Raw genomic sequence first — 56044 nt, forward strand, 5'->3', positions numbered from 1 at the left:
GAAATCCGTTGATTTTGCTTGTTCGATTGGTTATGCTTCATCTAGAGCGTCCTCCTCTTATTAGGGCAGTGAATGTGCGCAACATTCGAGACCCAGCATACAGGAGGCGCTTTTTCTTTTCAAACCGCAAATTAATTCATTACAGGAATAGCTCCTTATCTTCCTTATCTTCCGTTTGCATGTCTGCCGCAAGCTCAACTTCCTCCGGGACCTGCTCATATCTTGCGCTCACCTGTTCAGCCATATGCCGCACCTCTTCTCGTAGCTGCAAGGGTTCGAGCACTTCCGCATCTAAAGCCAAGCTGTAGAAAAACTTAACCGCCCACTGCCATTCCTCTAAAGGACACATGAAATCAAGCAGCCACTGATCATCACTGATTTGCTTGACCTGCTGCCCGATATAGCGGTTTTGTTCGGCGAGCAGCGCTCCTCTGTAAGTGAGTGCTGCTCGGATGCGGATATGGCCGCTTAGCTTTGCGGCCTGTGCTTCCTCTTCGATCGGCTCCTCGCGCGGCGGCTTCTCCAGCTCTTGGATCTCTAACATGCGGTCAATGCGGAAGGTTCTTGTTTCACGATGCTCTAGAGAATACGCCTCCGTATACCAAAACCCGTGAGCCATATAGACACGTTTCGGCTTAAGATGCAGCCAGCGCTGACGGTTCTCAGAACGGTAATATACGCGGATCCATCTGGATGCCGCTGCATGACGCACGATGGTCTCCAGATGCGGAGTGGAGTACTCGCGGCTTGGGATATCCAGTTCCAGCCGGGTTAGAAGCGGTTCGATCTCATGCAGGGTCTGCTCCGGCAAGATCGCTCGGATCTTGTCCAATGCGGTCCAGCGAGCTTGATTGAACGGTGTATCCGCGATCTTCGTCATCGCATTCAGCGCGAACATCACCACCAGTGCTTCATCCGACGTAAGATGGAGCGGCGGCAGCTTGTATCCCTCCATCAAGCGATAGCCGCCCTGCGGTCCCGGCAGCGAATAGATGGGCACCCCCATCTCCGACAGAGCTTGCATATCACGGATGATGGTCCGCTTGGATACTTCTAATTTGTCCGCCAATGACTGCGCAGTTTCCGGCCGATGCTGCAGCGCCATGACGATGGCCATGAGCCGATCCAGCTTTCGCATCGCTTCTCCCTCCTGGAACAAGTCCACTATAACAAACAAATGGTGACAGCTTATGTGTCACCATTGATGTTAAATATTTGCTGTAATGCAGGGATTCATTCAGAAGATTATCCAGATGAAGAAGATCAGGATCATGATCAGCTGCAAGACGATCTTCATCACGACACTGGAGAATAAACCGATCAAGGACCCCAAGCCGACTTTAAGCGCGTGATTGAGGCTTTGGTTCTGCGTCAGTTCACCCAGTACGGCCCCCAGGAAGGGCCCCAGGATCAGTCCAACTGCAGGGATCACAAAGGGACCGATGAGAAGACCGATGGTCATTCCGATTACCGAGGCGCGGCTGCCGCCCACCTTCTTCACACTTATGGCGCCGACGGTATAATCGGCAATGATCAGGATCAGAAGGATCAGCGTCTGGATCGACCAGAACCAGATGCCGAATTCCTCAAAGCCGACCATGAATCCATAGACGAAAAATGCCCCATAGATCGCAAGAACACCCGGCAAGACCGGATAGATGGTTCCCAGCATTCCGATGATGAACAGCAGGATCACGAGGATCCACGCGAGAACGATCATAATCTCACCTAATCTCTAAAGTTAGATCTGATTTAAGCGGCGCCACAGTTCTTTGTTGCTGTAGCGTTTGTCCGAGCTGATATCCGGTCCAAACCAAGACGGAGGTTCGAAGCGCCGGGCTGCGACCTCATTCGGAAATTCCACTTCCACGACAACCAATGGATGATGACTGTACCGGTCGATCTCGATGATCGTATCGGAAGCAGGCAGCCGGCCCGTCGTTCTTTCTTTGGTCAGCGGGATCAAACGCGAGATTCTCATCAACTCATCATACAGCTGGCCCGTGATCGGTTGTTCCAGCTCTTCCCGCACCATTCCATATCCCTTCTTATAGGTGAGCACATATTCAGAAGCCGATGTTTGTACATCGGTTAACCGCCGTATGCGAAGCTCCTCGCCATCTGCCAAGGCCAGGTAAGTCTGCTCAATCTGCTGAATTTTCTGCACCTCGATCGTCCCATCTTGGATGAGCGAATCCGGATATGCAGTCAGCAGAAATTTTCGTTCCACTTCAAGGGCCAAGGTTTTACCTCCTATATGAAAACGACTATATGCTAAGAATACTTGTCCAGATACTCTATTCCACATGCATGTATAACGAATTCCCGGTAATGTCGTTACGTCGCCTTATACGACCAGCCTTCATCCCCGGTATAGATCATGAGCTTGCTCATACCGCCGTCGACGGTGATATTCTGTCCGTTGATAAAGCTGTTCTCCTCAGAGCATAGGAAGAAGATCGTCCGCACGATATCCAGGGGATGGCCGATTCGCTTCACTGGGTGTTGAAGAAGATCTTCTTCGGTGTGCTCAGGCACATAGTTCTGATCATAGGTGTGACCGGTATCGATCCATCCTGGAGCCACGGAGTTCACGCGAACCTTCCCAGCGAGGCTGACGGCTAACGCGTGGGTTAATGCGGTGATCCCGCCCTTAGCCGCTGTATAGCTTTCGGAGTCCGCTTGCGATTGAAAAGCCCGCGTCGAGGACAGATTGACGATCGCAGCATGCTCGCGAAAATGCGGCAGCAACAGCTTGGTTAGATAATACGGTGCAGTAACGCCGATCTTCAATGCCTTCGTAAAGTCATCGAAGGAACAATCGGACAGGATGCCGTTGTAACTGGTCATCGCATTGTTGATCAGATAATCAACAGCACCGTAATGTTCAACGACGCGAGCTGCAAACTCTTCTAAAGCAGCCTGCTCACTGATGTCCCCATGATAGAACAGCAACTCGCCGCCTTGGGCGCGGATCTCTTGCCCAAGCCGCTCCCCTGCTTCCTGATTAATATCGATGACTGCAACCTTCGCACCAGCTCGCACGAACTCTTTGACCAACACTTGCCCGATCCCCAGCGCCCCTCCGGTGACGACGGCAATCTTTCCTTGAAACTGTGCGTTCATATGTATCTCTCCTCACGTTCATAATCACGCAAGCGTGCTGCGGGAATGCCCGCACAAGACATTCCCGAGGCAATAAGATTAATCTTCAGGATCTGAGTTCATACGCGATATTCCGCCGCCATCCCTATGGTCGATGCGTTGATCCATCTTGTATGATTCAAGATCGTGTCGAGAGCAGCGGAACCGGTTCGCTTCCATCCGGCAGCATTCGTCATATTGTTCCGCCTTACAAATCACTCATCCTCGTCGATGACAGACTCATCGATGAGATATCTGCATCTGAAGCGTTCGATCCCGGGATATAACTCGTCGATGCTCTCTATGGTAAACCCGATATTCCGAAAGAAATCTACCGCCATCTCATCCGTCGTGACGGCATAAAGCTCCTTGGCATCCTCTTCAACTCCGATGAGTTCGAGGATTAAGCCGCGTCCGAAGCCGCTGCCTCGCATGCCGGGATGAACGGCGATGTGGCGGATTTCGATAACGCCGTTCTCTTGTTTCTCATAACCGATGATGCCGATCCATTCGTCTTCGTAAGCAAGCGCATAGATCCGGCAGCTTGGATTCGTCCGGTATTCTTCTACGATCTGTTCCAGTTCTTCCGGTTCCGGGGCAGGAACGATGCTGTAACTGAGCAGTTCCACCAGTTCTGGAATGTCCTTGAGCAATGATTTCACATCTTCAAACATAGAAGCACATCCTTGTTCATGATCAGTGATTAATTGTGGTTGTTGTTGCCGTCGTTGGGCTTGTTAGGATGGTAGTGACGATTTTTCTGAATATAGATGTCCAGAGCTTGAATCCCTCTTAGTCCCAACTCATGTCATCGCATGATTATTTACTGTTTATCGTTGTCTTGAGGCTCGTGGAACTTCCCTTGTTTGTACCATTCATAGACCTTGTACGTACCGAAGATCCAGGCCACCGTGAGCAGCAGCCATCTGAACATCCAGCCGTCCAGTTGATCCGTTTGAACCAGTTCCGAGAAATTGCTCACGATATACACGATCGCTGCGATGTCCACCAACAGCAGTAGTCCTTGCAGCAGGATCCATCCGAACAACTTGCCCTTTAGCAGTTTCATGAAAATAACCTCCCATAATTCTGCCGCTAGAAATTCTGATCTGCTTCGACAAATCTTAATCCCTATATCTTAATAATTAACGGAGGGATCGTCAATGCCAAGACGCTTACAGGTCGAAGATGCTGCGTACATGTTGTTGAGTTCGCGCATAAGAGGTTTTGTCCTGCTAACAAATTTAAGATTTTCGTTCAGAAATCTTAAAAAAATCAGGATCGCAGCTGGGCGGTCCTGACCTGATTCAGCACTTACACTTGGCTTAATCGTTTCAATGCTTCTTCCTCCGTAAGGACGAAGAAAACGTCCCTGCCTTTGTTGCATTCATAGATGAAATCCTGCAGACTCTGGCTTGAATAGACGGAGAAATCTCCCACGATGGCGATCTTCATGTGGTAATTGATGAATCTCTGCAAGATTTCGCCGGCAAGCCGTGTCTTTAAGTCGAAGAATTCCTCAACTACCGATGATTTATGAATCACCATATGTACGCAGCCCGTCTCGTAGCGCACCGTCGCCATTAGATCGAGCGCGGATTGTACGTCCTTTAAGATGATCCCCTCGCTCTGAACCAAAGCAATCTCGACGCCGTTTTTCTTAGCTGTTAAGATTCTCAATCAACGATTCCCCTTTTCTTGCTGTAATGATTACCTGATTCTTACCTCAGAAACGATATTCGAATCCCGTTTTGGTTCCCTTGCGGAAGCCGCAGCTTTCATAAAAATCATGTACCCCCTCCATCTTAGAACTCGTAAGCAGCATCACCTTATAACAATTGAAATTGCGTGCATATTCCAGAGCGTGCTCCAGCACCATGCGTCCATAACCCTTACGCCGATAATCAGCATGGGTCACGACGTTTTCGATCAAGGCATAGGGCCTTGCCCCCCTTGTCAAATTCAGCACCAATACGAGGACGCAAGTAGCCGCGAGCTTCCCGTCCACCTCTGTGACGATGATCTTCATCCTCTCATCGGCCAGCATCGCCCGCCAGTGATCCGTCAGTTCGGCAGGATCCAAGACCGGGTCATCCTCGTTTAGATAGCGGTACAGCTCGAGCAGCTGCGGCAGCTCTTCCTCTCGTATGGTGCGAACGATCGGTTTGCTCATGATTCCCCGTCCTTTCTCGTCTCGTTGTTTATATTCCAGCGGATGCAACCCCATCTTCCGATTCAGACTTTATCCAATCATACCATGCTTTAACATCGAGGACTAGAAGGGGGCGTTGCATCTTATTCCGGCATCTTAGTCTGAATCAGAACCTGTGTACAGTACAACTGATCTGTGATATAATCCGTGACAAATGTTGAGGTGATCAGCGTGAAAATTCGGAAAATCGATTATGTTGTATTCTTTATCTTCTGTTATCTCGTTACGATCGGCATCATCTATCTCATGGACAAACTGACGCCGGATATCTTCTTTCGGCTCATCGTTCCCACGCTCGCAACCAGCGCTATTCTGGGGACGATTACCAACTTCACGGTGAAGAGACAAAATAAAAACTAATGCCGGCTGCGGCATTAGTTTTTATTTTGGATCTTTGGTGATATTCCTCATTCTACCTCATGTTCCTGCGCATAGATCAGCTGACGGACTTTCTCCTGTTCTCTGTGAATCAGGTTCATCTTATTGTCCCAACAGGCTTGACTAAGATCAACGGGATATTCCACGGGGTTCATCGGCCGTTTGTACTCATCCCACAGGAGTTCCAAGTTTTGCTTCACGAACTCGCGGATCGTATGGATATCAGGCAGATCATAGACGAGTGTGCCCTTCTCGAAGATCGTCGTATGCAGTTCTCGAGCTTCGAAGTTGGTGACGAACTTCGCGATATGCGTGTAAACCGGATGGAACATCTTCAGTCTCGTCTCTTGCTGCGGATTCTCGTCCTGCAGGGTGATGTAGTCGCCCTCCGCCTTGCCGTTCCCCTTGTTGATGATCCGATAGACCTTCTTGATCCCGGGGGTTGTGATCTTCTCCGGATTGGAGCTGATCTTGATCGTATCCTGCATCTCTCCGTTCTCGTCTTCGATCGCTACCAGTTTATACACCGCACCAAGCGCCGGCTGATCGAAGGCGGTGATTAACTTCGTCCCGATCCCCCAGCTGTCGATCCGCGCTCCTTCCGCTTTCAAATTAATGATCGTATATTCGTCCAGATCATTCGAAGCAGTGATCTTCGCATCCGGGAAGCCGGCTTCGTCGAGCATTCTGCGCGCCTCCTTCGAGAGATAGGCCAGGTCTCCGCTGTCTAAGCGAATCCCTCTGAAGTTGATGCGATCGCCGAATTCCTTCGCGACGCGGATCGCATTCGGCACGCCCGAACGCAGGGTATCATACGTATCGACGACGAAGACGCAATCGCGATGATGAGTGGCATAGCTCTTGAAGGCTTCATACTCATCTCTAAAAGCCTGCACCATCGCATGGGCATGGGTGCCGACGATCGGGATGCCGAATTTCTTGCCGGCGAGAACGTTGGACGTTCCATCGAAACCGGCGATATAAGCGGCTCTGGTTCCCCAGACCGCCGCATCGATCTCCTGCGCCCGGCGGCTGCCGAATTCCAAGGCAGATCCTTCGCCGATCGCTTGCATCATGCGCGAAGCCTTGGTAGCTACTAGGGTTTGGAAGTTAACGATGTTAAGGATTGCCGTTTCGATCAGCTGCGCCTCTGCCAATGGAGCATCGATCTGCATGATCGCTTCGTTGGCGAAGCAGAGTTCCCCTTCCCGCATCGAACGAACGGTGCCGGTGAAGCGAAGTTGGCTTAGAAACTCCAGATAATCCCCCGCATACCCCTCTTGCCGCAAATATTCGATATCCTCTTCCGTGAAGCGGAAATTTTGCAGATATTCCACCACGCGTTCCAAACCAGCGAACACGGCGTAACCATTGCCGAAGGGCATCTTGCGGAAGAAGATCTCGAACACGGCTCTGCGATGATGCAGCCCTTGCCGCCAATAGACTTCCACCATGTTCAGTTGATACTTGTCTGTGTGCAAAGCCAAGCTGTTATCCGAATATTGGTTCATCAAGTAGTCCCTCCACGCTCTTAGATGACTGCGGCTCCCAATGTTCCTTTGAAATGACGAAGCGCCCATTCATGTCCTTGCGGATCAAAGCTGGCCACGCCTTTCTCATGGATCACGATATCGAAGCCTTTGTTATAGGCATCCACTGCCGTATGCAGGACACAGATGTCCGTGCAGACGCCGACGAGATGGATCTCCGTAATTCCTCTTGCCCGCAGCTGAATCTCCAGATCCGTGCCGGCAAAGGCGCTGTAACGCGTCTTATCCATCCAGTATACATGATCTTGATCCTTATATTGTTCATAAATTTCTTGCAGTTCTCCATACAGCTTCCGGCCGTCCGTTCCCTCGATATTGTGCGGCGGGAACAACTTCGTCTCCGGATGATAGGGATCGTCCTTCTTGTGCACATCGATGGCGAAGACGACGAAATCCCCTGCTTCGATGAATTCTTTGGTCAGTCTGATAATCTCCTGTTCAATCGCCTGTCCTGGCTGCCCGCAGGTTAACGCCCCCTGATCAGCAACAAAATCCCAAGTATAATCCACATTGATCAAAGCTCTCTTCTTCGTCATCCTGACTTCCTCCTTCTTGCATGTTTATAAAATAAACCGCAATCGAGCATGAGATCGACGAGTGATGACCTTAATAGGTTGCGGTATAGATGGATTGGTTAATCTCAATATCGTTGAAACGATACAATTGCGTCGGCTTCTTCGAGGTGCGCGTCGTTTTCTTGCCCTTTACCTCTTCAATGAACGGCAGAGATTTGATCTTACGGGCGAAAGCCGCATCGCTGACGATCGCAGGATCATCGGTTACGGTTAGCAGCACGGCGCGCAGCTCGGAGTACGTAAACTCCTCGGGCAGGAATCTTCGTGCGATCGTCGTGCCCAGCAGCTCTCTGGAGATGACCGCTGCCGCATCGCGAATGATCTCAGCATGGTCAAAGGCCAGATCTAACTGCAAGGCTTCCTGTATGGTGAACAGTTCAACCGCTGCCGCATCATCCTTGGCTTGCCGATTCTGCAGCGCATATTCCGGTACGATCGCATAGAAGGCATTGGTGATAATCCATCCCCGCGGATCCCTCCCCGGCCGATCATAGACGCCGAAATGCTGGAGATGAATCTGCTCCACTCCGGTTTCTTCTTTCAGCTCGCGCAGCGCTGTCTCATAAGAGGTCTCATTCTCATTGACGAAGCCCCCGGGAAGTGCCCATTTTCCTCCTTCGATATTCGGCAGCCCCTCGCTGTTCGTCAAGCTGCGTCTTATGAGCATGAGTTTCAGTTCCATCTGCGGCGGTTTATAGGGGACTCTGCCCTTCGAGATGATGGTGAATACGGCGATATCCGAAGTATAGCCATCGGGAGTGCGGTATTTCTTTACATTGTAGTGAGCCAGCGCTTCTTGGTTGGACATGGACGGCAATACTCCCTCCCTGTCAATTAACAATTAACTTTTTGTTAATTGATATAGTAACTCCGATGGCTTGTGAAGTCAAGCACAAATTAATCGAAAATGAACCGCGTCGGATCGTCCAACGCGGCATTGCTTGCTCCTGTATTGATCTGTCTCCAATATTTGCGGCGATATGCGGTTTACGCTCCGTTGCCGCCGGTTTAGTCCTGTCCCGCGATCTGCTCCTTGTACCACTTTGCGGCAGCAGCAACTTCCGTGCGCGTAAGTTGGTGACCGTGATCCTCCCAGTGTACGAAGACCTTCGCTCCTGCGCCTTCTAACAGCTTGGTCAGCTCTTCGCTTTCCTCAGGAGAACAGATCGGGTCATTGCGCCCTGCGCCGATAAACACGGGAGTACCGGCTAGATCTGGCAGCGCGATGCCGCGGCGGGGCACCATCGGATGATGCAGGATGGCCCCTTTAAGCGCCCCAGGGATATGGAACATCATGCTCGCGGCGATATTCGCACCATTGGAGTAGCCGACGGCAACGACTCGCTTCGCATCGAACCCGTACTGCTCCGCGCTCTTCTGAACAAAATCATGCAGTTCATGGGTGCGGAAGATCAGATCCTCCTCATCGAACACGCCCTCAGCCAGTCTGCGGAAGAACCGGGGCATCCCGTTCTCCAGGATGTTCCCGCGCACGCTCAGCACCGATGCAGTCGGGTCGATCATCTCTGCCAAGGGCAACAGATCACGCTCGGTTCCTCCAGTGCCATGCAGCAAGAGCAGTGTTGGTGCATGAGGATCCGATCCCTGCTGGTAGATATGCTTCATACCCGATCCTCCTCTAGTACGCGTACTTCGAAAGGTTTCAGCCCCCGTTCGATATAGGCGCGATGCGGTTCATACCACTCTGGCAGCTTAAGATGTGTGCCCAACTCGTCATAGGTTTCATCAGTGACGAAGCCTGGGGGATCCGTAGCGATCTCGAAGAGGATGCCACCGTATTCCCGGAAATAGATCGCGGTAAAATAATTCCGATCGACGATATTCGTCGGCTGTAAACCGGATGCTGCCACATGCTGTCTCCACTGCTCCTGTTCCTCCAGATCCTTCGCCCGCCATGCGATATGATGAACAGTTCCTGCACCGCCGTGACCACGCGGCACCTCATGCATGTTCACGTCAATGATGTTGCCGATGTCGCCAAGGGTGCGGAAGCGGACGAAGCCGTTCTCTTCTGCGATGCGTTCCAGACCCATGACATGATCAAGGACGGACATCGTATGTTGGGGAGCCAAGCTGTACAGCACAGCACCGCCGAATCCTTTGATCGCTTTGTCCGCCGGCACGCCGCCGAAGGACCATTTGCTGGCCGCTCCTTCCTCGCGTTCGACCAGCTCGATCTGTAAGCCGTCCACATCTTCCAAGCGTAGATACGTCTCGCCGAACCGTTTCTCTTCCGTATAAGGGATGGAGAACTTCTGCAGTCTCTCCCTCCAGAAGGACATCGAACCGGGAGGAATCACATAAGTCGTGATGCCGACTTGTCCGCTGCCTACTTTTCCTTTGCGCCCTTCCTCAAAGGGGAAGAACGTGATGATCGTTCCCGGACTGCCCACTTCATTGCCGAAGTACAGATGATACACCTCCGGTGCGTCGAAGTTGATCGTTTTCTTCACAAGCCTTAGACCCAAGACTCCCGCATAAAAGTCAACATTCTTCTGGGCATCCCGCACAAATGCGGTGATATGATGGATGCCGTAGGTTTTTAATGCCATGATCCGTTCCCTTCCTAATCGACACGATATTGTCCTAGAGTTTATTTTCTTGAAATTAAGATAAATATAACACAGTACATTTTTTTACGCGACTATTTCCCATATACAATATGTACCATTCGTGTAAGGAGTATGATGATCAGCCGTTTATGACCTTGGTATGAGGGGGAAGGTAGAATAAGGGAAGCGGGATTTCCGTTATTTATCAAGAAACAGCTGTTTGTTGAAAATAGGGGTAGTTAGATTTCTCTTATTTGATGAATAAACACTGTTTCTATGGATTTTTCCCCGGTTTATCGAAAATAACAGAAATTTGAATGACCTTATGTCATGCAAAATCAAGGAAATCTGCAAATAGAGGAAATTTCGCTTCCGTTATTACACGCATGATTCCAAAAAAAAAGGACAGCCCGCATCGTTCGTCCCAAGCAAACGATCTGCGGCTGCCCTCCTCCGATTCGCTTCAATTATGAGCTGTACTTCTGCAAGAGACGAGCCAACAAAGCCGTCCGCGGCACGATGTGATCCAGCTCGACGTATTCCTCTTCGGTATGAGCGCCGGCGCCAACAGCTCCTAAGCCGTCCAAGGTCGGGATGCCAAGCGCCGCTGTAAAGTTGCCGTCGCTCGCCCCGCCCGTCGAGGCTTCACCAAAGTCGAAGCCGAGTGCCGCCGCGATATCCTTGGCATCCTGATAGAGGCGGCGATTCAGCGTTTGCTCCATCGGCGGGCGGACCATGCCGCCGGTTACTGTGAGCTTCGTCTTCGCCAGGACGGGTTTCAGATTCATGATGAGATGCATGAGCCGCTCGGCCTCCTGCAGTTTCTCCACCCGGACCTCCACTTCCGCTTTCGCATAGGGACTGACGATATTGAAGGCCGTGCCGCCGGAAGCCGTGCCCACATTCACCGTAGAGCCCTGCTCATAATCAGTCAATCCCTGCAAATAAAGGATCTGATGGGCCAGCTCCTCCAATGCACTGACGCCGCTCTTGTGGTCGATGCCCGAATGGGCGGCAACGCCTTCGATCTCCAGGGTGAAGCGGCCGACTCCCTTGCGGGCGGTCTTCAGCTTGCCATCCGGACCTAAGGCCGGTTCGAGGACGAAGACCGCATCGCTCTTCGCCGCCTCCTCCTCGATCCAGCGGCGCGAGGTCGTGCTGGCGATCTCCTCGTCGGTATTGACGAACAGCACGATATTCTTCTTCGGCGCACCGAACTTGGCGACAGTATGCATCGCATACAGTCCTTGCAGCAGTCCGCATTTCATATCGAACACGCCGGGCCCGTATAACCGTCCGCCTTCCTGCCGGAACGGCCTAGAGCTTGCCTCGCCTTCCGGGAAGACAGTATCCAGATGGGTCAGGATCAGGATCTGTCCTTCCCCCTGCCCAAGATGCAGTTTCACTTGATCCCCCCGCTCGCTCTGCGGGATCACTTCAACCCGGCCGCCGATCAACGCCTGAAACCGCTCGATCACGAACTTCATCGCCTGATCGATGAGCGGTTTGTTGCGTGAAGGCGTGTCCATGTTCACCAATTTCTCGAGATCTGTCAGCAGATCCGGCAATTGCTCTGCGATATATCCTTTCCATTCACTCATAGGCGCTGTCTCCTTCATAAGCTCTGCATCCTCTCATCGATATTCCGCCAGCCACGCCTCGATCGCTTGCAGCCTTGCCGCCCGCTGCTGCGGTTTGCCCGCCGTCACATAAGCATGAGAAGCGCCGGGCAGGCGTAAGAACGCTGTTTCCTTACCCAGCCGCTTCAGCGCGATATACCATTGCTCCGCTTGCTCGATCGGACAGCGGTGGTCCTGTTCCGCATGGATGATCAGCACAGGCGTCTCGACCTGCGGGGCATAGCGGATCGGTGAACGCGCCATGATCGCCTGCTCATCCGTCCACAGATCCATGGTCCCGCCCAACTGGTGGAGGTTGTTGTAGAAGCCGTTGTCGCTGCTGCCGATCTTGCTGTACAGATTGCAGATAGACCGCTCCGTTACCGCCGCGCGGAAGCGGTGATCATGGGCGATGATCCAATTGACAAGGTACCCGCCGTAGCTTCCGCCCAGCAGATACAATGGTTCCCCTTCGTCCCTTCCTTCCTCAGCAAGAACCTTCTCCAGGAATCCGAACAGATCCTCGACATCGCCGCCGCCCCAATCGCCGACCACAGCGCGGGCGAAGGCTTGCCCGTAGCCCGTGCTGCCGCGGGGATTGCAGCAAAGCACGCGATAGCCAAGGCTCACCCAGTACCAGAAATCATAATGGAAGGCCGAGCCGTAGGCAAGATGCGGACCGCCGTGGATCCACAGCTGCGTCCCCTTCCGTTGGACCGGTTCTCCCTGCTCATCCATCGGCGTCATCGACCAGCCTTGGATCTCGAGTCCATCCTTGGAACGAACGCGGTATTCGCGTATCTCTGCCGGCGGCAGAGCGGCTGCGAAGGAGGCATGGTCATCCGTTAACGCTGTAATCTCGATCTTTTCAGCGTAACGCCATACGGCATGATACAACTCACCCGGCCGGCGCATGGAATCCCCGACGAACACGAAACGGATCTCTTGTTCATCATAAGATGCCAGATCGAAGGCGATGACATTGAGCGGCAGAGGGATCCGCGCCACCTTCTCTTCCTTCACCTTGAACAGGTACAGAGCTTGCAGCCCTTGTTCCGTTGCAAGGAAGAGGAAGGCTTCACCGCCGGCAGCCGGCGCAGCGATCCTCGCAGCCCCCGGCCGCTTGCTGTCGCTGATCAGATGGCTGCCGATGTGCAGTTCCGGCAGATGATCCAGCCAGATCGTTTCCTCTTTCTGAAGATTTATGCGGAACCACTTATCCAACTCTGTGCTTTCAGCTATATGCCGCTTGCCGATGCCCATCAGCGAGCCGTCCGCAGCGGGATACAGGGCGGAGATGGATTTGACCGCAGGACGGAAGCTGGTCTCTTCTCCCGCAGCCAGGTCCCGCACATGAATGGTCGGGAACTTATCCCGATCATCATCCTCCGGATAATCTGAAACGTAATACAGCTTGCGACCATCCGGCGTAAACACCGGCGTATGATGATCGGAGCGGCGGGTCGTCAGCTGCTGGACCTCGCCTGTCTCCAGATCGAGGAGGAACAGCTGGACATAGCCGTTTGTCATGCCTTCGCCGTCAAACTTATAGCGAAGACGGGTGATCCGATAAGCCGTCGGATTCACATCATTGACGCGGCTCGTGTAGACCACCTTGCGCCCATCCGGGCTGAATACATATTCCTTTACCTTCACCTCAGGGGTCAGGCGCTCAGCGGTGCGCTCCTCCATATGATACACCCACAGTTCATCCACGCCCCGAACCTTGCGCAGGAACCCAAGTTTCGTCCCGTCCGGCGACCACTTCGGGCTGTGGTCCTGAGGCAGCTCCCCTTGTTCCGCATCCGGCAGCAATGGTTCTTCAGCGCCGGTTCCTGTGTGATAGACGACCAAACGGCTGAGATAAGCATCCTGCTCCAACGACATCTGAGTTTTGGCCAGCACCACCCGCTCTTGATCGCAGGGATGGACGGCCGGTGTTCCCAGCAGGATGATCCTGCTCATATCCTGAGGTTTAAGCATGGCGCTCATCGATCTCCTTCCTCCGCGAAGTGGCAAGCCGCCCAGTGCCCCGGTTTCACTTCCTGCCACTTAGGCTCCGCTTGCCGGCAAAGCTCCTGCGCCCATGGGCAGCGGGTATGGAAACGGCAGCCGTTTGGCGGATTCAGCGGGCTGGGCAGTTCACCGCGCAGGGTGATCTTCTCCCGCTCGCGCTGCAGCTTCGGATTCGGCACCGGAATCGCGCTCATCAATGCCTGCGTGTAGGGATGTTTCGCATCCTGGAAGATATCCGACTTGCTTCCGAGCTCCACCAATTTGCCCAGGTACATCACACCGACCCGGTCGCTGACATGCCGCACGATGGACAGATCATGGGAGATAAACAGATAAGTAAGATCGAGCTCCTTCTGCAGCCGTCCGAACAAATTGACGATCTGCGACTGCACGGAAACATCCAATGCGGACACCGGCTCATCGCAAACGATGAACTTCGGCCGCAGGGCGATCGCCCGGGCGATGACGATCCGCTGCCGCTGCCCGCCGGAGAATTCATGGGGGTACTTGTCCATGCTGGAACGCGGCAGGCCGACCATCTCCAGCAGTTCCTGCACCTGCTTCGTCTCCTGCCCGCGGTGCAAGCCGTGGATCTTAAAGGGTTCCGCCAGGATCTGCCGAACCTTCATCCGCGCGTTCAACGAAGAATAAGGATCCTGGAACACGATCTGCATCTCTCTTCGCAGCCGTCTTCGTTCTTCGCTGCTTAGTTCCGATAGATCCCGGCCGTCGAAGACGACTCTGCCGGCCGTTGGGCGTTCTAAGTGTAGGATCGCCCGTCCCGTCGTTGATTTGCCGCATCCGCTCTCCCCCACGAGTCCGAGGGTCTCACCGGGGAACAGATCAAAACTCACGCCGTCAACGGCTTTCACCACTCGCGGTTTCTTAAGTGCGAATCTCTTGTTTGGATCACCGTAGTATTTTTTTAGTTGCTCAACTCTCACCAGAGGTTCCGCTGCCTGCGCTCCTCTTACCTCCACTCCTGCATCCTTATGCTCCGTTCTCTCACTTGATCGTGTACGCATCCTCACCCAACTCCCTTCACCGGATGCCAGCATGCTGCGGCATGCCCCTCATGGTCTTCCACAAGCGGCGGCATCTGATTGCGGCACTTCTCTGTTGCATAAGGGCAGCGCGGATGGAATGGACAGCCTTCCGGCATCTGTTTGAGGTCCGGTACGGAACCAGGAATGGTCGCCAGTTCGCCTTCGCTGACCTTGGTCATGTCCGGCATGCTCTTCAGCAGCCCGACGGTATAAGGATGCCGCGGCCGTTCGAACAGCTCCTCTACGCCTGCCATCTCCATCAAACGGCCGCCGTACATCACTGCCACCCGATCGGCGGCATCGGCGATCACCCCCATATCATGGGTGATCAGCAGGATCGAGGTATCGAACGCCGCCTTGATCTCCTTCAACAGATCGAGGATCTGAGCCTGGATCGTCACATCCAGAGCGGTGGTCGGTTCATCGGCGATGATCACCTTGGGATCGCAGGCAAGGGCCATGGCGATCATGATCCTCTGCCGCATGCCGCCGGACAGCTCGAAGGGATATTGCCGGTATCGGAGTTCCGGTTCAGGGATGCCGACGGCCGTGAGCAGTTCGATGACCTTTTGCTTCTTCTCTTTTTTGCTCAGCTTCTTGTGCAGCGTCAGCATCTCCTCGATCTGCTTGCCCACGGATGCGAGCGGGTTAAGAGCCGTCATCGGCTCTTGGAAGATCATCGACACCTCGCTGCCGCGGTATCGCCGCATCTCCTTCTCCGACAGGCGGCTGATGACCTCACCCTCCAAGCGGATCTCCCCTTGCTCGATCTGCGCTTGTTGGGGCAATAATTTCATGATAGTTAATGCCGTTAAACTTTTGCCGCTGCCGCTTTCACCGACCAGCCCGAGGATCTCACCGCGGTTCAGCGTAAACGACACATTCCTGAGCGCTGCCACGCGGCCGCCGCTTTGCTTGAAGGATACGGTTAGATTCTTAACACTTAACACCGCTTTAGTCATGCTGCCACTCCTTCGTTGATACATGGAATTGCCCTACATAATGCTGACTATGATAGGCAGCGATTTCAGCACAGGTCGCCCACCAGATCTCGGGATCTTCCCGCATCTTGCTAAGCATCTTCTCCAACGCAAGGATTCTGGATCCCCTGCCGCTCAGCCAGCTGTGCACGGTGAGCAGGAATAATCCGCCGAAGCGCTTGATCCCTTCGAACTCCTGCCGCCAAAGATCGGTCACCATCTGCGGATTCGTCGGCGGCGGTCCGGCATAACCGCCGAAGAAGCGGAAATAGATCGCATCATCGAGTAGCCACTGCACCGGTACTTCAGGCAGGCCGTCGATCCAGTAAGGATGGTCGAAGCCCATTAGCGAACTGTCATAGAGGATGCCGTGCCGCTTCAGCAGTTCGATGGTCTGCGGCGTCAATTCCCACGAAGGCGAGCGGTAACCCATGGGGCGCGGTCCGATGATCCGCTCGATCGCTTCCTTCCCCTGCACGATCGTCTCTTCGATCTCTTCCGTACTCAGCGCTTGCACATTCTCGTGCAGATAGCCGTGCAGTCCGATCTCGTGACCGCCGGCGGCGATTGCTTCCACCGCTTCGGGATATTTGTCAGCGATCCAACCGGGGATGAACACACTCGCACGAATCTCCAGGTGTGCCAGCATCTCCAAGATCCGATAGATGCCCTGCCGCGGTCCGAAGGCCCGCTGTTCCAATTCCGCGATGGCGCTGGACGGTGCATGACGCGTGCGCCACAGATAAGGAGTCTCCCCGTCAAAATCAATGGAAAACGCTGCTGCCGAGCGTTTTCCATCGGGCCATCGATAGGTACGTTCATGTATGCTGCCGTTTGCACTCATCTTGCTCCACTCACTTCTCTGGTTTTCGGTAGGTTCCGGCACTCTTGCCGCCGTCAACATGCAAGGTGCTGCCGGTGACAAACGAAGCTGCTTCCGAACACAGATACAAGATCGCCTGCGGTGCATCATCGGGACCGGAGGTGCGCCCCAGAGGAATCTGCGCGATCATGTTCTGCACATATTCCTCCGACAAGGCGCTGACCTCGCTGCCCGGAGCGAATCCCGGGATCACGCTGTTCACGCGAATGCGATAGGGCGCGAGCTCCAGCGCATATGCCCTCGTGAGCATCGCTAAGGCCGCCTTCCCCACGGAGTAATGTCCGCCTCCGATCTGAGTCGTATATGCCGCGCCGGAACTGATATTGATGATCGAACCTCGAATCCCCTCGGCGATCATCTGCTTCGCCAGCAGCTGGGTCAGCAGGAAGGGCGCGGTGACATTCACGCCGATGGAGGCCTGCCACTGCTCCAGGGACATGTCCATCAGCTGTTGGCGTTGATAGACGCCGGCGTTATTGATCAGGATGTCGGGCGCAGTCCACCTTGCCGCTACTTCCGCCGCCAGCTGCTGGATCTGCCGCGGGTCCGTCAGATCCGTGCGATGATACCAAACTTCCGATTGCTGCAGGGTTGGCAGTTGGAGCATCGCCTTCAGTTCTTCTTCCCGGATATCCGACAGGCACAGCTTGGCGCCCGCCTTTGCGAAGGATTCCGCGATCCAGCGGCCGAAGATGCCGGCGGCACCGGTGATGACGACCTTCTTGCCTCTGAATTGATCTCCGTAATCCATATTTCTCACTCTCCTGCATGCTCGTCTCAGCGACTCTTGTGCTTCGGATCGAGCCGATCACGGATATAGTCGCCGATCGTATTGAAGGACAATACGACCAGGAAGATCGCAAGTCCGGGGAATGTGGCGATCCACCAAGCGGATGCCGCATAATGCTGGCCCGTCGACATCATCGATCCCCAGCTCGGATTCGGCGGCTGCACGCCTAAACCTATGAAGGATAAGGATGCTTCAAAGAGGATCATCAGTCCCACTTCCAGCGTCGCCACGACGATCAGGGGCGGGATCAACTCCGGCAGGATATGCAGGAAGAGGAGCCGCGTCGGCCTTGCTCCCAGCGCCTCTGCTGCCTTGACATAATCGCGATTGACCGCAGCTAAGGTCGTGCTGTAAGCAACCCGGGCATAGCGCGGCCAGCGCACGATGCCCAGTACGATGATGAGGTTGATCAGTTTCGGTCCTAAGACTGCCACGGTGAGGATCGCCAACAGAAGGAATGGGATCGACATGAGCATATCCGCCAGACGCATGATGACCGCACCGACTGCCCCGCGGTAATAGCCGGCCATCATGCCCAAGAAACCGCCGAGCACACCGGATACCAAGACCGCTGATACAGCCACGATCAGCGATACGCGGGCGCCGTGGATGACGCGGCTGTAGATGTCGCGTCCGAGCTCATCGGTTCCCCAGATATAGGCGGCGCCGTCCGCACTAACATAGCCGGGTGCCTTCAGGCGAAGCGCCAGATCCGTGTAGGTTGGATCATGTTTGGCAAACCAGCCCGGAAAGAACGAAATGATGACAAATAACAACAGAACCAGCAGGAACGGAAGGATCACGATCCCATGTTTGCCTGCCAGAGAGAAGCGCAATTTCCGCGCAGGTCCGGTTGAAAGCGCGCCGCTGCCGTGCTTTGTGATCGGTTCATTCATGATGCGTCTCTCCTCAGCTTAATCCTCGGATCCACCAGTCCATAGAGCAGATCCGTGAGCAGGTTGATGATGATATAGATGGCCGATCCCAGCATGACCACGGCTTGCACCACGGGGAAATCCCGCGCATGGATCGCTTGGATCGTCAGCTGCCCCAGCCCCGGCCAAGCGAAGATCGTCTCAGTGATCACCGAACCGCCGAGCAGGTTCGCAAATTCCATGCCGAGCACCGTAAGGATCGGGATGCTGGCATTGCGCAGCAGATGGCGGGTAAGAATGCGCGGCGTGCCCGCTCCTTTGGAACGAGCCGTCCGCACATAGTCCTGACCCAATTGTTCTAACAGGCTCGAACGGGTCATCCGCGCCACCGTGGCGATCGACAACGAGGCGAGGGTGATCGACGGCAGGATAAGCGATTCGAGACCGTCAACCCCTGAGGACGGAAGCCAGCCCAGCCGCACGGATACGAACATGATCAGCAAGATCCCCGTCCAGAAAGCCGGCATGCTCTGCCCGATCAGGATAAGCGGCATGAAGAGCCGCTCCACCCAAGTCCCCTTATAGACGGCGGTCAGCATGCCGATCGGCACACCGATGATCACCGTCAAGATAAAGGCTGCCACCGCCAGATCCAAGGTGTAGGGGATGCGTTCCATGATCAGCTTGCTCACGGGTGCATTCTGGATATAGGACCGTCCCAGATCACCGGTCAGGATCTGCTTCAGATAGTCGATATATTGCTTGCCCAGCGGCTGATCAAGTCCAAGGGCTGCCCGCATGGCTTCGATTTCTTCAGCTGTAGAATCTTGCGGAACCATCAAGAGCACTGGATCTCCCGTCAGGCGCAGGATGAAGAAGATGATCGTCGCCACTCCCAGAAGCGAGACAAGCGCTTGTGCGATCCGCTGAACGACATAGTACATGACCTATCACTTCTCTCTGTTCGCAAAAAAGTTCTTGATGCTTAATTATTCAGCCCACTTCATATCTCTGATGAAGAAATTCTCCTGGGCATCCGGCTGCCATTCGATGTCCTTGGTGGCCCCGTAAAGGGCATGAACTTGGTACAAGCCGATTCCCGGCACATCTTCCTCCAAGATCTTCAGCGCTTCGCTGTAGAGTGCTTGTCTTGCCTCCGGATCCGTCGTCGCTCTGGCGGCATCTACCAGGGCATCATATTCCGGATTCGAATACGCGCTCCAGATCGTTCCCGTACGGAACAGCGGGAAGAGCGTGCCGTCCGCATCCATGCAGGAGCAGGACCAGATGCCGTAGCGCAGGCTTCCCCACTTGCGCTCAGGATCTTGAATCTTCTGAAGGAAGGTCGGATGGTCGCTGAGATTGATGTTCACTGTGATGCCGACCTTCGCCAGGTCGCCTTGAATCGCCTGTACGACGCGCTGGTCGAAGTTCTGCGAGGTAGCCAGCTCCAGGGTTACCCCATCCGGGTAGCCCGCCTCGGCCAGCAGTTCCTTCGCCTTCTCCGGATCGTAGTGATAGCCTTGCCGTGTCTCGTCATATCCGAAGGACAGCGGCGTGAGCACTTGCGTAACCGGAGAACCATAGCCGTTCAAGAGATTGTCGATGAGCGATTCATAATTAATCGCATAGGCAACGGCCTTATTCACAAGCGAATTCTTCGTCGGCGTATCATCGATCATATTGAAGGCGATGAAACCAAGGCGCTCCGTCGGCGTGGACAGTACTTGCAGTTTCTTGTTCGCTTCAATCGTCGGCACATCATCCGCTGTGATGCCGGTGATGATGTCGGCTTTGCCCGATTGCAGGTCAGCCACGCGGCTTGCGATATTGGCAACGAAACGGAATTCCACCCGGGCGATCTCCGGCGCGCCGTTCCAATAGTCCTCGTTCGCCGTCAAGACGATCGAAGTGCCGCGGTTCCAGCTATCCAACTGATAGGCGCCGCTGCCGATCGGATTCAAGTTAAACGCCTCATTGCCAACCTCAGTGACATAATGTTTCGGCACGATGCTCAGATTGACGAGCGTTGTGAGCAAGGTTGGGCTTGGATTCTCCGTTGTGATCTTCACGACATTGCCCTCGGCCTCTGCCGAAGCGATGATATTGAAGTTCGCCGCCTGCGGACTCTTAAACTCCGGATCCAAGATCCGTTCGATGCTGAAGACCACGTCTTCTGCCGTAAGCGGGTCTCCATTCGTGAACGTCACGCCTTCGCGAATCGTGAACGTCCACACCGTCTCCGACTCCTGCTCCCAGGATTCGGCGATCCACGGTTTGATCTCGCCCGTCTGCGGATCACGGCTGAGCAGGTTATCGAAGATGTTGCGGTATACGGCGAAGCTGTCGAAGTTATAATTCAGGCCCGGATCCAGATTCGCCGGCTCGTTCGTCAGATCGACAACCAGCGTGCGTTCTGCATGGTTTGATCCGGCATTCGACTCCCCTTGTTCTGCTTGATTGTTCGCATTGGACTCTGCTCCTTGCTTGGCGACGCTGCAGCCTGCCAGGATCAGAAGCAAGGCCAGGCCAATCATTAAGGCGATGTTTTTGGTAGATTTCATGGTTGGTTTCCTCCTTGCTGAGTCAGCACTCGGTGTTCTCTTCATCGAACCTTTCCGATTAATCATACTTGTCTAATCGGATTAGTTCGCATAAAAGTTAAACAATAATTTATCACCTGTTCATGCATTCGTCAATCAGTATTTATAAAAATTTTATAAACATGTTGTTCATCAACTTTGGTTGAGTAACGGCTGTTTAGAATCGTAGTTCTAACGGTTTGGCGGTTTAGCGAACTTTACATGGAAGGTTTTCAGGATGTCGTGGTGTTTCGCGAGATGGTATTTTATGTTTATTTGGTTGAAATTACATCAAAAAAAAAAGACAGTCCAATAGACTGTCCTTCGCAATAGATCGATCGATGATAGAATCTCCAAGATCTTACCCTGCTCCATAAGCTGACGACCAAACCGCGGTCAAAATCGTCCCGAACGAAAGATCGAGAGGATCAACCACGTAAAGAGCAGCAGGACGACGATAAAACCGATCTCGATCACGGGGAAGCGCCATAAGAACACATCGGAATCGCTTAAGGACATGCCTACGACGATCCCCACCATCACGATGCTTAAGGAAAGGATGATCACGCTGAACGTGAGACGGTTGCTGATGCGGTCCAGCCGCTTCATAATCTGATCCGCCTGCGGGGCAGATAATTCGATGCGGATCTGCCCCTTGCGGATGAGCGTCATCAGTTGTTTCACGCTCATCGGAATGTCGTAGATCATATCCACATATTCCGGCAGATCCTCCAGCCAGCTCCGCGCCAGCCGCTTAGGGCTGAACTGCTCCTTGACGAGCCTCTTGCCGAAGGGTTCAGCTACATCGAACACACTGAAATTCGGATCCAGCATGGAGACGACCCCTTCTAAGGTAAGCAGCGCCTTGCCAAGCATGGTGAGTTCCACCGGCACGCTGATCTGATGGCGGTATGCGACGTTGAACATATCCTGCACCGCCACGCTGAGGCGGATGATGCTGAACGGGACTTTGTAGTATTTCTCCCTGAGTTCGTCGATATCCGCATACAGCTGTTCCCGGTTCACATCATCGGGCACGACGCCCATGTTCGTAATCGCGCGGATCACGCCCTTCGTGCTCTGGTTGCGAAGGCCGATGACGAATTGGGAGAAATATTTTTTCATCGAGGGCGTAAGTCTTCCTACCATGCCAAAATCCAGCAGCACCAAGTCCTGATTGTCCATCACCAAGATATTGCCCGGATGCGGATCGCCGTGGAAGAACCCTTCCATGAGGATCTGCTGCAAGATCGTCGTAGTTAGCCGTTCTGCGATCAGCTTGCGATCATAGCCGGCGCGGTCGATCGCCGCCATGTCGGACAGCGGGATGCCCTCATAGTATTGCGTCGTAAGCACGCGTTTGGTGCAATAATCCCAATAGATCTGCGGAACATGGACATGTTCCCAGGACTTGCTCTGATAGACGAATTTCTCCCCGTTGCGCGCCTCGGCCGTATAGTCGATTTCCTGCCGCAGCGCCCGGGACAGCTCCTCGACGATCTCGCGAAGCCGATAGCGCCTCGCCCACTCCAGTCTCGCCTCAGCCAGTCTCACCCAATCTGCGATGATCTCCAAGTCCGTTTCAATCGTCTTCTCGATATTCGGCCGCTGAACTTTGACCGCCACCTTCGTGCCGTCATGAAGTTCAGCCCGGTATACCTGGCCGATCGAAGCACTCGCCATGGGTACCCGCTCGAAGCCGGCAAACATTTGATCGATGGGTTCGCCCAATTCCTGTTCGATGATCTTCACTGCCTCTTCATAGGGAAAGGGCGGCACATCGTCTTGCAGCTTCTCCAATTCCTTAATGATATGATGCGGGATCAGATCTGGCCTGGTGCTTGCAAGCTGGCCCATCTTGATGAATGTCGGTCCGAGTTGCTCCAGGATGGAACGCAGCCGCTCGCCAAGCGACTTGCTGCTGGCATCTCGTTCCTTGTGAAGCTCGCGGCGCAACGACGGCATCCATTCGAACAGCCCCAGCTGCTGTACGAGATGTCCGAAGCCGTTGCTTACTAGAGCCATAGCGATCTTCCGATAACGATTGATTCGGCGCAGTCGTCTGCCCGCAAGCATGATTGGCGGCCTCCTCTGCGTTATTGTGCTGATTCGTCGCTGCTTCGATCTGCAAGCTTCTCTTCAAGCTCTGCGATCCGCTGTTCCAAACGAGCGATTTCCCCTTTGGTCGCCAAGTTCGCCTGTTGGATCAGAGCATCCAGCCGCTCTTGGATCAAGCGCTCGATGTGCTGTTTCGTATCTTCGCCTTTCTTCAGCCATTCATCCACCACAGCCTTAGATTCTGCCCGGCTGAGCTCTCCTTTCTCCACCAGTTCCTCGACCGTCTTCTCGATCTGTTCCTTGCCGGCGGCCACGAGGCCAAGGCCGAGTCTCAGCAGTTTATCCATGGTATCCTTCATGTCGATCACTCCCTTGCGCAAGATAGGATCATGAGCATAATACTCGCTCTATTATTTCCTCCATATTCCATGCTCATCCATATTGTATAACGAAAAATGCCGATAAGCGAGCGGTTTTCGCTTAATCGGCATCATAGCATATCTTCATCTTCCGATACAGTGATTAATAGAATGCTGCGATTTACACTGCTGCAGCATAAGGTGCGATCATTTGCTTCAAGATATGAAGCGGCTGAACACCGACGATGTTCTGAACTTCCCTGCCGTCGACGAAGAGTCTCAGAGCCGGGATCCCCTGGATCTGATACTTAATCGCAGATACGGGATTCATATCTACATTCACCTTGACGATCTTCACCTTATCCCCCATCTCCCGATCCAGATCCTCCAAGATGGGAGCCAGCATCCGGCAAGGACCGCACCAAGGCGCCCAAAAATCGACCAGTACCACGCGGTTCTCCTTAATGACCGATTCCAGAGTTTGGTCCGTTGCATTCACAATAGTCACCTTGATCACCTCACGAGTTTTATCATCATAATTATTATACTTATACCCCTATATGTATTATAAATAATAAAAGAGTTTCTGAAAGATGTCAATACACCCTCCTGATCCCTGCTAATATAGTCGACAACAAACAGACCTCCCGGTTCCGTCAGGCACAAGGGAGGTCTGCTTCAGCTTTCCACTTATAGATGATGATCGATCATTGCAATGCAGAAGACCTTCAGAAATAGGGGGCGTGCTTCACCTTAAGGGGACCGATCTTCTCCACCTTCACTTGGCAGCCCAAGCGATATCCCTGCTCGATCTCCTCTGGTTCCAGCCGCGCCGTCTCCGCTTCATTCGGCGCGGATAGGTATTCCATCCCCTCGATCACCTTGCTTCGGCAGCGGGCGCATGTTCCTCTGCGGCAGTTGGAGTACCAATCTACTTTATTCTGATCTGCCAATTGCAGGATCGTCGCGCCGATCACCGGTTTCACCCATCGCTCCTTCGTTCTTCCAGACAGCTGGATGATCTCGTCTTGACTATCTTCTGCTTGCAGCTCCGGGGTTTGTTCCGCTTGTGCCGGCTTCCTTCTATTAAACCAACGTAAGAACATCTCTCTCATCCTCTCTTGCTGCTCCTATAGTTCGTCCTAGCCCTATTCTCGTCACGGAAGGCACAAATGTCAAACTGTGAAGATGATTTGGACTGGGAAAAGGCAATCCGGTATAATGGTGGCATCACCTTCAGACGAGGAGGCAGGCATCGACATGGATCTGAAGGAGGCACTCCGCTCGTTAACGATTTTTAATCAATTGGATGAGGAAGCATTGGAACAAGTCGCCCAGATCGCCAGACTCAAGACTGTGAAGAAGAAAACTGTGATCTTCCACGAAGGCGCTGAACGGGATGCTGTATATTTCCTGCAGGATGGGCTCGTCAAAACCTACAAAACAGACCTGGACGGCAATGAACACATCGTCTCGCTCTTGCAATCCGGCGAGATGTTCCCGCACACCGGATTCTTCAGCCAAGATCCTTATCCGGCCACTGCAGAGGCCCTGGTAGACTCGCAGCTCATCATCCTCTCCCTGCGCTACTTCGAACAGTTGATTGAGGATATCCCCAGCATCTCCAAATCCCTTATCGATGTCATGGGAGCCAAGATCAATGAACTCCAATTCAAGATCCAGCAAATCACCGGTCACGATGTGCATGGCAGAATCCTGACCTTCTTGAACCAACTAGCGAACAAATTAGGTGAGCGACGCGGCGATCACATCCACATCGAACTTCCGATTACGAATCAGGAATTGGCCAACTCCATAGGAACAACACGGGAAACGGTGAATCGTCTGCTTAACCAATTGAAGAAGAAACAGATCATACGATCCACCCGCTCGGAAATCGTCATCTTGGATATGGAAGCTTTGCAGACTTGGCAGGAATGACAGCCGCACCTTCTTGCCGTCTTGCCTATAAGCATATCCTATGATGTCTTGCTGCGCTCTTTCGCTTTCATGCTTCGTTCCGGCACGGGCTGCGTGTGTTGTTTTCGATGGAACTGAAGCACATTCGACAGCAAACCTTTGCGCGTATAGAAGGGATCATCCGCAGACAGGGGCAGGGTTACTCTCGTTCCAAGGGATGCGGATTTGTAGACAGCGGTGATCAATTGCATCGTTGCTTTGCCGCTTTCCCCGTCTACCAGCACCCGTGTTCCTTGCTCGATCGCTCTGAGCACATCATCGATCTGACCGGTATGCAGCTCATAGGGCAGACTGGGGAGCGATTCATAGTAAGCGTTAAGGCGCTGCTCCAACTCGGGATGCCGCTCGGGCAGGCCGTTGGGCTTCGAGATCGTCGCAGATACCTGCCATGGCTCCGCGATACAGGCTTCTGTTCCTTGGAAGATCATCCGCTGTGCTTCGCCGTGGTGGACGAGTGAACTCGTTAATTGCCCAAGGGAACCGTTCGGGAATCTAAGGATCGTAATCGATAGATCTTCTACTTCCGCATTATCATGTGCGGTATTCGCCATCACTGCTTGAACGTCGAGAGGTTTGCCCATCATCCACAGCAGCAGATCGATGTGATGGGAGCTGTGGGTTAGAGTGCTGCCGCCACCCTCCTTCTCCCAAGCACCTCGCCACCAAAGCTCATAGTAGCAGTATCCTCTCCACCATAAGGAATCGACTTGAGCATGCACCACCTTGCCGATCATCCCGGAGTTCAGCACCGACTTCAGTCTCATGATCGGCGTCCGGAACCGATGCTGTGCGACCACCGACAGGATCTTCCCGCTCTCTTCGGCCGCTGTGATCATCGCATCGCACTCCTCCAGTGAAGCTGCCATCGGCTCTTCCACCAGGACATGTTTGCCGCTGCGCAGCATCTCTGCCGCGATCGCTGCATGCGTATAGGTCGGCGTACAGATCGAGACGAGATCGATGTCCATATCGATGAGCGCTTTATAATCAACACAAGATATCGCATCCTTCAATTTATACTGCGCTATCAGGCGCTTCGCTTCCTGTTCGAAGATATCGCACACCGCAACAATCTTGCACCGATCCGGGAAACGGAGATAACCTTCAACATGCGCGCAACTGATGATGCCCGCCCCGATCACGGCGACTTTTAACATAATGTCATCCCCCTATCTTGATATACCGTTATCTGAACATCCCGAACCAACCGCCATCTGATCCCTATATTAAGCGCTTACATTCATCGTCATAATAACACCTCCCAATGTTCGCTCAAACCCCGGAAGCTTAGGAACCTCCGCAGGGCAACCGTACCCGCTGTATCCGCTGCTTATAAGATGGTTCTATGAATGGGAGGATGATTACCGACCATAGTCTGAGATTAGTAAGATGATAGGTTCATATCTAAAGACAGGACTCCTTGATTCTAGTACAGACACCCTCATTATAAGTGAATCCCAATTAATTGGGAATACTTAGATCTTGAATGTGCCCCTGTACAATCTGTGTGATGAAGAGGCAGGACATGAAGCGTCACGATTTTTTTGATAATATGCGATTTACCTTTTAAGTTTGTGATACTTTTCACAACCTATTGATGTGTAATCCATTATAAACGAGCAGAACGGCTACCGGGAGATCTCGATCTTCAAAGACGGCGTTACCTTGTAATATTCCGAACATACAAAAACTCCTGCACTTGTTGCAGGAGTTCATTATATGCTCACAACATGTACTCTATCTTGAACTTATACATATTTGGCGAAGGGATCGATGATGCGAAGCTTCTGCGCTTCCGCGTCGCTGGTCCCCGCGTAGAGATCAGCCGTTCCGTCGGGATGGCGCACAAGCCCGCCGCTGAATACGACGTCGACCAGATCATCGCGCTTCGCCGGTCCTACGACGAAGTTCGCTCGCTCCGCGATAATCTCTACATCGCTCAAGGTTCGGTTATAGGGGTTAAACACGAATACCATCGGATAATAATGGCGCTTGCCCGCCTCTCCGAAACGCGCGATATGGCCCAGTACACCAAGCAGACCATTCGGGAGAAGATGAATCTCATTGCACCCTCCCCATTCATCCTCGTGGATTAACCCTTCCAGAATCGGTGCTTCATCGATCACTTCATGTGACAGGTTGTCCAAAGATGGGACATTGGTATAGCCGATCTTCCCGCGGCCGCCCTTAACCCCTTGCGGTCTTGTGAAGACGCCGATGGAACCGTCTGCCAGTTGGACGAGTCGCAGGTCCTTCATCGCATCCGGTCCAACGAAGAACCGCTCTAATTGCGAGAGGCTCGCTCCCCTGTAGAAGACGGTCCTCCAGTTCAACATGCCTTCCTTCTCCGGATGCGAGAAGGTCTCCACCCCGCCCACGATCAGCTCGCCGTTGATCTTCGTGTAGAACGGGTCCTGCAAGGCAAACACCGGCGCATTCTCCCGCGGCACCCATACACCGTTGCGGTTGACGAAGAAGTGCACCTCCGACACTTCACTGTCGCGATGTTCCACGCGTCCGGCGATTACCGTCTCTCCCTCATCTTCGAAGGGCGCGGTGATATTGTACACATCCCGCTCATTCACCTGATCGAAGATGATCTTCTCCGCATGCAATGGCTTATGCCCTCTCTGTCTGAAATCCTCCAGCAGCACCGTACACGACTTCGTACCGCTGTTGGTCAACTGAACCATACCGGTTCGACCCTCCCACTCCTATTGATGCTCAAATAGAATTATACTTTGGTAAACACCATTTTATTCGATTCTGCAAATATAGCAATAGGGTAACGAAGGTCAAACAGTGAAATTTCCGTGTGCAAATCAATGCAAGATCAGTCTTTGATCCCAGTAAACGTAATCCCTTCTATAAAATATCGCTGCGCTGCAAAAAACAGGATCAATACCGGCAGCGCCACGACGATCGACATCGCCATCAGATAATTCCACTTCGGCGCTTCATTTATGCCGCCCATGAAGAAGTACATTCCGACATTCATCGTATATTGATTCATATCGGTAAGGTAGATCAATGGACCGAGGAAGTCGTTCCAATAACCGCGGAAAGCGAAGATTGCAACGGCGAGCAGCGCCGGCCTGATCTGCGGCAGCAACACATGATAGAATGTCTGGAAGGCATTCGCCCCATCCATCTCCGCCGCATCATCGAGATCGCGGGGGATGGTCATGAAGAACTGCCTTAATAAGAAAACATAAAACGGTCCCCACGCCGTCCATGTGCGCAGGACCAGCGGATCAAACTCCCCCGTAAGGCCGAAGGCTTGCCAGATGAGATAGGTTGGAATCAACGTGACATGGAAAGGCAGCATCATCGTTGCCAGCAAGATCAGGAAAATCACATCCCGACCGGGGAATTGAAAGCGCGCAAACCCATAAGCGACGATCGTTGCGCTGCTCAGCTCGCCGATCATTCCCAGCACGACGATATACAGCGTGTTCATCAGATAGCGGTCGAAGGGCATCGCCGTCCAGGCATCGATGAAGTTCCTCCACATCGGCGGGTTGGGGATCCACTTGGGCGGCCAAGCGAAGACATCGCTGCCGTCTTTTAATGCCGTAGACAACATCCACAAGAAGGGCAGCAATACGACCGCGGCGATCGAGATCACGACGAGATAAAGCAGCAATCTTCTGAACCGGCGCAGCGGTCTGATGGCTGCTGCCGCTTGCTGCTGCGCCCGCACACTTGCAAGTATGGTGTTCATCCTCTCACCTCCCTAGCGCTGCATCTCTGATTCATAGTGAACCCATGCCGGACTGGAACGGAAGATTAACAGGGTTAAGAACAAGATGATGATGAACAGCACCCACGCTACAGCCGAGGCTTCGCCCATCTTCAACTGGGTGAATCCCCTCTCGTAGACCAGCTGGTTCATAAACTTGCCAGCCGCTGAAGTCGGCCGGACAAACATAGCGATCGTGAAAACTTGCAAAGCGCCGATCATCCCCATGATGACCTGCAGCAGGATCACCGGCGAGATCTGCGGCACGGTGATATGCCAGAACTTGCGAAGGCCGGTGGCGCCGTCGATCTCCGCCGCTTCATACAGGCTCTTCGGCACCCCTTGCAATCCCGCAAGGAAGACCACGGTGTTCGTGCCGAAGATCCCCCAGACGCTCATGATGATAAAGGCGATCAGCACATAATCGGCATCGCCGAACCAGTCCGGCGCCGGGGAACCCGTTAAGTGCAGGATCGGCGAGATGGCATGATTGATTATGCCGCTTTCGCTGTTAAACATCCAGCGCCACAGGAGGGCAACGGCTACCTCAGGCAGGACAGCCGGCATGAAATAGATCGTACGGAAGGTTCCGATGCCCTTGATCTGATTGTTCAGCAAGATCGCCAGCAGCAAGGCGCCGATCACACCGATCGGCATGGAAAGCAAAGCATAGAGCAGCGTGATGCGGACGGATTTCCAAAATTCGATATCCTTCGTAAACAGCCGGATATAGTTATCCAGTCCGACCCACTCGCTCCCTCCGAAGATATTGGATTTCGTAAAACTCAAGCATAAGGAATGCAAGAGCGGATAGGCGGTGAAGCCGATGAAGCCGATGATCCAAGGTGAGATGATAGCCAGCCCCAACGCCTGCCGCTTCGACCAGCGAAGCGCCCGCAGGACAGCATACAGGATCACAGCCGCGATGGTGAGGAGCAGCGGGGTGATAACCCACCTCACCAGCGTATCGATATATGTTCCCATTCGGAATCTCCTTTCTGTCTCCCATCATGACAAGAGGAGGCAGACCCGCATCTGCCTCCTCTCCACTTCGTTTGATTATGGTTGTAATGTCTCATCTAACAGAGGTTTGACATTTGGAATCAATGTTTCTGGATCCTCACCGCCGTTGATGATCGGATCCATCAGTTGTGTCCAGAAGACATTGTCCCATTCCGGATAATTCTCGAAGTAACGATAAGGTTTGGCAAACTCCATCGATGCGATAATCGCCTCAAGAGAGTGGGCCTTCTCCGGATGCATCTCCTGCAAGGTGGAAAGGTCGGACAGAGATTGACGCGGCGGCATGATCTTCCAGTGATGGATCGCATCCGTCAGGTCCAGCAGTGCCTGTACCGCTTCTTCCGGATGCTTCGTCTTCACATTGACTGCCATGCCCAGGACGTCTGCGAACGTCGCTTTGATGTCCTTCGGTCCTGCCGGAACCATAAAGGCCTCTACATGGTCGATCGTAGAATCTAAGTTGTCTGCAGCTCCTCCCATGAACATGGCGACTTGTCCATCACGGAACATCTGATCGAAACCGCGGTCTCTGATGATCTGCTGCGATGGGGTGACTGGACTTTGGATAAGGTCGGCATAGAACTTCACCGCTTCAACGGCTTCCGGCGTATCGATCGGCGACTCGCTGAAGTCTTCCAAGATGACTTCACCGCCGTTCTGCCAGATGAACATCTGTACCGGCGGCCAGCCGTTCAGAGTGAATCCCCATTGATGGACTTGACTTTCATCAAAACCCTCTTCCCCGGCATGGTTGCCGTTCGCATCAATCGTGAGACGCTCGGCTGCTGCCACGAACTCATTCCAAGTCCAGCTCTCATCCGGATAGTTGAGACCGGCTTCGTCAAACTTTGCTTTGTTCACATAGAGCATAACCGGCTGTTGAATCCACGGCAGGCCGTAGAGCCGCTCATCTCTGGTGAATGGCTGCAGAGATGCTTCGTAGTAATCATCGGTCTGAGCTGCAGGATGATCGGAATCCGTCAAGTAATCTGTAATGTCTAACAGAATTCCTTGTGCTGCGAATTGTGCCGCACGCTGTGCATTCAGCCAGATCAGATCCGGACCGGAATCGCCGGATAACTGCGTGATGATGCGCGTATCGTATTCCGATGGATTGGACTCTTGCACAATCTCATACGTATCGGACTGTTCATTTAATCGATCAAGGATCTCTTGAAGCTCCTTCGATTCTCCTTCACCCGCCCATGTGGCTAAGCGGATGGTCACTTTATCGCCGTTAGAGGACCCGGATGAGGCAGATGGATCGCCTTCTGCTCCGCTGCTGCCGGTGTTGCTGTTATTCCCGCAGGCTGCAAGGAACATCGACACCAGCATGACCATCACCAGCATTGACAACCATTTTCTCTTCATCTCTGATGCCCCCTCTATTGATGTTATTCCATCTGCGAAACATTACAAATACATGACTATATGGTTATGTATTTGTTTGTGTAACGTTACAGATGGATTACATGTATAATTATTATCCCTATATAATATGTTTGTCAAGTTGTTGTCATGCTTAACTTTAAACGTTGCAAGATTCCGGCAGTGGGGAAAGTATTGCATTTACTTTATCTTTCTTATCTTGTATAGTATTTTGTAACGTGACAGAACATTGGTCTGGGTGAGGTTGTAGATGAAGAAGAGGATCAACATGCAGGACATTGCGGACAGGCTGAATATTTCGAAGAATTCCGTATCCCAAGCCCTGTCGGGCAAATCCGGTGTCAGTGAAGAGACGAGGCGTAAAGTCATCCAAACCGCTGAAGAGATGGGATATCGCTATACGCAGAGGAGACCTTCCCGCAGCAAGACCATCCAAAGGGTGGGTGTGATTGTCTCGGAAGCTGCCTTCGATATCAAATCCTTCTTCGGCGACATCTATCTATCGATCGAACGGGAAGCACAGCGCCACGGCATCCGTCTGGTCCTCCAATCCATCACTGCGGACGACCGGGATCGCCTGACGTTGCCATCTTTTGTCCAAGATAAGAGCGTCGACGGCATTCTCATCCTGTCGCCGATCAGCACCGAATACATCAATAAGGTCATCGACCAGGGCATCCCGACGGTGCTGATCGATCACCATCATCCTGGGATCGCAGCCGACGCCGTGCTGACGAACAACCGCTTTGGAGCATACAAGGCGGTCAAGTATCTGTTGGATCTCGATCACGAGCGGGTGGCTGTCATTGGAGACGTAGCTTTTTCGTCCAGCTATCAAGAGCGCTGGGAAGGCTATAAGCTGGCGATGAGAGAGCACGGGATCGAGCCGCGGAGCGAATGGATGTTCATCGACGTGCATCAAGACCAACAGACGATCGAAGAGCTGTTAACCTCCCTGGATGACATCCCGGAAGCGTGGTTCTGTTTGAGTGACGGATACAGCTATTATGTATGTTCAACATTGAAGAAGATGGGCTATCACATCCCCGACGACATCTCGATCTTCGGCTTCGACAACAACGTTTTCTCACAGATCTCCGACCCGAAGATCACGACGATGGAGATCGATCTTTCCGCCTATGCGAACAAAGCCTTCTCACAGCTGATGTGGCGGGTGCAGCATCCGGATGAAGTCCATTACGAGATTCATCTGCCGGCTCGTCTGATCGAACGGGATTCCACCGCTCGTTCGAAGTTTGCGCTAAAGAACCAGTAAGTGTGCATTTGGTGTCCATACTATGTCAGCAAAAAAAGCGAAGCTCTTCCGCATCACCGTTCGCTTCTGTGCGGAAATCGAGCTTCGCTTTCTCATATCTCTCTGTAACCCTCACATCTCCGTCCGCTGGTCCCTCTCCTTCTGGACCTCATACTCAAGGAGCACCATTCCCCTTGGATAAGTCTGCTGCCGAACGAAGTTCAGCCGGCGGTGCACCCCGTTCTTCGCCAGCATCGGCACTCCGTCTCCAAGCAGGATGGGGATGATCGCCGGTTCCACTGTATCGACAAGATCCCAAGCCAGCAGCTGGGACAGCAGCTCTCCCCCGCCGTATAGCCACACATCCTTCCCGGGCTGCTCAAGCAGCTCATGAACGCGTTCCTTCAGCCTATCATGGATGATCTCTGCTTCAGGATGATCCTCTTGCCGAAAGGACCGCGAGGCAACGATGATGCGCTTATCCGGCAGCTCCACCCCCGAGCGAATGATCGTCTCATAGGTTTTCCTCCCCATCAGCAGGGTATCAAACTGAGCTAACAAAGCATTGAAGTCAAAGGCCGGCTCAGGGATAATCCAATCAAATCCGCCGTTTGGATCTGCGATATAGCCGTCCAAACTGCATGCCACCTGGTAACGCAATCTTCTCATCTCATCATCTCCTATGATCGTTTTCAGTACGCTAATCGTATAGGATGTTAATCTCATTACAGGGATATAGAAGGATTTCTAGTTATAATGTAGAAATTAAATGGATAACCCTTCTTGTAGTCTCATGTTTATCCGTGTCTGGAGACTGCAGGGGGTATCTCTATTTCCTTTGGTACGGTCAACAGGATTTTGATAAGGGACGATTTCGTTATGCTGTTTAATTCCTACGAATATATTTTTCTTTTCTTGCCAGCTGTTTGGCTGCTTTATATCTTCCTGCAATCTTTCAGGCTGGTCAGCGCTGCCATGGTTTGGCTTGTGCTCGCTTCTTTGTTTTTCTATGGGTATTGGAATCCCGCTTACCTGCCGCTGATCCTGTTCTCTCTGGTCATTAACTTCGTCATTGGCAAGGGACTGGAGAAGAAGCGGAGCAAGCCCCTGCTGGTCTTCGGGATCATCATCAACCTGGGGCTGCTGGCTTACTACAAATACGCCGGTTTCTTCTTGGAGACGATACATCAGCTGTCCGGGCTGAACATGCCGGTTGTAAACATCGTGCTGCCCTTAGCGATCAGCTTCTATACCTTCCAGCAGATCGCCTTCTTGGTCGATGTGTACAGAGGCGATACCGTTCCGTATAACTTACTGGACTATGCCCTGTTTGTCACCTTCTTCCCGCAGCTCATCGCCGGGCCGATCGTGCAGCAGAAGGAGATGATCCCGCAGTTTCGCCGTGCCGGCAGCCGATTGTTCGGTGAGCATCTAAACCGAGGTCTGTTTCTCTTCTTCATCGGCTTGTTCAAAAAAGCCGCCGTCGCCGATTCTTTCGCGATATGGGCGAATGACGGGTTCAGCCGGCCGGAACAGCTGACCTTCGTCGAAAGCTGGATCACTTCTCTGGCCTATACCTTTCAGTTGTATTTTGATTTCAGCGGCTATTGCGACATGGCGATCGGTGCAGCCCTGCTGTTCAACATACGGCTGCCGATAAACTTCGATTCACCTTATCAGGCGCTGACGATCCAAGATTTCTGGAAACGCTGGCACATGACGCTGAACCGCTTCCTGACCAACTATCTCTATATCCCTCTGGGAGGAAGCCGCCATGGCATCATAAGACCTTATACCAATATCCTGATCGTCTTCCTCTTAAGCGGTATATGGCACGGCGCAGGCTGGACGTTCATCCTGTGGGGGTTTATGCATGGAGCTGCATCGGTGGTGTATCGTCTCTGGAAACGATACGGCTTCCGTCTGCATCGCTCCTTAGCTTGGTGCATCACGTTCCTGTTCGTCAACGCTGCTTGGGTGTTCTTCCGGGCGGATTCCATCTCGGATGCACTGTTCATCTTGAAGAGAATGCTGTCTGTACATCATCTGAATCTGACGATGATCACCGGCCATCTTCCAGAGATCATCACCCTGCTGATCTTCTTATGGATTTGTTTGGCCGCAAGCAATTCCAATCGCTTGATCACCGAACCGATATTACCGGCGCGAACGATCATCATCGCTGCCGCGGCATCGGTGCTATCACTTTTGTTTCTGAATCGCGTCAGCGAATTTCTGTACTTCCAATTCTAGGTGAGACTGGGAGGCTGTCATGAAGTCATTCCGTTTGTATCTGATCAGCATCGCCGCTGCAGCCTTGCTGGTCATGCTGATGACCTATATTCTCGATCCGCTGTATCTCTACAGGATGCCGAAGCTTTATGAACCCGTATATTCGACTAATGCCCGTTTCCAACTGCCCGGCATGATCAAACATCTGGATTATGAAACACTGCTGGTCGGGACTTCGATGTCGCGGAATTTTGTGGAGTCCTATGTGGATGAGAAGCTGAAGACCAAAAGTTTCAACGCCGCGATCCCCGCGGCTACGGCGCGGGAACAATATCTCGCAGCTAAGCTGGCGTTGTCGGAGAAATCCCTCAAAACCGTCATCTGGGAACTGAACTTCTACAGCTTAGCGCAGCCACCCTATGCGGTGGAGGATGAACAGAACCCGTTCCCCCATCACCTTTGGGATCAAAATCCATGGAATGATGTAAAGTATCTGTTCAGCTTGTATCCTTATGAGCGATTTATCGATATCATGAAAGATCCATCGCCTGAGCACAGAGTTGCAGAGATGGTCTTCAAATTCGGCTTTGATCGGCAACCGATGACCATTGAAGAAGCGAATGAGCTGATCGATATTCCCAATGCCGTCACCCAATCGAACTACCGAACTTCGATCATGTTGGAAGGATTTAAGACGAACGTGCTGCCGGTCGTTGCTGAACATCCTGATGTCGAGTTTATCTTCTTCTATCCGCCTTATTCGATCTATTGGAATATTCGCGCTCATAAACAGAGCAAAGACTACATTCAGGAGGTCGAAGCAACGAAGAAGGCCATCTATGAGCTGTTAAGTCCATACGATCATGTACGCATCTATGATTTCCAAGACCGTAAGGAGATCACCTTCGAGATCTCCTATTATTTTGATATCGCCCATTACTTTCCCTATATCAATGAGTGGATCATCGATGCGATCGCGGAGGAAGCACCGCTTTCAAGTCCGGAAGAAGCTGCTCGGCATGCTGAGAATCTGACGCGGCAAGTGTTGGAGTTCACATCATAAGTCCTCCGTTTAATACGGTTAATTGGACCAGTTGGTTCCCATGAACGGGCATATGCTCGATGATATGCTGTTTGTCTTCTCGCGGGATCTTGATCGGTTTCACGGTGTCCAGCTGCTCCTTCTATATATCGCGATTATTATGTCGTGATTATATTGTTACTTGCATCTAATTGGCGAATTCTCTTCTTAAGATCGCCATGATGATTAAGGACTCGTAGGTATCTCCGCTCTTGATGCACTCCCTCAGCATCCCCTCGTAACGGAAGCCGAGGCTCTCGTAAAGATTTTTTGCTCTATGGTTATGTTCTTTGACATCGAGCCACAGACGATGTGCATGCAGTTCATTGAAAACATATGTTTGAATAAGCCTTATGGCATCTCTGCCATATCCTCTCCCCTTGTCCGAGATGACAATCCTCATGAACTCAATACACTGCTGCTCACACCCAAACTTCCATCCGCTTATCCAAGGTCGAAGTGTGGAGTTCCAGCTGCGTCCCGTCCGGATCCAAGAAGTTAACGGACCATCCTTGCCCCCGCTTCACTGGTCCTCTGACGATGGGGATGCCCTGTTCCCGCAGATGCTGCACAACATCTTGAAAATCTGCCTCAGCAATATAGAATGCAATGTGATCAACACCGCAGGAATCTTCGCCGGCCCTTACGGCTCCTTCCTTCTGAATGAGGCAGATCCAAGCAATGCCCCATTCCAGATAAGCATCCGTCCGGCCTCTGTGTCTTAAGGTCATGTGCAGCTGATCGCAATAGAAGGCCAATGACCTGTCCAAGTCACTAACCCGAATCGTCACATGGCTGAAACCGGTGACTTTCATCCCTGATCACCCGCTCTCTCAATACTTACTTACGAATATCCGCAACCATTGATATGCCGGGAGCTTCATAACCGCTCCAGTTCAAGCAGTCCCTCGATAAAATCAACGAGCCGTTCTTCCCCTTCCTGCCCCTCGATCAGCAAACTCGTAAAAACAAAGGTAAGAAGTCCCACAAACAGGCAGCATAACAAAGACAGCCCTGCCACCTGCATCGCTTGCAGCTGCCCTTCTGTTTCTATCCAGGTGATAAAATAAGATCCAAGGAAAACCAAAAGAAGGGACAAGGGATCGGTGAGCCCTCTAAACTTCATAAAACAGACATAAGTGACCCCATTTTTTCGTCTTATCGTACCGATGATTTTATTGAAAATGGGGTCCCTGAACCTGATCCTGCCGCTTCGATAGCTGATAAGAAAGAGGTTGAGCAGGGTCCAGCCAAGGAACTTCTCATAAAACCCCACGGTGATGAGATCAACGTTCTCCCTGATCCTGGCCCTGCATTCTTTTGGCGTCAAGTTGGTCTTATATCTTCGAATCAAAGGGATCATCCCCTCAACGCTTACTTTGCCGCTTCATCGCTGTCTTTCAAGTTCTAGAATTCCGCCGTCCCGTTTGCCTGCGATCACCCGGTCCGCCATATCCACGAACAGTCCATTTTCCACCACACCGGGGATCATATTGAGCTTCGATTCAAGCTCCTTAGGATCTGCGATTGCACCAAAATATGCATCTACGATATAATTGCCGTTATCTGTAATATAAGCCTTGCCCTCCACTTCTCTCAACACCGGTTCGCAGCCCAGTTCGCGAAGTTTATGAATCGTCGCCTCATAACCGAAGCGAACGATCTCGATGGGCAATGGGAAGCGTCCCAACCGTCCGACCAGCTTGCTGTCATCGACGATGACGATGAACTTGCTGCTGGAAGAGGCGACGATCTTCTCGCGCAGCAAAGCGCCTCCTCCGCCCTTGATAAGCTGAAAGTTTGGATCCACCTCATCGGCGCCATCGATCGTAAGATCGATTTCCTGTACATCCGCAAAGGAGATCAGTGGAATACCGAGTTCCTTTGCTTGCTTCTCCGAAGCATTGGATGTTGCGATCGCTCGGATGCGCAGACCTTCCTGCACTCTCTGTCCGATTCTCTGGATCGCCCAATAGGCCGTCGAACCCGTTCCCAGACCTACGACCATCCCATCCTGTATGTAGTCTGCGGCTCGCTCAGCAGCGATTCGTTTTGCATCCATTCGCGTTCACCTTCTTCGAGCATTCTGTTATCTAACATTGTGATCATCATTAAATATATCATTTTGCGGCTGTTTCGGATACCATACAAAAACACTTCACCGATCGACATCCGAAGATCCAATCGGTGAAGTGCTTACTCACGTTCGTGTTGCAACTCGCTTCTCATAGTCTTCCTTCAAGATTCCCATACAAGACATCCCAATACCGGCCGTTTTTTTCTTCAAACTCAACAGTCTGCGCTCTGAGGCACTGCTCAGCTGCTCGCATACTCACCCTTCAACATACGCTGCATATGGACAACTTCCTTCGCCAGCCGATCCAGGCGCTCTAACACCTCTTGATCAACAATCTCCCGCTTCTCGTTAAAATGATCATCATGCAGATACACATAACTCGGCGCTACGAAGGCTCGGAAGAAGCCAGCGATCGGCTTCAATTGGTTCTCCACCATCAGATAATGCTGATAGGTACCTCCCGTCGCAACGAACCCCATCACCTTCTGGTAGAAGGCAGAGACAGGAACGAGATCGAACAGATTCTTTAGAACCCCTGTGATCGAGGCTTGGAACACCGGGGTGCCGATGATGTAGAAGTCCGCCTCCATCACCTTGTCGATCACGGTCTTCGTATCCCCCGTATAGGTTGCGGGATCACGCCCATCACAGAACACCACGTCATAATCTTTCATATCGAGCAATTCGATCTGGATATCGGGGTTCTCTTCCCGTACCCGCTCCAGAACGGCTTGTACAGCGATCGATGTCTTGGAACCAACGATTGTACCGGATATTCCTAGGAGTTTCATGCTCTCTCACCAACCATCCTATACTTTGTATACATATATGTTTATTTATTATGAATGTTGACCTATTGAATGTCAAATCTCTCTTTCCTATAATGAGTATGGTCTAATAGAAGTGAGGTGAACAGCTGTGGAACACAATAAAGTAACAATTAAGATCAACGACAACGGATCGATTCGCGTTACCGGCGAGGTGGAATTGATCGACGCCGAGGGAAATCGCTTTGCGACGAAGCCTTCCTTCTCCCTATGCCGCTGCGGTCATTCTGCGAACAAACCTTTCTGCGACGGTGCTCATAAGTCTGTCGGATTCACCAGCGCCCCTCGTGCAGCGAAGTAAGCTGCTGAGGGGATTTTTTATATGCATTACCTATTCTCCGTCAGTGATCTGCATCAACCAAATTCCGACTAATATATTGAAAAATTGTGACATATCATCTACAATGTAATGAGTATTGGAAATTTTATGAGCCGAACTGAAGTCTAGCAATTAAAGGGGTTCCGGCACCGAACTGTGGCGCAGTTCGCATGGATGATCGAACTTTTATGGGAGGGAATGGTAATGGCATTTGTCATCACATCACCTTGTATCGGGGAGAAGGCAGCAGATTGTGTGGAAGTATGCCCTGTCGACTGTATCGTAGAAGGTGAAGACCAGTACTTCATCGATCCTGATGTATGTATCTCTTGCGGTGCTTGTGAGCTGGCATGCCCGGTATCAGCAATTTATGAAGAAGATGATGTTCCTGAGGAAGAGAGACACTTCATCGATAAGGCAATTGAATTTTTTAAGAACCGCTAACACTCGAGACTGCTGCAGTATAGCGCATTGATTCTATCCAGTTATTCATGAATTGAACTGCCCGTTTAATGCGGGCAGTTTTTTATGCTCATCTCATTGTTTTCATTCACGCTCTCATTCATGCTTCTCCTGTTTCTGCCCTATCCGATTCCTGTTCTCCCCTGCTGTCACATAAATGCCTGAAAACTGGGCATATTATGTCTTAGTTCTATGTTCTGGAGGAGATGAGCAGATGAACCAGTCTTCAGCAACGATCGGTACCTTCTCCGCGTTCAGCGCCATCATCCTCGCAGTTGGCTTAATGAACCATGTTCTGGTTATTCCTCCTTTGCTTGAGGTCACCCAGCGCGATGCGTGGCTGACGACAGTTCTCGCTGTGCTGCCGTTTCTCCTGTGGACTTGCTTGATCTATTACATCATGAATCGCACCGGACAGCAGCCGCTCCTAGTATGGCTGCGTCGACATTACGGCGCTGCCGCGGCATGGATCGTACGGATATATTACATCGTCTACTTGTTCATGATCGCTGCCATCACGCTCAAAGACACGACCACTTGGACGAAGGTCTCTTACTTAAGCCGGACGCCAATATTCGTATTGGCGCTGTCCCTGCTTATCGTGTGCTGCTTCTCCGCTCGCTGGGGACTTAAGACGATCATGATCGCTTCGGGTATCCTCCTGCCCTTTGTGATCGTCCTCGGGGATTTTGTGATGAGCGTGAATTTGCCTAAGAAGAACTATTCCCTGCTCCTTCCGATCCTGGAGAACGGCTGGGAGCCGATTGGAAAAGGCGGGATCTACATCGGCGGCGGTCTTGCTGAGCTGAGCATTTTATTAATCTTTCAACATTCGCTGAAGTCCCGCTTGAAGCTGTGGTGGTTATGGGTGCTTGCGCTATTTTTGATCATCTTGATCTGGGGACCCATTACGGGAGCAATAGCCGAATTCGGTCCCTTCGAAGCGATGGATCTCCGTTATCCCGCGTATGAGGAGTGGCGTCTCGTCAGCATAGGAAAGTACATCCAGCATGTGGATTTCCTTTCGATCTATCAGTGGTTGTCCGGTGCCGTGATTCGCATCGCCGTCGCCATCTGCCTCATCGTGGATCTGCTTCCGCAGAAATCGCAGAGAATACGGGCAAGACAACTGCATCTGATCTGTGCGCTGCTGCTGCTGACTGCCATCTTGCCGATCAGCGATATGATGTATCTTGATTTTATGAAGCGCATCTATTTTCCTTTGTCCCTGTTCTCTGCTCTTGCACTGACCTTGATCCTGGCCGTTCTCATTCGGTTGAAGAAGGATCAGCCCAGCACCGCTCACGGGGGTGGGAACTCATGAAACAGAAATCAAGATTGCTGATCAACATGCTGGGGCCGAAGAACTCGAACATACATCCGCAGCGTATACCGCCGCCCGTTTATCCCAGCGAACTGCCGACGGACGGCCAGTTATCACAGCAATTCTTCTATGACTTGTTCGATGGCTGTGCCGATATCCGAATCTCCAAATTGAAGATTAGCCGGGAAGATCCGATCTCGGAAGTCATCCTCGTCTCCTGTGACGGCATGACGAATACCCAGCAGATTAATGAAGTCGTCATTCCCCGGATCATGGCCCTGGGAGAAACCGACCCCGAAGTGCCGATCGATGCGGCGATTGATTTGGAGTTAACACGGATCGAGAAGATCGAACAGATCGTTCCAAAGGTATTCATGGGGCACCTGATCCTGTATTTAACGAAGCAGCAAGCCATCTACTCATATGATGCATCGGATATGCCGGGACGAGCTCCGGAGGAGTCCAATACGGAACTTTCGATCAAAGGCCCGCGCGACGGTTTCGTCGAAAATGTCAAAACGAATGTCGCACTGGTTCGTAAACGGCTGCGCACGAATGCGCTGCGCTATGAACAGTTTGTCATCGGCCGAAAGAGTGAAAGCCGCGTCGCCCTGCTCTATATCCAGTCATACATTCGTCCCGATCTCCTAGAAGAAGCAAGGAAACGCATTCTCAGGATCGATCAAGATGCACTGCTCAGCAGCGCGCAGCTGGAAGCGATTATCTCAGATTCTGCCTATTCTCTGTTTCCGCTGATCACCTATACCGGTCGTCCGGACTTCGTCGTGGAATGCCTTCTGCGCGGGAGACTGGCGATCATCGTCGACGGCGCGCCGATCGCCATCATCGCTCCTGTGAACTTAACCCTGCTGTTAAAATCACCGGAGGATCAGTATTTCCCCGCTCATATTATCGGCTTCCAGATGAGCATCCGGCTCCTCGGCTTGTTCATCGCTTTATTCCTGCCGGGGTTCTGGATCGCACTCTCATCTTACAATATGGAACAGCTTCCTTTCCCGCTCTTGGCAACGGTGGTCAATACGCGTATGGGGCTGCCGATGCCTGCGCCCTTGGAAGCTTTCATGATGCTGGCGCTCTTCGAAGTGTTCCGCGAAGCCGGTGTCCGTCTTCCCAAGGCCGTGGGACAGACGATCGCAGTGGTCGGCGGGATCATCGTCGGTGACGCGGTAATCCGGGCAGGGCTGTCTTCAACGACGATGCTCATCATCGCTGCACTGACTGCTGTCTCGACCTTTACGCTCGTTAATCAGACGCTGAGCGCTTCGGTCACCATCATTCGCTTCTTCGTGATGGCCTTTGCTTCTCTGCTCGGTATGTACGGATTCATCCTGTCCGTGATCGCTGTTGTGATGTATCTGAGCAAACTCGAATCCTTCGGCATACCCTATCTCACGCCGCTGAGTCCCTTGCGGCAGCAACACCTCATTCCAGCTTTCTTCAAGCGGCAAAGCAGAGAACAATATGATACCTCATTCCTGCATGATCGAAATAACGACAGGCAGAGTGAGCAATCGTGAAGGCTTGTCGTCCATCACACGCTGCCGTTTGTCTGGGTTTTATGTTAACATGCTCCCTGCTGCTCACCGGCTGCTGGGATATCAAGGATCCGCAAGATGTGCATTATGTCTCGGCTGTGGCTTTTGACTACGAAGACGAGCAATACGTGGTCTACGCACAGATGATCGACTTCTCCTCGGTCACTTCACCTGAATCGGACAAGCCGACCAATAAATTGCCCGTTTATGTGGGCAAAGGGACCGGGGATACCGTCGCCAGCGCTTACAACGACTTGTATAATGCATCACAGCTTCGGACTTTCCACGGTCACGTGGGCGCCATCGTCTTTGGTGAAAAATTGCTGAAACGCGGCATCGGCAATATTTTGGATCTGCTTACCCGCTACCATGAATTTCGCTATACAGCTTGGGTGTTCGGTTCGAGGGAATCCCTCGAAGAGGTGCTCAGCGCCTCGCCTTTCTTCAATCTGTCACCGATCGCCTCCCTCTTGCACCAGCCGCAAGAGCTGTATAAGCAAAAATCCATCGTCGCGCCTAAGATGTTAAGGGAGTTGGTTACCGATATTCGCGAGCCGGGCAGGACGGCTCATCTTCCCTCACTGGGACTGGATCAATCGATCTGGAAGACGTCGATGAAACCTACGGACCTCCTTGTTTATAATGGGATCTTTACATTGCATTCCTATGAATGCAACGGATTCTTCCCTGTGGATGATCTTCGCGGACTCCGCTGGCTCACCCCTTCAACCCAGCGGTCCCCCCTCACCTTAAGAGATGGGAATAACGTATACTCCGATCTCTCCCTGCGTCATCCGAAGGTGAAGATTAGAGCGGAGATCCAAGACAACAAGATCACCTATCGCTTGCAGACGAAGCTTAAAGCGAATGTGATCGAAGTCATCCAGCCGATTGACGAACGGGAGATGGAGGAGTTGGCTGCTGAGCAAGTGACCCAAGAGATCCTTGCTACTTATCAGAAAGCATACGAACAAGGCGTGGATCTCTTTCAGCTGGAACATGCGCTGTATGTGCAGCATAACCGCTGGTGGCAAGAACACATCAAAGGAAGGAAACTGGTCTTGCCTGCGCCGGAAGAATTGAACATCGAAGTGGATGTGAATGTATCAACATCAGGGAAATTAAAGCTGCAGACGAAATGAACGCCGAATATGAATATGCGAAAAACCGCCCGGACAGCCTCTCATGCAGAGACATCCGGGCGGTCCTAACCCAGCACAAACCAGCCTAATGAACTCATCTTAAAACTAATTGAAGAACATGATTTATTTAAGAAAACGATGATTGCCTATTCTCGCAACTTCCGTCAGTCTGTTCCATAAACCGTCTGAGGAAACCTTCGGATTATGAAAATATACGGCACCCTCGACGTTATTCTCCCCTCTTGCTGCTGCCATAACCGCCTTCCAGACGCTTTCGTTCGGTTCAGCCTTATCCAGCAAACCATTATGCGCCGGCGGGAATTGGTTAGGCGCATAGATCACATCGCGGATCGTATCCGGGAAGCGCGGATCGCGCACCCGATTAAGGATCACATTGGCTACTGCCAATTGTCCTTCATAAGGCTCATAGCCGGCTTCTACCATGGTGATCTTCGCCAGAAGTTCCAACTCGCTCTCGCTGTATGGCAGTTCCTCCGCTGCCAACGTCTCCGCTGCCGCCTCTTCCTCCGGTTCCTCGATCTTGTTCCGCATGATATCGGGAATCACGATCTTGACATGACCGATTTCGTCCACATCTTGCTCGGGATGGCGGTTGCGCTCAAGCAAGAGATCTTCCTCTATGTTCAGCTTAGCGCTGACCTCAGCTAAGGTCTCACCCTCTTCGAGGATATAGGGCGACTTGCGAAGCACATAAGCTGCGCGATCTTCCTCATCCCATTCCACTTCAGCGTGCAGAAATTGCGCAGCATGCCTGAGCGGTACATAGATGCGCTGGTTCACGCTGATCGGCGCCACATCCATCCGGTATTCGACATCGTTCAGCTTCATAAGCGGATTCTCCGGTTGGAATGTGATCACGTCCCCATAGACCGAGAACACACGTACTTCCCCCTGATCCTGCACCCACACGACAATGCCGTCCAAGGCTTCGGCGAGATGCCGGATCGATACCAATAATCTGCCGTCTTCGATCAGCAATTGATCGTTTAAGATGTGGTCTTCAGAGTCGATATACACTTTCGGTTCTACGTCGCCAATCGTCTCTGCTGCAGCCTGTTCCTCTTGCTCAGCCTGAGCCAGGACAGAAGCCGGCCATACAAACGCCGCTGTGAGCAGCACAGCGATGATACGATTTCGAATCTCTAATCACCTCTCTGCTTGAGCAGCGCGGGTTTCACGCTCCCCTATGAATTCCCTCGCTCAACGTAAAGCAGGGTTTCTTGATCAAATGTCTCCCGGTCAAGGGAATGTTTATTCTCCGATATCCCTAAAGATACATACTGCACAAATGTTGATAGGTTGTGAGACTATCGGACTATTTTTGGACTTATTTTTTGGTAGATTTCAATTAATTGCTTGATGATTTTCGTCGAATCGTGGTGCTCGCGCACATATTGGTTCCCATATCGGCCGAGTTCCAAGCGCAGTTCCGGCTGAAGCAGAAGATGTTTCAATTCATCATACAGCGCATCTGGATTCGCTGAGATGATCGGCAGCCCTTTGGGCAGCCTTGCAGCGATATCCGGCCTTATATAGCAGAGGACGGGTTTGCCCATGGCATCGCTTCGATGCTGACATTGCCGTACATACCGCATAAGATCTGGTCGATGACGATATCCGCTGCTTGCATGATCGCCTTCGCCTCCGCCATGGCTTTCTTCTCGATGATGACAAAGTCGAAGTTCAGCTCCTGCTGCAGCTTCGCAGCGATTCGCTCGATCTGATCCGACCCTTTGAAAGAACGGCTGATATCTTACAAGCGCAGCAGCCTATGCAGATGTCTAGACAAATCGATAGATCCAGAAACGTTCCGTGCCGAAGTTTTTCTTCACTAGTTCTTCATCATCCATATTAAACAAGAATTGCGAGCGATGAGCGCGGATCGCTCCCACCTTCTGCTTCATGTAGTCGCTGACATCATGAACGATCTGCGGCGGGCCCAGCACTTCCTCGCATCCTCTGGAGAAGGCCAAACAATGAACGGCCGGCCGCTCCTCTTCCGGCATCTCCTGCACCGCTTTGATCACGACGGCGCCCGTCGCATCATGATCCGGATGCACGCTGAAGCCCGGATAGAACGTATAGATCGTCGACGGCTTCACTTCATCGATGACCTCGCGAATCCGCGCTGCCAGTCGATCATGATCTTCGAATTCTATCGTCTTATCATGCAATCCGAACATCCTTACATCTTGGATGCCTATGATGCGGCAGGATTCCAGCAGCTCCTGTCTGCGGATCTCCGGCAAGGTCTCGCGATTGGCGATGGGCGGATTGCCGAGATTGCGCCCCATCTCTCCCAACGTCAAACAGATATATGTCACGGGCACTCCATGATCGATATGTTTAGCAAGCGTGCCGGCCAGTCCGAAGGCCTCATCATCCGGATGCGGCAGCACAACTAAGATATGACGATTCATACTGCTCCTCCTGTTCATTTGATACTGTATATTGAGTTAATAACCGTGCTCAGTAGATTGCCGTTTTTATGCGATATTTTGGATGAAACCGCAGGACGACTGTTGCCGTTGCAACACGCACGATTTATACGATTTTTTGGATAAAATCAACGGATCATCCCATGTTTTCGACGATTTTATCCGATTATTAGGTCAAAACTGCAACATAACTGCAGCATCACGCACGTTTTATACGATTTTTCGGTCAAAACCTACGGATTACACCATATTTATACTAGTTTTATTCGAAATTTAGGACAAAACCGCATATCTCACTCCTCAATTCTGCAAGAGTCCGTTAGTCCATTCCCTTCGCCGTGCCAAAGGGTTCCTTGCTGATCTGAAGTGCGACGACCAATTTCCCTTCTTCATTCAGGCCGGCCATGATCAGCCGTTCCGTTTCCTGGTCTTCCATATGCGTCAACCCTTCCGAATAGATCCAGCCCTCTGCCATTTTCAGCCCTACCCGGTAAGGACCGCTGCCTGCTATCCGTGCATGGGAGAAACGAACGCGGGCATTGCGGATAAAGGTCGAGCCTGTAAACTTCGCCCGACCATGATGAGCCGCATAGGCGCCCATCGTCATCTCCAGATGAATGTAGACATCCTGATCGACAAAGGCGTCCAACATGCGTTGTACTTCCGTTTTATCAATTAATTTCATCATCGGTCTCTCCTTCTCAGCATCGTATAATGAATCATCTTGAGTCTATTATTGGCGGGTTATAACCGTTAATCAGAATTCATCCAAACATGGATACAAAACACAAACCATCATTACAATCTTCTCTATGTTCAATCTCAGCCGCATCCCTATACATATAAGCTCAGGATCCACAGCACATACAGATGCCCCGGGTAAAAAGCCGCCACAACCACTTTGGCGCGCGAAGTCTATAGGCGAATTTTCGGACCCGCTCCTCCGGCAGCGCGAAGATGACGCTCGGAAGGACGCTCCACAGCTGCGTCCACGCGGACAGACCGGCCGCCGCATACACGAGGTTCAGTCCCGCATGGTACCATAGGATGGACCACCCTGAAGCATATCGACGATCAGCTTGGCTGCCATGGCGATCCATTGCATGATGCACACCTTCACTCGCTGCTGCTCTCAATTACCTGCTGCTGATTTTCCTGTTGATCATTTTACTAACTAACATCATAACTCTTTTTTCCGGCAGCTGCCAATTGTCAATCGTTGAATCTCACACAAGTTAATATTTGGATTTGACAGCAGATCCTATCAACGATTTTACGAAGTTTTAGAACATTTGCAAGAAACCGCGTTCAAGCTTGGTTTCCTTCTCTCTGTTTCGGTATAATGGGATTAAGCATGTATTTTCTGGATTGGGGAGACAGGTATGGTGAATTTTGATCAAGTGCCTAACCGTAAACACACTTATTCATACAAATGGGATCAATCTGCCAAGCTGTTCGGCAGCGAAGAGATCCTGCCCCTGTGGGTTGCCGATATGGACTTCGAAAGTCCGCCCGCTGTGAAGGAAGCCATCCAGCGCCGCGCCGCCCAAGGCATCTATGGTTACACCTTTAAGCCTGAGTCATATACAGAAGCGATCGTCAACTGGTTCAAGCGCCGCCATAATTGGCAGATCGAACCCGGGTGGATCACGGATTCGCCAAGCGTCGTAACATCGCTCAGCATCGCCATTGATCTGTTCAGCGAACCGGGCAGCAAGGTGATCCTGCAATCGCCGGTTTATTATCCATTCTATGACGTGATCCGCAACAACGGCCGTCAGATCGTGAAGAATCCTCTGCTCGAACGCAGCGGCACCTACGAGATGGATTATGACCACTTGGAGTCCTTGATGATGGATGGAGCGCGGCTGCTCCTGCTATGCAATCCGCATAATCCCGGCGGCCGTGTATGGAGCCGGGAAGAATTGATGAAGCTGGGCGAATTATGCTTAACCTATGGAGTTATCGTCATCTCCGATGAGATTCACTGCGACCTTGTCCTGCCGGGGCATCGCTATACCCCCTTTGCGTCGCTGTCACCGGAGATCGCCGAGATCACGCTAACCTGCCTGGCACCGACGAAGACCTTCAATCTGCCCGGACTGCAGATCTCCTATATCGTCGCATCGAACCGCCGCATGAAACAGCAATTTGAGAAGCGGATCAAGACGCTGAGTCTGCATATGACCGGTTTCTTCGCACCCGATGCGGTACAAGCCGCCTACAATCACGGGGAAGGCTGGCTGGACGAACTTCTGCAATATGTACAGGGCAATGTAGATTATGCGATTCAATATCTGCAAGAACATCTGCCGGAAGTCCGGCCCTTCCGTCCTCAGGGCACCTACCTGCTGTGGCTCGATTGCCGCGGCCTAGGATTGGATGTTGAAGAGCTAAAGCGTCTGATGTATCAAGAAGCGAAGGTCGCTTTCAATGAAGGATCGACCTTCGGTTCCGAAGGGACCGGTTTCCTGCGCATCAATCTGGCTTGTCCGCGGCAGATCGTCGAGGAAGCCCTGAAGCGATTCTGTGAGGCAGCGCGCAAACATATATCTTAATAACAACATCTTATGAACGGATCCCGAGGAAGGACCCTAATCATGAATATATTGGAGGTTATCGCATCATGAAATTACAAGTCACACCAGAAGCCGTTAAGTGGTTTAAAGAAGAAATGGGATTAGAACCCGGCGAAGCCATTCGCTTCTACATTCAGCTGTACGGTTCCTCAGGCACCAAACATCACAATTTCTCTCTCGGCATCATGCGCGATACGCCGCCCAGCGATGCGTCCTTAAGCACGGAAGTTGACGGCATCACCTTCTTCTTCACCGAGGGAGACAAGTGGTTCCTCGATGAATACGAGATGAAGGTCACCGTTGAGGACGGCGAACTGAAATATACGTTTGACCAAATCTAATACAACCTCTGCCCAATCAAGGGAATGAGCCGGCCAGCCGCCGGAGTCATTCCCCTTCTTTTGTCCCTAATTAGGCTTATGAACGCTTAACCACATTAAAGTTTTCCTCCAACAGCAGCCAATTCTGCGGAAAAGGCAGCCCCAGCTTCCAATAGCTGATGCCGCGCAAGCCGAGTTCCTTGATCAGATTGAACTTCGCTTGGATCGAGCGGGCATCCTCGAACCATACCTTATGCGCTCGGCCTTCGGCATCGACATAATCAAAATGCGGCGCCTGAGCTGTATAATCATATTGGATCGCCACATTCTCCCGGCGGGCCAGTTCGATCGCCGCCTGCGGGCTCAGCGCCCGCGCATATTCTCCCCCCTGCACATAGGGCAATGTCCAATCATAGCCGTACAGATTCTGCCCCATCATGATCTTGCTGCCCGGCATCTCCGTCAGCGCATATTCCAACACGCGTCTCACCGAATTGATCGGCGAGACGGGCATCGGCGGTCCGCCGCTGTACCCCCATTCATAGGTCATGATCACGACGAAATCCGCGACTTCACCATGCGTACGATAGTCGTGTGCTGTATACCATTCCCCCGTTTGGGTTGCGCTGACTTTGGGCGCCAGCGCCGTCGACATGAGATATCCTTCCTGATGGATGCGTTCTGCAGCCCGTCTTAAAAACCGATTATACGCTTCACGGTCATTGGGACTGATGAACTCCATGTCGAAATGGATATCGCGAAAACCAAGCTCCCCTGCTGTCGAGATAATATTGTTAAGCAAGGTGGTTTGCAATTCTTCGTTATTTAAGATCTCGCCGGCCAACTCTGCACTGAACTGCTCATTCTCCAGATTCGTCACGACCATCATCAAAGTCACATCGTTCTGCGCAGCGATCTCTGGAAATTGATCGAGATTGGGACGCCTTAAGGAGCCGTCGCGCTGAATCTGGAAGCTGAAAGGCGCCAGATAGGTTAAAAGCGGCGCTGCCCGCCTTGTATCCTGCAGCACGACATCCGATACCTGCTCCCGGGGCTCAACATAGGCATTGGACTCGATATCGCGTCTTGGCGGCGGCGGAATATAGAGTCTTAAGCCAACCCGCAGCGGCTGAGCCGGACTGAGTCCGTTCACGCTTGCGATCGTACCTGCATCGATGCCGAAACGGCGAGCGATGGTGAATAAACTGTCTCCCGGCTGCACCCAATAGTATCGCCCCGTAATCGGAATGACCAAGGCCTGACCTACGACAAGGGACAGATTTGGATCGATCTCATTGGCCGCAGCGATCTCCTCGACGGTGACCCCATAAGCATGAGAGATCCCGTACAGGGATTGCCCAGCTTGCACAACATGAATCTGCATAGAACTCCTCCTAACTGCCGAACCTCTTATCTGATCATCTTAGGCAATCTATGCATCTTCCTGAGGATAGGTGAATGTCCTAGGTCATTTTCTTAAGGTTTTTTCTTTGTCACATGATTGTCATGGGTTCATGCATTGAATCTCGCCTATGATTCTGCTATGATGCTCAATGTGCTTATCAAATATAATCCAGGGAGCTGTGGTGTAGAGGCCTAACATGCCTGCCTGTCACGCAGGAGAACGCGGGTTCGAATCCCGTCAGCTCCGCCACTTAGATCAATAATGAGCAGAGACAGCGGTTCTCTGCTCTTTTATTGATAAGTTCATTTCCCATTCCACCCTTGTAAGAGATGGCGAATGATTGGATGGATACACTATAATATGGTGAAGATATGGATGGTGCAGGTATTTGTGCGGTAGGAGATTCTCTTGAAGGGGGCCCTGATCGATGGATTCCTATGAACGGAAGGTGCAGCAAGAGATTGCCGATTGGAAGAAGTCCATGCTGAAACGCTCGGGAATGATAAACCGATGGTTCAAAAAGACACAGCAGCGCATCAACACCGCGATCCCCGAACGCGCCCAGCAGATCATCACCGAAGCGATCAAGGCGATGGTCAAGACCGCTTTATTCGGTTCGGAGTACACCACATATGTGAAAGAACGACGAACAGATCTTCATATAGAGGAACGCGATAAACATTTCGATGAGGTGTTGAATCGGTACAAGAAGATCGCAGCCGCTGAAGGAGCAGGCACCGGCGCAGGCGGCATCATGCTCAGCTTGGCAGACATCCCGCTCTTGATCTCCATCAAGATGAAATTCCTCTTCGAAGCGGCTGTTGTGTACGGTTTTGATATCCGTCTCAAAGAGGAACGCCTCTTCATCTTATATGTGTTTCTGCTTGCCTTCTCCGGTGATGAACAGCGACAGAAGACACTGCAGATCGTCGAGAATTGGCACACCGAACGCCAGCACATCGATGATATCGACTGGCAGATCTTACAGCAGGAGTACAGAGACCATATCGATCTCGTGAAGATGCTGCAGATGGTGCCCGGCTTCGGTGCCGTCGTCGGTGCTTATGCCAACTACAATCTATTGGATCAACTCGGCACCACGGCTAAGAACGCCTATCGCATGCGATTACTTGCGCTTCCGCAGGATTAACCATAGAAGGATGAGGACGAGCAGCGCGCCGCCGATGATCAGCACGATGGGCAGACTCCTGCCCCCATCCTTCTCTGCTTCGTCCGCTGTGGATTGAAGAGGCTGCAGCGATGTATCAACAGGGGCGGATACGTCCTGAGCTTCTCCGGCATCTTCCGACCCATCCGCATCCTCTTCCGCTCCACCTGCAGCTATGTCCTCTTCCCCATGGCTGTGCCCCGCTTCCGTGTCGGGAATCGCTCCGATCTCTTCATCCGTAAACTGGGCTTCGCCCACCTTGATGATATCCAGTTCACCTTCTGCATCATCGGCAGATGCAGGGGCATACCAGCTTGCTTCCACCATCTTATCGATCCATTGGGTCAGGTCGACGGGACCGTTTAAGATCTTCGGATGATGACTCACTTGGTACCACTTGCCGCCGATGGCGATCCGGAACACATCATAGGTATTGTCGCCTTCTGTCACCGTAACCTTATCAACTTCTTCCACGATTCCTGTCGGTCCCGCCTCATAATTGGCCATATCGAACAGCGTCTTCCCATCGACTGGTTCCGTGAAGAACTGCCCCATATACAGCGCGAAATCTTCCCGCGTCATGGTCGCTTCCGCATCCACGACGGGAGCTGCCCCGCCAAAATACGCCTGATTCACATCCCCATACGTGGCATAACCGTCAAGGGACGGAACGAGACCTTCCTCTAACGCCGCTTGGCGGATCGCATCGGCAGCAGCTCCTGCCCCGCCGAGGCCGTGGAATCTCCCTGCCCAGAAGGCGAGATCACTGCGGGTTAGCAACTCAAATGGTTTGAACAGATTCACCCCGCCCTCGATGCCGATGGCGCGAATGCCATGCAGCAGGACGATCTCTTGCAGAACCTCCGAATATTCGATATCGCTGTATAAGTTCTTCTCATTCTGCACGTGGGCTGAGACGGGCACAGCTCCGATCAATAGCATCAGGAATAGAGCGACAATGGACGATACGACTTTCTTCATCATTTTCTCACCTTTATCTCTACTATTTTATTCGCCTGCATACTCAACAGGCATCAACACGATCGCGCCATTCGTCTGATCCACGTAGAAATCCTTGGAGTTGGGATTCAGCTTGCTGTAATCCAAGACGAAGCCCGGCATCTGATTCATATACAGATCCGCGATGCGTATGCCGTTCATAAACCCCGCCTCGAACTTCAAACTCGCCGTTCGCTCATCATCTCTCGTCACCATCCCGATCAAGATGATGTCGAGGGAATTCTTCGCATAATGCACATACACGTGGTCGGACTGAATGTAATAATCCAACTCCAGATAACGGTTCAACAAATCCTGTTCGATGCGGAAAGGGGCTCTTGGGCGATCTTGGACCGTGATCTGGCGGATGCGCCGCTGCACCCGATCCTTGTCCGCAATAAGGATCTCATCCAGTACATTGGCTTCTTTCGCCCAGAGTGAATCCGCGGCATCAGCGATCTCTTCATCCGTCAGATGGCCGTATTCGGCAAGGAATTCTTCGCGGGATCGGAGATTGGCTTCGATCATCTGCAGCAGCTGTTCATAGCTCGCCAAGGCATCCCGTGCCGCCTTTACCGTCCGATACTCGAGATACAGCCGATTCAAGGCAGCCAGGTCCTGATCCAGTTTGAGCTCGATCAAGCGCAGATTCGCCAGCACATCGACGATCGAATCGGCATCCAGGATAAAGTTCAGCATCACATCGGTGCCGATGGATTGGTAGAATTGGAGAAGCGGGATCTGCTCATCCTGCTTCACCGTAAATGCCGCATTCAACCGCTCAACGTGGGGCGTAAGGTTCTCGATCTGAATGCGCGTATCCTCCAGTTCCGCGCGGAGACGCTCCGTCGCATCCTCATCACGAATATCGACAAGGAAATCCTTGAACGCTCCGACCACATGGGCATAAACCGCCGTCGGGAAGAGAAGCAAGAGCAGCAGGAGCAGCCATATCCGCCTACGCATGTTTCATCAACTTCCTTGTCGAGAGATAGGTGCCGACCAGGCCGATCCCGACCCCGAAAGCGATGATCCCGAGGAGTATGAGATTCAACGCCGGTCGACTGAAATCAAACACCGCGGAGAAGCGGATCTGCAGCTCATATAGGGCGTAATAATAGATCAGATAGACGGCGAAGGCAGCGATCAGACTGCCGATGAAGCCGATGATGACGCCTTCTAAGAGAAATTGTCCGCGCACATGGCTTTCCTTCGCTCCGAGGAGCAGCTTGACGCGGATATCCTTCTGCCGCTGATACAGCGCCAGATTCATCGCGATGCTTACGGTTAAGACTGATGCAAGCAGGAACACGATGAGGATGATCAAACCATATGTACTCGCAGTATTCGACCAAGCGACTACCTGCTTGGCGAATTCCTGCGCATAGATCACATCCGTGATGCCCCGGGTCGCTGCCAGCTGCTCAGCTACGAGATTCGCCTGGGCAGAATCGGTGACCTCGATCAAGATCGCATCCGGCAGCTTGCTGTCGCGGAAGGAGTCAAAGAGATGCGGCATATCACGGAAGAACCGCTGGAGCTTGTCCAAGGCATCGTCCCGCGTCTCGATCTCCACGCTCTTCACGAAGCTGGTTTCCTCCAGGATCCTCGCAGCCTCTTCAGTATCGATCTCTGGATCGACGAAGACTTTGATCTTCACCTGATCATTCAGATAACGGATCACATCATCGACGCCTGCAGCGAGCAGCACCATCGCCCCGGTGAGCGTCAGCGAGATGAAGATCAGCAGGATCGTCGCGATCGCTGCGCCGGCATTGCGCCGGATGCCGTCCTGAACGTCGCGCAGATAGTAGCTGAGTACCGTACCGCCTGTGCGCGGCAGTCTGGATACACGCTGCACGGCTGCTGCCGGTGCCCGTTTAGGCATGTCCATCTTGGGTCCGTCCATTCTCTCAATCTTCATTCTTCTACTCGCCCCTCTCTGACATAGAGCGTCCGTGCTTGATACTTGTGCGACAGCTCCTCGGCATGGGTGACGATGAACATGGTGATGCCCTCTTCTTCGTTTAGTTGTTTGAGCAGATCTAAGATCTTCTCTGCGTTGGCAGGATCAAGGTTGCCCGTCGGTTCATCGGCCAGCAGCACCTTCGGTTTGTTCAGCAGGGCCCGCGCGATCGCCACCCGCTGCTGTTCTCCGCCGGAGAGCTCGTGGGGGTAGCGGTCTTGCTTGCCGCTGAGGCCGACGCGGTGAAGCAGATTCAGCGTCTCCTGTTTGATCTCATCTTCTCTTCTGCCGATCACCTCCCCCGCCAAAGCGACATTCTCATAGACCGTCTTGCGGCCCAAGAGCTCGAAGGTTTGGAAGATCGTGCCGGCGATACGGCGGCTTTCATAACGGGCCAGCGAGCGCAGCGGTTTCCCGTCCAAGGTCACTTCGCCGCTGTAGTCTTCGATATCCCGATACAGGATCTTCAGCAGCGTGCTCTTGCCTGAACCGGAATCCCCTTTGAGGAAGACATATTCTCCCCGTTCAATGCGAAAATTCACATCCCTTAACACCGGCACCTGACGATAGGATTTCTCGACATGCTTCATCTCGATCATCCGCTGCTCTCCCTCTTTCGACGATTTCAACATGTTCTTGCTAGATTCATGATGATTCCGTGATAGATTCCACCGGGATGAATGCAACAAAAAAAGTGCCATACAATTCTTTCAATCCTTTCAAAAGAATTGTATAGCACTTTGTGGAAAATTGGAAGACTTTTGATTGATTTTAGTCACATTTTGCCGGCGGATTTCCATGATCCGAGTCGAGATTGATCTTCTCGGACAGCGATTCTTTGATGACGGACACGACCATCTGCAGCAGATAGTTGATGTCCGCTTGCGTCTGTTGGAACTGTGCAACGATCGGAATTTGATCAAGTTCGTCCTGCAGTTCTTCGATCTCCTTCTCGATTTTTCGCACCATCTGCTCATTTTTGAACGTGGTTTCGAAGGCGACTAGTTCCTTTTGTTTTTTCTTGATCAATTTAATTATCGATTGGACGCGTTCGTTCTCTTGAATCTGTTTCTCCGCCTTGCGGTAGATGGCCACTTCC

Annotated in this window: 62 protein-coding genes and 1 tRNA gene (1 of these 63 cut by a window edge); 14 read left to right on the forward strand and 49 right to left on the reverse strand. The window is 52.2% G+C overall.

What is annotated here, in order from left to right; all coding sequences use genetic code 11:
• Window positions 1-139: 139 nt before the first annotated feature.
• From PRECH8_RS04335 to PRECH8_RS04370, 8 genes are all read right to left on the reverse strand, one after another.
• On the reverse strand, window positions 140-1138 hold the full coding sequence (locus PRECH8_RS04335; RefSeq protein WP_200965871.1) for a helix-turn-helix transcriptional regulator: 999 nt from the start codon (window positions 1136-1138) through the stop codon (window positions 140-142).
• A gap of 99 nt (window positions 1139-1237) precedes the next feature.
• On the reverse strand, window positions 1238-1720 hold the full coding sequence (locus PRECH8_RS04340) for a DUF456 domain-containing protein (protein WP_200965872.1): 483 nt from the start codon (window positions 1718-1720) through the stop codon (window positions 1238-1240).
• A 21-nt stretch (window positions 1721-1741) separates the two neighbouring features.
• On the reverse strand, window positions 1742-2242 hold the full coding sequence (locus tag PRECH8_RS04345) for a CYTH domain-containing protein (protein ID WP_200965873.1): 501 nt from the start codon (window positions 2240-2242) through the stop codon (window positions 1742-1744).
• A 95-nt stretch (window positions 2243-2337) separates the two neighbouring features.
• A complete protein-coding gene (locus PRECH8_RS04350; RefSeq protein WP_200965874.1) occupies window positions 2338-3126 on the reverse strand; it encodes an SDR family NAD(P)-dependent oxidoreductase in 789 nt (262 codons plus the stop codon).
• Window positions 3127-3359: 233 nt separating this feature from the next.
• A complete protein-coding gene (locus PRECH8_RS04355) occupies window positions 3360-3818 on the reverse strand; it encodes a GNAT family N-acetyltransferase (protein ID WP_200965875.1) in 459 nt (152 codons plus the stop codon).
• A gap of 149 nt (window positions 3819-3967) precedes the next feature.
• Window positions 3968-4213 (reverse strand): hypothetical protein, encoded by a 246-nt coding sequence (locus PRECH8_RS04360; protein WP_200965876.1) that lies wholly within the window; start codon window positions 4211-4213, stop codon window positions 3968-3970.
• Between the two features lie 245 nt (window positions 4214-4458).
• Window positions 4459-4824 (reverse strand): DUF4180 domain-containing protein, encoded by a 366-nt coding sequence (locus tag PRECH8_RS04365; RefSeq protein WP_200965877.1) that lies wholly within the window; start codon window positions 4822-4824, stop codon window positions 4459-4461.
• A 46-nt stretch (window positions 4825-4870) separates the two neighbouring features.
• Window positions 4871-5317 carry a GNAT family N-acetyltransferase gene (locus PRECH8_RS04370; protein ID WP_200965878.1) on the reverse strand — a complete coding sequence of 149 codons (447 nt, stop codon included), beginning with the start codon at window positions 5315-5317 and terminating at the stop codon, window positions 4871-4873.
• Window positions 5318-5527: 210 nt separating this feature from the next.
• On the opposite strand from PRECH8_RS04370, the gene PRECH8_RS04375 reads away from it, so the two are divergent.
• Window positions 5528-5716, forward strand: a complete 189-nt coding sequence (locus tag PRECH8_RS04375; protein WP_200965879.1) for a hypothetical protein — start codon at window positions 5528-5530, stop codon at window positions 5714-5716.
• 47 nt (window positions 5717-5763) lie between these two features.
• On the opposite strand, the gene PRECH8_RS04380 is transcribed toward PRECH8_RS04375, so the two are convergent.
• The 18 genes from PRECH8_RS04380 to PRECH8_RS04465 form a co-directional block, all read right to left on the reverse strand.
• Window positions 5764-7245 carry a nicotinate phosphoribosyltransferase gene (locus tag PRECH8_RS04380; RefSeq protein WP_200965880.1) on the reverse strand — a complete coding sequence of 494 codons (1482 nt, stop codon included), beginning with the start codon at window positions 7243-7245 and terminating at the stop codon, window positions 5764-5766.
• Window positions 7246-7265: 20 nt separating this feature from the next.
• Window positions 7266-7820 (reverse strand): cysteine hydrolase family protein, encoded by a 555-nt coding sequence (locus PRECH8_RS04385; RefSeq protein ID WP_200965881.1) that lies wholly within the window; start codon window positions 7818-7820, stop codon window positions 7266-7268.
• Window positions 7821-7890: 70 nt separating this feature from the next.
• On the reverse strand, window positions 7891-8667 hold the full coding sequence (locus tag PRECH8_RS04390; RefSeq protein ID WP_200965882.1) for an NUDIX domain-containing protein: 777 nt from the start codon (window positions 8665-8667) through the stop codon (window positions 7891-7893).
• A gap of 200 nt (window positions 8668-8867) precedes the next feature.
• Window positions 8868-9485, reverse strand: coding sequence for an alpha/beta hydrolase (locus PRECH8_RS04395; RefSeq protein ID WP_200965883.1), 618 nt, complete (start codon window positions 9483-9485; stop codon window positions 8868-8870).
• On the reverse strand, window positions 9482-10432 hold the full coding sequence (locus PRECH8_RS04400) for a ring-cleaving dioxygenase (RefSeq protein ID WP_200965884.1): 951 nt from the start codon (window positions 10430-10432) through the stop codon (window positions 9482-9484). The genes PRECH8_RS04395 and PRECH8_RS04400 overlap by 4 nt, the downstream gene beginning before the upstream one ends.
• Before the next feature lie 467 nt (window positions 10433-10899).
• A complete protein-coding gene (locus PRECH8_RS04405) occupies window positions 10900-12033 on the reverse strand; it encodes a M20 family metallopeptidase (RefSeq protein ID WP_200965885.1) in 1134 nt (377 codons plus the stop codon).
• 33 nt (window positions 12034-12066) lie between these two features.
• Complete coding sequence (locus tag PRECH8_RS04410; protein ID WP_200965886.1) at window positions 12067-14043, reverse strand: S9 family peptidase; 1977 nt, start codon at window positions 14041-14043, stop codon at window positions 12067-12069.
• Complete coding sequence (locus tag PRECH8_RS04415; RefSeq protein ID WP_200965887.1) at window positions 14040-15092, reverse strand: ABC transporter ATP-binding protein; 1053 nt, start codon at window positions 15090-15092, stop codon at window positions 14040-14042. The genes PRECH8_RS04410 and PRECH8_RS04415 overlap by 4 nt, the downstream gene beginning before the upstream one ends.
• Window positions 15093-15094: 2 nt before the next feature.
• On the reverse strand, window positions 15095-16075 hold the full coding sequence (locus PRECH8_RS04420; protein WP_242457434.1) for an ABC transporter ATP-binding protein: 981 nt from the start codon (window positions 16073-16075) through the stop codon (window positions 15095-15097).
• Complete coding sequence (locus PRECH8_RS04425) at window positions 16068-16994, reverse strand: polysaccharide deacetylase family protein (RefSeq protein WP_200965889.1); 927 nt, start codon at window positions 16992-16994, stop codon at window positions 16068-16070. Before PRECH8_RS04425 ends, PRECH8_RS04420 begins: the two co-directional genes overlap by 8 nt.
• Window positions 16948-17727 (reverse strand): SDR family NAD(P)-dependent oxidoreductase, encoded by a 780-nt coding sequence (locus PRECH8_RS04430; RefSeq protein WP_200965890.1) that lies wholly within the window; start codon window positions 17725-17727, stop codon window positions 16948-16950. The genes PRECH8_RS04425 and PRECH8_RS04430 overlap by 47 nt, the downstream gene beginning before the upstream one ends.
• A 26-nt stretch (window positions 17728-17753) precedes the next feature.
• A complete protein-coding gene (locus tag PRECH8_RS04435; protein ID WP_200965891.1) occupies window positions 17754-18662 on the reverse strand; it encodes an ABC transporter permease in 909 nt (302 codons plus the stop codon).
• Window positions 18659-19585: an ABC transporter permease gene (locus tag PRECH8_RS04440; protein ID WP_200965892.1), complete on the reverse strand. Its 927-nt coding sequence runs from the start codon at window positions 19583-19585 to the stop codon at window positions 18659-18661. The genes PRECH8_RS04435 and PRECH8_RS04440 overlap by 4 nt, the downstream gene beginning before the upstream one ends.
• 45 nt (window positions 19586-19630) lie before the next feature.
• On the reverse strand, window positions 19631-21205 hold the full coding sequence (locus tag PRECH8_RS04445; RefSeq protein WP_200965893.1) for an ABC transporter substrate-binding protein: 1575 nt from the start codon (window positions 21203-21205) through the stop codon (window positions 19631-19633).
• 414 nt (window positions 21206-21619) lie between these two features.
• On the reverse strand, window positions 21620-23299 hold the full coding sequence (locus tag PRECH8_RS04450; protein ID WP_200965894.1) for an ABC1 kinase family protein: 1680 nt from the start codon (window positions 23297-23299) through the stop codon (window positions 21620-21622).
• A gap of 20 nt (window positions 23300-23319) precedes the next feature.
• The gene (locus tag PRECH8_RS04455) at window positions 23320-23640 is read right to left on the reverse strand and encodes a phasin family protein (RefSeq protein WP_200965895.1); all 321 of its coding nucleotides are present in this window, start codon (window positions 23638-23640) and stop codon (window positions 23320-23322) included.
• A 181-nt stretch (window positions 23641-23821) separates the two neighbouring features.
• Window positions 23822-24148, reverse strand: a complete 327-nt coding sequence (gene trxA, locus PRECH8_RS04460) for a thioredoxin (RefSeq protein WP_200965896.1) — start codon at window positions 24146-24148, stop codon at window positions 23822-23824.
• A gap of 220 nt (window positions 24149-24368) precedes the next feature.
• Window positions 24369-24746, reverse strand: a complete 378-nt coding sequence (locus PRECH8_RS04465) for a 2Fe-2S iron-sulfur cluster-binding protein (protein WP_242457435.1) — start codon at window positions 24744-24746, stop codon at window positions 24369-24371.
• Between the two features lie 154 nt (window positions 24747-24900).
• Here PRECH8_RS04465 and PRECH8_RS04470 point away from each other — a divergent pair, with 154 nt between their 5' ends.
• Complete coding sequence (locus PRECH8_RS04470) at window positions 24901-25581, forward strand: Crp/Fnr family transcriptional regulator (RefSeq protein ID WP_200965898.1); 681 nt, start codon at window positions 24901-24903, stop codon at window positions 25579-25581.
• 38 nt (window positions 25582-25619) lie between these two features.
• Here PRECH8_RS04470 and PRECH8_RS04475 read toward each other — a convergent pair whose 3' ends face one another.
• The 5 genes from PRECH8_RS04475 to PRECH8_RS04495 form a co-directional block, all read right to left on the reverse strand.
• Window positions 25620-26777, reverse strand: a complete 1158-nt coding sequence (locus tag PRECH8_RS04475) for a Gfo/Idh/MocA family protein (RefSeq protein ID WP_200965899.1) — start codon at window positions 26775-26777, stop codon at window positions 25620-25622.
• A gap of 591 nt (window positions 26778-27368) precedes the next feature.
• Window positions 27369-28313 (reverse strand): MTP-1 family protein, encoded by a 945-nt coding sequence (locus tag PRECH8_RS04480; RefSeq protein ID WP_200965900.1) that lies wholly within the window; start codon window positions 28311-28313, stop codon window positions 27369-27371.
• A gap of 140 nt (window positions 28314-28453) precedes the next feature.
• Window positions 28454-29344, reverse strand: coding sequence for a carbohydrate ABC transporter permease (locus PRECH8_RS04485; RefSeq protein WP_200965901.1), 891 nt, complete (start codon window positions 29342-29344; stop codon window positions 28454-28456).
• Window positions 29345-29356: 12 nt separating this feature from the next.
• On the reverse strand, window positions 29357-30346 hold the full coding sequence (locus PRECH8_RS04490; RefSeq protein WP_200965902.1) for a carbohydrate ABC transporter permease: 990 nt from the start codon (window positions 30344-30346) through the stop codon (window positions 29357-29359).
• A 75-nt stretch (window positions 30347-30421) separates the two neighbouring features.
• Entirely contained in the window at window positions 30422-31756 is a 1335-nt protein-coding gene (locus tag PRECH8_RS04495; RefSeq protein ID WP_200965903.1) for an ABC transporter substrate-binding protein, read from the reverse strand.
• A gap of 268 nt (window positions 31757-32024) precedes the next feature.
• On the opposite strand from PRECH8_RS04495, the gene PRECH8_RS04500 reads away from it, so the two are divergent.
• The gene (locus tag PRECH8_RS04500) at window positions 32025-33050 is read left to right on the forward strand and encodes a LacI family DNA-binding transcriptional regulator (RefSeq protein ID WP_200965904.1); all 1026 of its coding nucleotides are present in this window, start codon (window positions 32025-32027) and stop codon (window positions 33048-33050) included.
• A 111-nt stretch (window positions 33051-33161) separates the two neighbouring features.
• On the opposite strand, the gene PRECH8_RS04505 is transcribed toward PRECH8_RS04500, so the two are convergent.
• On the reverse strand, window positions 33162-33698 hold the full coding sequence (locus PRECH8_RS04505) for a dihydrofolate reductase family protein (RefSeq protein WP_200965905.1): 537 nt from the start codon (window positions 33696-33698) through the stop codon (window positions 33162-33164).
• A 210-nt stretch (window positions 33699-33908) separates the two neighbouring features.
• Here PRECH8_RS04505 and PRECH8_RS04510 point away from each other — a divergent pair, with 210 nt between their 5' ends.
• Window positions 33909-35282, forward strand: a complete 1374-nt coding sequence (locus PRECH8_RS04510; RefSeq protein WP_200965906.1) for an MBOAT family O-acyltransferase — start codon at window positions 33909-33911, stop codon at window positions 35280-35282.
• A gap of 19 nt (window positions 35283-35301) precedes the next feature.
• Window positions 35302-36324, forward strand: coding sequence for a hypothetical protein (locus PRECH8_RS04515; RefSeq protein WP_200965907.1), 1023 nt, complete (start codon window positions 35302-35304; stop codon window positions 36322-36324).
• 166 nt (window positions 36325-36490) lie between these two features.
• Here the strand turns inward: PRECH8_RS04515 and PRECH8_RS04520 are convergent, their stop codons facing one another.
• The 5 genes from PRECH8_RS04520 to PRECH8_RS04540 all read right to left on the reverse strand — a co-directional run bounded on the left by PRECH8_RS04520 (window position 36491) and on the right by PRECH8_RS04540 (window position 39210).
• Complete coding sequence (locus PRECH8_RS04520; protein WP_200965908.1) at window positions 36491-36745, reverse strand: GNAT family N-acetyltransferase; 255 nt, start codon at window positions 36743-36745, stop codon at window positions 36491-36493.
• Window positions 36746-36764: 19 nt separating this feature from the next.
• Window positions 36765-37157, reverse strand: a complete 393-nt coding sequence (locus tag PRECH8_RS04525; protein WP_200965909.1) for a VOC family protein — start codon at window positions 37155-37157, stop codon at window positions 36765-36767.
• A gap of 65 nt (window positions 37158-37222) precedes the next feature.
• Window positions 37223-37618, reverse strand: a complete 396-nt coding sequence (locus PRECH8_RS04530; RefSeq protein WP_200965910.1) for a hypothetical protein — start codon at window positions 37616-37618, stop codon at window positions 37223-37225.
• A gap of 111 nt (window positions 37619-37729) precedes the next feature.
• Entirely contained in the window at window positions 37730-38404 is a 675-nt protein-coding gene (gene rpiA, locus PRECH8_RS04535; protein ID WP_200965911.1) for a ribose-5-phosphate isomerase RpiA, read from the reverse strand.
• A 254-nt stretch (window positions 38405-38658) separates the two neighbouring features.
• A complete protein-coding gene (locus PRECH8_RS04540) occupies window positions 38659-39210 on the reverse strand; it encodes an NADPH-dependent FMN reductase (RefSeq protein ID WP_200965912.1) in 552 nt (183 codons plus the stop codon).
• 127 nt (window positions 39211-39337) lie between these two features.
• Between PRECH8_RS04540 and PRECH8_RS04545 the strand changes: the two genes are divergently transcribed.
• The 5 genes from PRECH8_RS04545 (at window position 39338) to PRECH8_RS04565 (ending at window position 44049) form a co-directional block, all read left to right on the forward strand.
• A complete protein-coding gene (locus PRECH8_RS04545) occupies window positions 39338-39547 on the forward strand; it encodes a CDGSH iron-sulfur domain-containing protein (protein WP_200965913.1) in 210 nt (69 codons plus the stop codon).
• Window positions 39548-39769: 222 nt separating this feature from the next.
• The gene (locus PRECH8_RS04550; RefSeq protein WP_200965914.1) at window positions 39770-40009 is read left to right on the forward strand and encodes a ferredoxin family protein; all 240 of its coding nucleotides are present in this window, start codon (window positions 39770-39772) and stop codon (window positions 40007-40009) included.
• Window positions 40010-40241: 232 nt separating this feature from the next.
• Window positions 40242-41351 (forward strand): endospore germination permease, encoded by a 1110-nt coding sequence (locus PRECH8_RS04555; RefSeq protein WP_200965915.1) that lies wholly within the window; start codon window positions 40242-40244, stop codon window positions 41349-41351.
• Window positions 41348-42889 carry a spore germination protein gene (locus tag PRECH8_RS04560; protein ID WP_200965916.1) on the forward strand — a complete coding sequence of 514 codons (1542 nt, stop codon included), beginning with the start codon at window positions 41348-41350 and terminating at the stop codon, window positions 42887-42889. Before PRECH8_RS04555 ends, PRECH8_RS04560 begins: the two co-directional genes overlap by 4 nt.
• A gap of 41 nt (window positions 42890-42930) precedes the next feature.
• The gene (locus tag PRECH8_RS04565) at window positions 42931-44049 is read left to right on the forward strand and encodes a Ger(x)C family spore germination protein (RefSeq protein WP_200965917.1); all 1119 of its coding nucleotides are present in this window, start codon (window positions 42931-42933) and stop codon (window positions 44047-44049) included.
• Between the two features lie 123 nt (window positions 44050-44172).
• Here PRECH8_RS04565 and PRECH8_RS04570 read toward each other — a convergent pair whose 3' ends face one another.
• The 6 genes from PRECH8_RS04570 to PRECH8_RS04590 form a co-directional block, all read right to left on the reverse strand.
• Complete coding sequence (locus PRECH8_RS04570) at window positions 44173-45189, reverse strand: cell wall hydrolase (RefSeq protein WP_200965918.1); 1017 nt, start codon at window positions 45187-45189, stop codon at window positions 44173-44175.
• 188 nt (window positions 45190-45377) lie between these two features.
• Window positions 45378-45626: a glycosyltransferase gene (locus PRECH8_RS04575; protein WP_200965919.1), complete on the reverse strand. Its 249-nt coding sequence runs from the start codon at window positions 45624-45626 to the stop codon at window positions 45378-45380.
• On the reverse strand, window positions 45599-45721 hold the full coding sequence (locus PRECH8_RS14600) for a hypothetical protein (protein ID WP_276569088.1): 123 nt from the start codon (window positions 45719-45721) through the stop codon (window positions 45599-45601). Before PRECH8_RS14600 ends, PRECH8_RS04575 begins: the two co-directional genes overlap by 28 nt.
• A 130-nt stretch (window positions 45722-45851) precedes the next feature.
• Window positions 45852-46490: a bacillithiol biosynthesis deacetylase BshB2 gene (gene bshB2, locus PRECH8_RS04580; protein WP_200965920.1), complete on the reverse strand. Its 639-nt coding sequence runs from the start codon at window positions 46488-46490 to the stop codon at window positions 45852-45854.
• A 337-nt stretch (window positions 46491-46827) separates the two neighbouring features.
• Entirely contained in the window at window positions 46828-47193 is a 366-nt protein-coding gene (locus PRECH8_RS04585) for a YojF family protein (RefSeq protein WP_200965921.1), read from the reverse strand.
• 163 nt (window positions 47194-47356) lie between these two features.
• Entirely contained in the window at window positions 47357-47644 is a 288-nt protein-coding gene (locus PRECH8_RS04590) for a hypothetical protein (RefSeq protein ID WP_207161768.1), read from the reverse strand.
• A gap of 246 nt (window positions 47645-47890) precedes the next feature.
• On the opposite strand from PRECH8_RS04590, the gene PRECH8_RS04595 reads away from it, so the two are divergent.
• Window positions 47891-49066 carry a MalY/PatB family protein gene (locus PRECH8_RS04595; protein WP_200965923.1) on the forward strand — a complete coding sequence of 392 codons (1176 nt, stop codon included), beginning with the start codon at window positions 47891-47893 and terminating at the stop codon, window positions 49064-49066.
• A 68-nt stretch (window positions 49067-49134) separates the two neighbouring features.
• A complete protein-coding gene (locus PRECH8_RS04600) occupies window positions 49135-49428 on the forward strand; it encodes a HesB/YadR/YfhF family protein (protein ID WP_200965924.1) in 294 nt (97 codons plus the stop codon).
• Between the two features lie 76 nt (window positions 49429-49504).
• Here the strand turns inward: PRECH8_RS04600 and PRECH8_RS04605 are convergent, their stop codons facing one another.
• Window positions 49505-50791, reverse strand: a complete 1287-nt coding sequence (locus PRECH8_RS04605; protein WP_200965925.1) for a glycoside hydrolase family 18 protein — start codon at window positions 50789-50791, stop codon at window positions 49505-49507.
• A gap of 193 nt (window positions 50792-50984) precedes the next feature.
• Between PRECH8_RS04605 and PRECH8_RS04610 the strand changes: the two genes are divergently transcribed.
• Window positions 50985-51061: transfer RNA gene (locus PRECH8_RS04610), tRNA-Asp, on the forward strand.
• Window positions 51062-51239: 178 nt separating this feature from the next.
• Window positions 51240-51962 (forward strand): EcsC family protein, encoded by a 723-nt coding sequence (locus PRECH8_RS04615; protein ID WP_200965926.1) that lies wholly within the window; start codon window positions 51240-51242, stop codon window positions 51960-51962.
• On the opposite strand, the gene PRECH8_RS04620 is transcribed toward PRECH8_RS04615, so the two are convergent.
• The 5 genes from PRECH8_RS04620 to PRECH8_RS04640 all read right to left on the reverse strand — a co-directional run.
• Complete coding sequence (locus tag PRECH8_RS04620) at window positions 51939-52961, reverse strand: hypothetical protein (protein ID WP_200965927.1); 1023 nt, start codon at window positions 52959-52961, stop codon at window positions 51939-51941. The genes PRECH8_RS04615 and PRECH8_RS04620 overlap by 24 nt on opposite strands.
• A gap of 27 nt (window positions 52962-52988) precedes the next feature.
• Window positions 52989-53945, reverse strand: a complete 957-nt coding sequence (locus PRECH8_RS04625) for a coiled-coil domain-containing protein (protein ID WP_200965928.1) — start codon at window positions 53943-53945, stop codon at window positions 52989-52991.
• Window positions 53938-54903 (reverse strand): cell division protein FtsX, encoded by a 966-nt coding sequence (locus PRECH8_RS04630; protein ID WP_200965929.1) that lies wholly within the window; start codon window positions 54901-54903, stop codon window positions 53938-53940. Before PRECH8_RS04630 ends, PRECH8_RS04625 begins: the two co-directional genes overlap by 8 nt.
• Window positions 54900-55574, reverse strand: a complete 675-nt coding sequence (locus tag PRECH8_RS04635) for a cell division ATP-binding protein FtsE (protein ID WP_242457436.1) — start codon at window positions 55572-55574, stop codon at window positions 54900-54902. Before PRECH8_RS04635 ends, PRECH8_RS04630 begins: the two co-directional genes overlap by 4 nt.
• Before the next feature lie 142 nt (window positions 55575-55716).
• Window positions 55717-56044 carry the 3' portion of a YlbF family regulator gene (locus tag PRECH8_RS04640; RefSeq protein WP_200965930.1) on the reverse strand. 110 nt of this gene lie beyond the right edge of the window, so 328 of the gene's 438 nt are visible here — the last part of the coding sequence; its start codon lies beyond the right edge, outside the window; the stop codon is at window positions 55717-55719.

It is taken from the genome of Insulibacter thermoxylanivorax (assembly GCF_015472005.1).
Classification (GTDB): domain Bacteria; phylum Bacillota; class Bacilli; order Paenibacillales; family DA-C8; genus Insulibacter; species Insulibacter thermoxylanivorax.

Excerpts from the sequence above, each read along its gene's own strand:
- PRECH8_RS04390 (WP_200965882.1), bottom strand. The coding sequence starts at position 8,667 with ATGTCCAACCAAGAAGCGCTGGCTCACTACAATGTAAAGAAATACCGC.
- PRECH8_RS04595 (WP_200965923.1), top strand. The coding sequence starts at position 47,891 with ATGGTGAATTTTGATCAAGTGCCTAACCGTAAACACACTTATTCATAC.
- PRECH8_RS04350 (WP_200965874.1), bottom strand. The coding sequence starts at position 3,126 with ATGAACGCACAGTTTCAAGGAAAGATTGCCGTCGTCACCGGAGGGGCG.
- PRECH8_RS04430 (WP_200965890.1), bottom strand. The coding sequence starts at position 17,727 with ATGGATTACGGAGATCAATTCAGAGGCAAGAAGGTCGTCATCACCGGT.
- PRECH8_RS04415 (WP_200965887.1), bottom strand. The coding sequence starts at position 15,092 with ATGCGTACACGATCAAGTGAGAGAACGGAGCATAAGGATGCAGGAGTG.
- PRECH8_RS04465 (WP_242457435.1), bottom strand. The coding sequence starts at position 24,746 with ATGTTCTTACGTTGGTTTAATAGAAGGAAGCCGGCACAAGCGGAACAA.
- bshB2 (WP_200965920.1), bottom strand. The coding sequence starts at position 46,490 with ATGAATCGTCATATCTTAGTTGTGCTGCCGCATCCGGATGATGAGGCC.
- PRECH8_RS04480 (WP_200965900.1), bottom strand. The coding sequence starts at position 28,313 with ATGGTTCAGTTGACCAACAGCGGTACGAAGTCGTGTACGGTGCTGCTG.
- PRECH8_RS04500 (WP_200965904.1), top strand. The coding sequence starts at position 32,025 with ATGAAGAAGAGGATCAACATGCAGGACATTGCGGACAGGCTGAATATT.
- PRECH8_RS04420 (WP_242457434.1), bottom strand. The coding sequence starts at position 16,075 with ATGACTAAAGCGGTGTTAAGTGTTAAGAATCTAACCGTATCCTTCAAG.
- PRECH8_RS04555 (WP_200965915.1), top strand. The coding sequence starts at position 40,242 with ATGAACCAGTCTTCAGCAACGATCGGTACCTTCTCCGCGTTCAGCGCC.
- PRECH8_RS04615 (WP_200965926.1), top strand. The coding sequence starts at position 51,240 with ATGGATTCCTATGAACGGAAGGTGCAGCAAGAGATTGCCGATTGGAAG.
- rpiA (WP_200965911.1), bottom strand. The coding sequence starts at position 38,404 with ATGGATGCAAAACGAATCGCTGCTGAGCGAGCCGCAGACTACATACAG.
- PRECH8_RS04340 (WP_200965872.1), bottom strand. The coding sequence starts at position 1,720 with ATGATCGTTCTCGCGTGGATCCTCGTGATCCTGCTGTTCATCATCGGA.
- PRECH8_RS04495 (WP_200965903.1), bottom strand. The coding sequence starts at position 31,756 with ATGAAGAGAAAATGGTTGTCAATGCTGGTGATGGTCATGCTGGTGTCG.
- PRECH8_RS04400 (WP_200965884.1), bottom strand. The coding sequence starts at position 10,432 with ATGGCATTAAAAACCTACGGCATCCATCATATCACCGCATTTGTGCGG.
- PRECH8_RS04560 (WP_200965916.1), top strand. The coding sequence starts at position 41,348 with ATGAAACAGAAATCAAGATTGCTGATCAACATGCTGGGGCCGAAGAAC.
- PRECH8_RS04470 (WP_200965898.1), top strand. The coding sequence starts at position 24,901 with ATGGATCTGAAGGAGGCACTCCGCTCGTTAACGATTTTTAATCAATTG.
- PRECH8_RS04445 (WP_200965893.1), bottom strand. The coding sequence starts at position 21,205 with ATGAAATCTACCAAAAACATCGCCTTAATGATTGGCCTGGCCTTGCTT.
- PRECH8_RS04435 (WP_200965891.1), bottom strand. The coding sequence starts at position 18,662 with ATGAATGAACCGATCACAAAGCACGGCAGCGGCGCGCTTTCAACCGGA.
- PRECH8_RS04440 (WP_200965892.1), bottom strand. The coding sequence starts at position 19,585 with ATGTACTATGTCGTTCAGCGGATCGCACAAGCGCTTGTCTCGCTTCTG.
- PRECH8_RS04565 (WP_200965917.1), top strand. The coding sequence starts at position 42,931 with ATGTTAACATGCTCCCTGCTGCTCACCGGCTGCTGGGATATCAAGGAT.
- PRECH8_RS04475 (WP_200965899.1), bottom strand. The coding sequence starts at position 26,777 with ATGTTAAAAGTCGCCGTGATCGGGGCGGGCATCATCAGTTGCGCGCAT.
- PRECH8_RS04335 (WP_200965871.1), bottom strand. The coding sequence starts at position 1,138 with ATGCGAAAGCTGGATCGGCTCATGGCCATCGTCATGGCGCTGCAGCAT.
- PRECH8_RS04385 (WP_200965881.1), bottom strand. The coding sequence starts at position 7,820 with ATGACGAAGAAGAGAGCTTTGATCAATGTGGATTATACTTGGGATTTT.
- PRECH8_RS04355 (WP_200965875.1), bottom strand. The coding sequence starts at position 3,818 with ATGTTTGAAGATGTGAAATCATTGCTCAAGGACATTCCAGAACTGGTG.
- PRECH8_RS04370 (WP_200965878.1), bottom strand. The coding sequence starts at position 5,317 with ATGAGCAAACCGATCGTTCGCACCATACGAGAGGAAGAGCTGCCGCAG.
- PRECH8_RS04405 (WP_200965885.1), bottom strand. The coding sequence starts at position 12,033 with ATGAGTGAATGGAAAGGATATATCGCAGAGCAATTGCCGGATCTGCTG.
- PRECH8_RS14600 (WP_276569088.1), bottom strand. The coding sequence starts at position 45,721 with ATGGCGGAGGCGAAGGCGATCATGCAAGCAGCGGATATCGTCATCGAC.
- PRECH8_RS04515 (WP_200965907.1), top strand. The coding sequence starts at position 35,302 with ATGAAGTCATTCCGTTTGTATCTGATCAGCATCGCCGCTGCAGCCTTG.
- PRECH8_RS04520 (WP_200965908.1), bottom strand. The coding sequence starts at position 36,745 with ATGAGGATTGTCATCTCGGACAAGGGGAGAGGATATGGCAGAGATGCC.
- PRECH8_RS04550 (WP_200965914.1), top strand. The coding sequence starts at position 39,770 with ATGGCATTTGTCATCACATCACCTTGTATCGGGGAGAAGGCAGCAGAT.
- PRECH8_RS04485 (WP_200965901.1), bottom strand. The coding sequence starts at position 29,344 with ATGAACACCATACTTGCAAGTGTGCGGGCGCAGCAGCAAGCGGCAGCA.
- PRECH8_RS04600 (WP_200965924.1), top strand. The coding sequence starts at position 49,135 with ATGAAATTACAAGTCACACCAGAAGCCGTTAAGTGGTTTAAAGAAGAA.
- PRECH8_RS04490 (WP_200965902.1), bottom strand. The coding sequence starts at position 30,346 with ATGGGAACATATATCGATACGCTGGTGAGGTGGGTTATCACCCCGCTG.
- PRECH8_RS04575 (WP_200965919.1), bottom strand. The coding sequence starts at position 45,626 with ATGGGCAAACCCGTCCTCTGCTATATAAGGCCGGATATCGCTGCAAGG.
- PRECH8_RS04605 (WP_200965925.1), bottom strand. The coding sequence starts at position 50,791 with ATGCAGATTCATGTTGTGCAAGCTGGGCAATCCCTGTACGGGATCTCT.
- PRECH8_RS04410 (WP_200965886.1), bottom strand. The coding sequence starts at position 14,043 with ATGAGCGCCATGCTTAAACCTCAGGATATGAGCAGGATCATCCTGCTG.
- PRECH8_RS04380 (WP_200965880.1), bottom strand. The coding sequence starts at position 7,245 with ATGAACCAATATTCGGATAACAGCTTGGCTTTGCACACAGACAAGTAT.
- PRECH8_RS04505 (WP_200965905.1), bottom strand. The coding sequence starts at position 33,698 with ATGAGAAGATTGCGTTACCAGGTGGCATGCAGTTTGGACGGCTATATC.
- PRECH8_RS04540 (WP_200965912.1), bottom strand. The coding sequence starts at position 39,210 with ATGAAACTCCTAGGAATATCCGGTACAATCGTTGGTTCCAAGACATCG.
- PRECH8_RS04630 (WP_200965929.1), bottom strand. The coding sequence starts at position 54,903 with ATGAAGATTGAGAGAATGGACGGACCCAAGATGGACATGCCTAAACGG.
- PRECH8_RS04585 (WP_200965921.1), bottom strand. The coding sequence starts at position 47,193 with ATGAAATTAATTGATAAAACGGAAGTACAACGCATGTTGGACGCCTTT.
- PRECH8_RS04625 (WP_200965928.1), bottom strand. The coding sequence starts at position 53,945 with ATGCGTAGGCGGATATGGCTGCTCCTGCTGCTCTTGCTTCTCTTCCCG.
- PRECH8_RS04395 (WP_200965883.1), bottom strand. The coding sequence starts at position 9,485 with ATGAAGCATATCTACCAGCAGGGATCGGATCCTCATGCACCAACACTG.
- PRECH8_RS04360 (WP_200965876.1), bottom strand. The coding sequence starts at position 4,213 with ATGAAACTGCTAAAGGGCAAGTTGTTCGGATGGATCCTGCTGCAAGGA.
- PRECH8_RS04455 (WP_200965895.1), bottom strand. The coding sequence starts at position 23,640 with ATGAAGGATACCATGGATAAACTGCTGAGACTCGGCCTTGGCCTCGTG.
- PRECH8_RS04450 (WP_200965894.1), bottom strand. The coding sequence starts at position 23,299 with ATGCTTGCGGGCAGACGACTGCGCCGAATCAATCGTTATCGGAAGATC.
- PRECH8_RS04510 (WP_200965906.1), top strand. The coding sequence starts at position 33,909 with ATGCTGTTTAATTCCTACGAATATATTTTTCTTTTCTTGCCAGCTGTT.
- PRECH8_RS04525 (WP_200965909.1), bottom strand. The coding sequence starts at position 37,157 with ATGAAAGTCACCGGTTTCAGCCATGTGACGATTCGGGTTAGTGACTTG.
- PRECH8_RS04620 (WP_200965927.1), bottom strand. The coding sequence starts at position 52,961 with ATGAAGAAAGTCGTATCGTCCATTGTCGCTCTATTCCTGATGCTATTG.